A 57,671-nucleotide genomic window follows, 5' to 3' on the forward strand; every position below is an offset into this window, starting at 1 on the left:
TCCTGCTCGACGGTGACGACCTGATCCTGATCAAGCGCACCAAGCCCGGCGTGGATCCCTACTGGCTGACTCCCGGCGGCGGGGTCGAGCCGACGGACACGACCGTCGTCGACGCCCTGCACCGCGAGGTGTACGAGGAGCTCGGCGCCAAGGTCACCGACGTGGTGCCCTGCTTCGTGGACACCGTCGAGCACATCGGTGCCGATGCCGCCACGACCGGCGTGAAGGTGCAGCACTTCTTCGTCTGCCGTCTGGAGTCGATGGACCCCTCACTGCGGCACGGTCCCGAAGTGGACGAGCCCATCGGGGAGTACGAGATCGTCAGAGTGCCGTTCACCCGTGTCGGGATCGCCTCCGTCCACCTCGTCCCGCTGTCCCTGCGGCACTATCTGGACGGCAACATCGAGGGCGTACGGGCGATGCACGCACCGGACCTCGGCTGAGTCAGTCTCCGGCGGCGACGAGCTCCTCCACGGAGTCGTGGCGTATGCGTGCCGCCGGGACGCCGAGGGACCGGAGCATGTCCACACCGCTGCGGATCATGCCGGGCGGGCCCGAGAGATAGGCGTCGTACGCGGTCCAGGGGCCGTACGCGCGGACGGCATCCGGAAGCTGGACATGGGCCTGCTGGTCGACGACCGCGCGGACGGACAGCCAGTGATGGGACTGCTGCATCCTGAGCAGGGTGTCGATGTCGTACAGGTCCTGGTCGGTCCGGGCGCCGTAGAACACCTCGACGCGACGCCGTTCACCGTGCTCGGCCACGTCCTCGACGATCGCCTTGATCGGGGCTATCCCGGTGCCGCCGCCCAGGCACAGCAGCCCGCTGTCGGAGGTGTGGTCCACAGTCATGGACCCGGCCGGCGGGCCGAGACGTATGACGTCGCCGGGCCGGGCGCGGTGCACCAGGGCGCCGGAGACCCAGCCCGCGGGGACGGCCTTCACGTGGAACGACAGCAGACCGTCGGAACGGGGCGCCGAGGCGAAGGAGTAGTGCCGCCACACGCGCGGCCACCAGGGCGTCTCCAGGCTCGCGTACTGGCCGGCGAGAAAGGGGTAGGGCTTGTCGGGCCGGACGGTGACGATCGCGACGTCCGGCGTTCTCAGGTCGTGCGAGACGACCTCCGCCTGCCACCAGGGCGGGGCCAGCAGTTCGTCCGCGGCGGCCGCGTCGATCATCACCTGCGAGATCGTCGTGTACGTCCGCACCCAGGCCGCTTCCGTCGCCGCGTCCCAGCTGGCGGAGGCGTACTTGCTCAGGGCGCCGATCAGACACTCGCCGACCGCCGGGTAGTGCCCGGCCCTGGTGCCGTACTTGCGGTGGCCCCGGCCGAGTTTCTGCAGGTAGTCGACGAGCACCGGCGTGTTGTCGATGTGCTCGGCCGCGGTCAGCAGGGCCCTGAGCAGCCGGTCCCGCTGGGCGTCCATGGCCGCGGGGAACAGCGGGCGCAGATCGGGGTGGCGGACGAAGAGAAGCGCGTAGAAGTAGGAGGTGACCTTGTCGGCCACGGAGGCGATCTCGGCCATGGTCCGGCGGATCAGGACGGCGTCCGGGGAGGGCGCGGGTTCGATCGGCGGGCGGCCTCCGAACCGCGGGGGGACGGCTTCCGCGGGAGGGCTCGTGAGCGGGGCGGCGCGCTGCACGGGGACGCGGTCGTCCATGGGCGGCGAGGTCGCGGGCCGGGGCTGCGCGGGGATGTCCTCGGGCTCTTGTGCCGACGCTGCCGGCGGCGGCGTGCGTATCCCGTCCGCCGGGGCCGGTATCTCCTCGGGAGGCTCCTCCACGGTTCTACCGGATCCCGTCGAGGTGCTCCCGCCGGGCCTGCCGACCGGTCGCAGCCCGGCCAGGCGGTTCCCCGCGGCGGTCTCCTGCTCGGGGCCGGGCGGGAGCGGAGGCTGTTGGCGCGGGGCGAACCAGCCGCCTCCGCCGCCGGAAGTGCCGTTGTCGGCCGACGCGGTGGTCGGAGCGTCCATGGTGTGCCTCGCCTCGAACATCTTTCGGTCGGTCTGCGCACTTCCCCGGGCGGAAGGTGCCTGCTTTCCCCCGCAGACGGCTTGCTTTCCCGTTCGGCGTCACAGCCAACGCGGCCACATTCGCAGCGTCCCACCGCTCACGGATGCCCCTGCCGCATAACCCCGAATGCAGGTCTTCGATCTCTCCGTCCCGTTAGGCTGCTTTGCCTTGTTCTCGGCCCTTACGGGGATGTACGCCTCCCCGGTCCGATCACGAACCGGAGTCGACCCTACCGGTCACCGCTGCGCACACAAGTCCCGCCTCCCCTCCACGAATTGAGCGCGCGACTGCCACGGGCGCGAACTGTCGTTTCCTTCAATTACCGGGCGCGGGACACCAATTCATAGGCTTCCCACAGATCCATGCCCATGTACGAGTGGGTCGAGATATCGGACAGATAGTGGTCCGCGTTGACGGCGACCGAAAGCGGCACCGCGGCGAACAACTCCTTGTCCGAGGCCGAGTCCCCATAGGCGACGCAGTCCGCTCGCGTCACCCCGAACTCCTCGCACAACCGGTCGGCGATCAGAACCTTGGCCCGCGCGTTGAGCACTCCGGCCGGGTCCACTGGCTCGGTGAAGGGCACCGCCGGAAAGCGGGATCCGTAGGCCGCGTGTGCTCCCCAGCCGATGAGCCGCTCCACGAAGAAGGATGGCGAGAGGGAGACGACCGCACAGTATTCGCCCCGGCCTCTGATCTCCGCCCAGACGTCACGGATCCGCGCCAACCACGGGGCACCTTCAAAGGCCGTCGTGACATGCGCCTCGGTCAGGTCCGCCCACATGGCATAGACCTCCTGCGCGTACTCCGGCGGACCTATCAGCCCGGCTCCGATCGCCTGATCCAGTGCCACCGTCTCGGCCTCCAGGCCAAGCTGCCGGGAAATCTCCACGGGCGCGGTCGTGCCGTACAGCAACGTGCCGTCGAGGTCGAAGAGATGAAGTCTCGCCATACCCGCGAGGCTACTGGGGTCATGACCATCGGCCATCACCGCGACGACCATCCGACGGCCGCCGTTCTTCGATGTTTCACGTGAAACATCCCGCATCTGTTCGCTTGCTGTGCGGATGGCTACGACATGGCCAAAAGCTCGTGTGTCCCTCAGGAAACGGGTGGACGCCGGGTGCACCTCTCGGACAGCCTGACCTGCGTGCCGATTCCTTCTCTCGCCGCTCTCCCCATCCGCCGTCTGACGCTCCGCGACCTCACCGCCTGCGCCGACTTGTCCGAGGACCGGGGGTGGCCACGCGAGGAGCACAAGTGGAGCTTCCTTCTCGCGGCCGGGAAGGGGTACGGCATCGACGACCCCGACGGGGGTCTCGTCACCGTCTGCGTCGTCACCGAGTACGGCCCGTACGGCCGCCCCGATCTGGCAGCAATCGGGATGGTGCTGGTCGCCGAGCGGCACGCCCGCCAGGGCATCGGGCGTCGGCTGATGCGCCATGTCCTCTCCGACATGGGCACCACGCCCTTGACGCTCCACGCGACACCCAACGGCCGCCCGCTCTACGAGGAGCTGGGCTTCAAAGTCACCGGTCGGGCGGAGATGGTGCGGGGACACTTCGTGCCGGGCCGCCCCGAGCGCACGGTGGCCACGCGGGCGGCCACGGCAGAGGACCTCTCCGCGATCCTCCGGCTCGACGAGGAGGTGCTCGGTACCGACCGCACGCACCTCATCACCCGCCTGCCCGCCTTCGCCGACCAGTTGCGTGTCGCCGAGGAGAACGGCCGGATCGTCGGGTACGCGGCCGCGTGGCCCAACACCTCCAGCGATGTGGTGGGCCCGCTGGTCGCCCGTGACACCCGGGCGGCACAGGCCCTGATCGCCTCGCTCGCCGACGGCACCGACCGCCCGCTGCGCACCGACATCGACGTACGGCACGAAGAGCTGCTGGCGTGGGTGAAGGCGCGCGGTCTGGCGTCCGTCGCGGTCAACGCGGTCATGACGTACGGGCTCCCGGAACTGCCCGGGGACTGGACCCGACGGTTCGCCCCGCTGACCGTCGCGGCGCTCTGAGAGCTCGGACAGGACACGGCTCAGTGGTGCGCGGTGGCCCGCCGGTCCGCCGGTGTCGCTCCCGCGACCACTGTGCTGCGCGTACCGTCACGGCGCTCCAGCGCGGCTGAGAGCAGCGCGAGGAGCAGTGCCGCGGCGGCCAGGGCTGCACCCACCCAGTTGGGCGCGGTGTAGCCGAACCCGGCCGAGATCACCAGGCCGCCGAGCCAGGCCGAGAGGGCGTTGCCGAGGTTGAAGGCACCGATGTTCACGGCCGAGGCGAGGGTGGGGGCGCCGTGCGCCTGGTCGAGGACCCTCTTCTGCAGCGGCGGGACGGTGGCGAAGCCCAGCGCGCCGACGAGGGCGATGGTGACCGCCGCGAGGACCTTGCTGTGGGCGGTCAGCGTGAAGAGGGCGAGCACGACGGCCAGGGCACCCAGGGAGACGTAGAGCATCGGCATCAGCGCCCGGTCGGCGTACCGGCCGCCGACGAGGTTGCCGCCGACCATGCCGAGTCCGAAGAGCACGAGCAGCCAGGTCACCGAGCCGTCGGCGAAGCCGGTGACGTGGGTCGTCATCGGCGCGATGTAGGTGATGGCCGCGAAGACACCGCCGAAGCCGAGAACCGTCATCGCCATCGCGAGCAGGACCTGGGTGTTCTTGAAGGCGGCCAGTTCGTGCCTCAGCCGCACACCCTGCGGCCGGGGCATCTCGGGGACGAGCCGGGCGATGCCGGCCAGGCCCGCGACACCGAGCGCCGCCACGAGGGCGAAGGTGACGCGCCAGCCGACGCTCTGGCCGATGAGCGTGCCGAGCGGGACGCCGACGACGTTGGCGACGGTCAGGCCGGTGAACATCATGGCGATGGCTCCCGCCTTCTTGTCCGGGGCGACCAGATCGGCCGCGACGACCGCGCCGATGCCGAAGAAGGCGCCGTGGGCCAGGGACGCGACCACCCGGCCGATCAGCATGACGGCGAACGTGGGGGCGAGCGCGGAGAGCAGGTTGCCGACGATGAACAGGCCCATCAGCAGCATCAGCATCCGCTTGCGGGAGACCTTGGTGCCGAGGACGGTCATCAGCGGGGCGCCGAGCATCACGCCGAGCGCGTAGCCGGTCACCAGGAGGCCGGCGGCGGGGATGGAGACCCCGAAGTCGTCCGCCACCTCGGGCAGCAGGCCCATGATGACGAACTCGGTCGTGCCGATTCCGAAGGCCCCGATCGCGAGGGCCACGAGCGCAAGCGGCATGAGGGAGTACACCTTCCCAGATGATTGCAGAGGCGTGTTACACACGTAGACAATAGTTGCAGACGCTCTCTAGTTGCAAACGAGGGCTATTTCGAGATGGAGCCGACGATAGGGTGCACCTCATGGGAGATCTTGAAATCCGGCCCGCCACCACGGATGACGTCTCCGCGATCGTCGGCATGCTCGCCGACGATCCCCTCGGCGCCCAGCGGGAGTCACCGGACGACCTGGCCCCCTACCTGAGCGCGCTGGAGCGCCTCTGCGCCGATCCGAACCAGCACCTGATGGTCGCCGTCCGCGACGGTCGCGTCGTCGGCACCCTCCAGCTCACGATCGTCCTGGGACTGTCCCGGCGCGGCGCGACTCGGTCGATCATCGAGGGTGTCCGTATCCACGCCGACGAGCGCGGCAGCGGCCTGGGCACCCAGCTCATCCAGTGGGCGATCGACGAATCCCGGCGCCAGAACTGCCAGTTGGTGCAGCTGACCTCCGACAGCACCCGCACCGACGCCCACCGCTTCTACGACCGCCTCGGCTTCACGGCCTCCCACGTGGGCTTCAAGCTGCCCCTGTGACCGATCAGGTCTGGGCCATGTCCACAAAGCGGGAGTAGTGGCCCTGGAAGGCGACGGTGATGGTCGCCGTCGGACCGTTACGGTGCTTGCCCACGATGATGTCGGCCTCGCCGGCTCTCGGCGACTCCTTCTCGTAGGCGTCCTCGCGGTGCAGCAGGATGACCATGTCGGCGTCCTGCTCGATGGATCCGGACTCACGCAGGTCCGACACCTGCGGCTTCTTGTCCGTGCGCTGCTCGGGACCACGGTTGAGCTGCGAGAGCGCGATCACCGGTACCTCCAGCTCCTTGGCCAGCAGCTTGAGGTTACGGGACATGTCCGAGACCTCCTGCTGACGGCTCTCGGAGCGCTTGCCCGACTGCATCAGCTGGAGGTAGTCGATGATCACCAGCTTGATGTCGTTGCGCTGCTTCAGGCGCCGGCACTTCGCGCGGATCTCCATCATCGACAGGTTCGGGGAGTCGTCGATGTAGAGCGGTGCGGAGGACACCTCCGGCATCCGGCGCGCCAGCCGCGTCCAGTCCTCGTCCGTCATGGTGCCCGAGCGCATGTGGTGCAGGGCCACCCGCGCCTCGGCGGACAGCAGACGCATCGCGATCTCGTTGCGCCCCATTTCGAGCGAGAAGATGACGCTGGGCAGGTTGTTCTTGATCGAGGCCGCGCGCGCGAAGTCCAGCGCGAGCGTGGACTTTCCCATGGCGGGACGGGCCGCGATGACGATCATCTGGCCCGGGTGCAGGCCGTTGGTGAGCGAGTCGAGGTCCGTGAAGCCGGTGGGCACACCGGTCATCTCGCCGCTGCGCGAGCCGATCGCCTCGATCTCGTCGAGCGCGCCCTCCATGATGTCGCCGAGCGGCAGGTAGTCCTCGCTCGTGCGCTGCTCGGTGACCGCGTAGATCTCGGCCTGGGCCCGGTTGACGATCTCGTCGACGTCGTCGTCGGCCGCGTATCCCATCTGGGTGATGCGCGTACCCGCCTCGACCAGACGGCGCAGGACGGCCCGCTCATGGACGATCTCGGCGTAGTACTCGGCGTTCGCCGCCGTCGGCACCGTCTGGACTAGGGTGTGCAGATACGATGCCCCGCCGACCTTGTTGATCTCGCCGCGCTTGGTGAGCTCGGCGGCGATCGTGATGGGGTCGGCAGGCTCGCCCTTGGCATAGACGTCGAGGATCGCCTGGAAGATCGTCTCGTGGGCCGGCTTGTAGAAGTCGTGCCCCTTGATCACCTCGACGACGTCGGCGATGGCGTCCTTGGACAGCAGCATGCCGCCGAGGACGGACTGCTCGGCGTCCAGGTCCTGCGGCGGAACCCTCTCGAAGGAGCTGCCCCCGCCGTCCCACTCGCCACTGTCCCGGCCGCGGTCGTGCTGCTCGTCGCGGCCTCGTCCCCCTTCGCCGCGGCGGCGCGAGGACGGCAGACGATCACCGGGACCGCTGTCGGCCCACGGGTCGTCCAAGGGCTCGGAAATGCTCACCGAGCCACCTCCTCCCGTCCGCCGAGCGGACCTCGCCGTGCCTCTCTTTCTACGGCACGGCACTGACAAATGAGAGGCCCAACTCCGGTTCGGGCGCGTCGGATTTGTGACGGTTTCCCGGCCGACGGACGGAGTGGGCGCCGGACCACCGTAGGCCCGCGGACGACGTCAGCCAATCTGGTTATCCACAGGCCATGTGGACGACGGCCCGGATGCTGTGGAGAACTCCGCAAAACCTGTGCACGACCCGGTGGACAGCCCTGTGAACAAGCTCCGCCTCTTCTTCAAACGGCCGCTCTGACCTGCGTCTTCATCGTCCACCGGCTGTGCAGAAGAAAAACTTTCCCAGTCGGCTCAAGATCACTTCGAGCCGCGCGCACCCACGCGCGCCACAGCTCCACAAGTAAGGGTCTCTACTCAATTGCATCTCTTACCTGTGGACGATTAGATTGGTGCTCATGACACAGGCTTCCGCGACCCCCGAGGTCCCCCGGCGACAGCACGACCGCGAGATCGTCGCACTCGCCGTTCCGGCCTTCGGTGCCCTCGTCGCCGAACCCCTCTTCGTCATGGCCGACAGCGCGATCGTCGGCCACCTCGGCACCGCCCAACTCGCCGGTCTCGGCGTCGCCTCGGCCCTCCTCATGACAGCCGTCAGCGTCTTCGTCTTCCTCGCCTACGCAACCACGGCCGCCGTCGCCCGACGCGTCGGCGCGGGCGACCTCTCCGCCGCCATCCGGCAGGGCATGGACGGCATCTGGCTCGCCCTGCTGCTCGGCGCGGCCGTCATCGCGGTCGTCCTGCCCACCGCGCCGTCCCTCGTGGGACTCTTCGGCGCCTCCGACACCGCCGCCCCCTATGCCACCACCTATCTGCGGATCTCGGCCCTCGGCATTCCCGCCATGCTCGTGGTGCTCGCCGCGACCGGCGTCCTGCGTGGCCTCCAGGACACCAGGACCCCGCTCTACGTCGCCGTCGCGGGCTTCGTCGCCAACGCCGCCCTCAACGTGGGACTCGTCTACGGCGCCGACCTCGGCATCGCCGGCTCCGCCTGGGGCACCGTCATCGCGCAGTGCGGCATGGCCGCCGCCTATCTCGTGGTCGTCGTCCGGGGCGCCCGCAGACACGGCGCTTCCCTGCGCCCGGATGCCGCAGGGATCAGGGCCTCCGCCCAGGCGGGCGTCCCTCTCCTGGTCCGCACGCTCTCCCTGAGGGCGATCCTGATGATCGCCACAGCCGTCGCAGCCCGTCTGGGGGACGCGGACATCGCCGCTCACCAGATCATCCTGTCCCTGTGGAGCCTGCTCGCCTTCGCCCTCGACGCGATCGCCATCGCCGGACAGGCCATCATCGGGCGCTACCTGGGAGCCGGCGACACCGAGGGCGCCCGCCGGGTGTGCCGTCGGATGGTGGAGTGGGGCATCGCGGTGGGCATCGGGCTCGGGGTGCTGGTCGTCCTCTCCCGCCCGCTGTTTCTCCCCTTGTTCACCGGCGACTCCCTGGTGAAGGACGCAGCTCTGCCCGCGCTGGTGATCGTGGCTCTCTCGCAGCCGATCTGCGGTGTGGTCTTCGTGCTGGACGGCGTACTGATGGGTGCTGGCGACGGACCGTATCTCGCCTGGGCCATGGTCGCCACGCTCGCCGTCTTCGCCCCAGTGGCCCTGCTCGTCCCGGCGTCAGACGGCGGACTCACCGCCCTGTGGGCGGCGATGACCCTGATGATGGCCGTACGCATGCTGACCCTCTGGCTGCGTACCCGCTCGGGCCGTTGGCTCGTCACCGGCGCGACCCGCTGACCGTTTCACGTGAAACATCGCGGGTCGTCACGTTTCACGTGAAACACCACGAGCGCCACCTCAGCCGCTGACCATCACCACGCAAGCAAGAGGGGCCGTACCCGCATGGGTACGGCCCCTCTCGGAACTGCTCAAGCCGAGCGCAGCGATCAGGCCGCGACGACCTCGATGTTGACCTTGGCGGCAACCTCGGGGTGCAGACGCACGGACGTCTCGTGGGCGCCCAGGGTCTTGATGGGCGAACCCAGCTCGATGCGGCGCTTGTCGACCTCGGGGCCACCGGAAGCCTTGATCGCGGACGCGATGTCGGCCGGGGTGACGGAACCGAAGAGACGACCGGCGTCGCCGGAGCGGACGGCCAGACGGACCCGGACACCCTCAAGCTGGGCCTTCACAGCGTTGGCCTGCTCGATGGTCTGGATCTCGTGGATCTTGCGAGCACGACGGATCTGCTCGACGTCCTTCTCGCCACCCTTGGTCCAGCGGATCGCGAAGTTCCGCGGGATCAGGTAGTTGCGAGCGTACCCGTCCTTGACGTCGACGACGTCGCCCGCGGCGCCGAGGCCAGAGACCTCGTGGGTGAGGATGATCTTCATGAGTCGGTCACCCTTCCCTTATCGCGCGGTGGAGGTGTAGGGCAGCAGCGCCATCTCACGGCTGTTCTTGACGGCCGTGGCGACGTCACGCTGGTGCTGCGTGCAGTTGCCGGTCACGCGGCGGGCACGGATCTTGCCGCGGTCGGAAATGAACTTCCGCAGCATGTTCGTGTCCTTGTAGTCCACGTACGTGACCTTGTCCTTGCAGAAAGCGCAGACCTTCTTCTTAGGCTTGCGCACAGGCGGCTTCGCCATGGTGTTTCTCCTGTGTGATCAAGAAGTGTGGGTACGACCCACCCCTCGGCCCGAGGCCTAGAAGGGGGGCTCGTCCGAGTAGCCGCCGCCACCGCCGCCGGAGTTTCCACCCCAGCCGCCGCCACCGCCGCCGCCCTGGTTGCCACCGGCAGGAGCGCCGGTCGCCCACGGGTCGTCGGCGGGAGCACCGCCGCCCTGCTGGCCGCCGCCGGAGTTTCCACCCCAGCCGCCGCCACCCTGGCCGCCACCGCCACCGCCGCCGTAACCGCCCTGGCCACCGCGACCGGCACCGCCAGCCGTCTTGGTGACCTTGGCCGTGGCACTGCGCAGGCTGGCGCCGACTTCCTCGACGTCCAGCTCGTAGACCGTGCGCTTGACACCCTCACGGTCCTCGTAGGACCGCTGCTTCAGCCGGCCCTGCACGATGACGCGCATGCCTCGCTGGAGCGACTCCGCGACGTTCTCCGCCGCCTGACGCCAGACCGAGCAGGTCAGGAAGAGGCTTTCGCCGTCCTTCCACTCGTTGGTCTGACGGTCGAAGGTGCGGGGAGTGGACGCGACACGGAACTTCGCGACCGCCGCACCGGAGGGGGTGAAGCGCAGCTCGGGGTCATCGACAAGATTGCCGACGACCGTGATGACGGTCTCGCCTGCCATGGGGAACCTCTCGGCGGGTTTGCTGCTCTGGCTGCTTGGTTGCTGCTACTCGAATCCCGGGATCAGCTGAGCGGAAGCTCAGTGGGTCTCGGGGCGGAGGACCTTGGTCCGGAGGACCGACTCGTTCAGGTTCAGCTGGCGGTCGAGCTCCTTGACGACCGCAGGCTCGGCCTGCAGGTCGATGACCGAGTAGATGCCCTCGGGCTTCTTCTTGATCTCGTACGAGAGCCGACGACGGCCCCAGGTGTCGACCTTCTCGACCTTCCCGTTGCCCTCACGGACGACGGAGAGGAAGTTCTCGATCAGGGGGGCGACAGCGCGCTCCTCCAGATCGGGGTCGAGGATGACCATCACCTCGTAGTGACGCATGTGGAACCCACCTCCTTTGGACTCAGCGGCCACGGTCGTTCCGTGGCAGGAGGGTTGTGATGCGTACGCAACGGTATCGGCCGCCACTGACAATCGGGGGTGACCTCGCGGTTTACCCGATCGGGCCTGGGCAGACACCGGTGCAGACGGTACAGACTACCCGCACACCGGCTTGCGGTTGAAATCCGGCCCCGGGGACCGTCACTCTGTACACATCGGGTGTGTATGGCGCTACGATGCGCCGCCTTCCGCAGGAGGTGCCCTATGGCACAGGCAATGCGACCCAACACCGTCGGAGGCCTTTTCGCCACGGACGGAAAGCCCCACCCCCTCCAGGACACGCTGCTCGCGGTGACCCTGGTGCTCGGCGTCACGGCGTTCGTCACGGCGATGTTCCACAACCTGCACCTGCTCAGCTCCTGGACCGGCCTGGTGGGGATCCTCACCGGTGCGTACGGCCAGTGGGTCTCCGAGACGACGCGCGAGCGCTTCGGGCTGATCCTCGGCCTCGGCGCGTCCGCGGTCGGCTTCTTCCTCGGCATGGCGCACGGCGGCCTTTTCGGCGGGGTCATCAGCTGACGCCACGGGCACCGGCCCCTCAACACCACCCAAAGCACGGCCAAACGCCTCGGTGATCCTCGAGCCGGGGCGCAGGAACCGTACGCCCAGTCGAGGCGCTCGCAAGGCGCAGTAGGCTTCGGCGCGAGAGCCGGAGCCCCTGTACCCATGGGGACACACCAGCCCGAGGAGCGCCCCGAATGAGCCTGACCCTGAGGACGATCAGTCGCGAGCAGCATCTGGCGTATATCCAGAGCCTGCCGTCGGCGAGCAACATGCAGGTTCCGGCATGGGCCGACGTCAAGACCGAGTGGCGCTCCGAAGGCCTGGGCTGGTTCGACGACCGCACCGGTGAGCTCGTCGGCACGGGTCTCGTCCTCTACCGTCAGCTGCCCAAGATCAAGCGCTACCTCGCCTATCTGCCCGAGGGCCCGGTCATCAACTGGTACGCGCCGAATCTGCACGAGTGGCTGGAGCCGATGCTCGCGCACCTCAAGGAGCAGGGCGCCTTCTCGGTGAAGATGGGCCCGCCGGTGGTGATCCGGCGCTGGGAGGCCAACTCCATCAAGGCGGGCATCCAGAACCCGGACGTGAAGCGGCTGCGGGACATCGAGGCCGACTTCATCGAGCCGCGTGCCTTCGAGGTCCGCGACAAGCTCCGCCGTATGGGCTGGCAGCAGGGCGAGGACGGGGGAGCCGGTTTCGGTGACGTCCAGCCCCGCTACGTCTTCCAGGTGCCGCTCGCCAACCGGTCCCTGGAAGAGGTCCACAAGAACTTCAACCAGCTGTGGCGCCGCAACATCAAGAAGGCCGAGAAAGCCGGCGTGGAGGTCGTCCAGGGTGGTTACGAGGACTTCGACGAATGGCAGCGGCTGTACGAGATCACCGCGGTGCGCGACCACTTCCGGCCCCGCCCGAAGGAGTACTTCCAGCGGATGTGGAAGGTCCTGAACGCCGAGGACCCCAACCGGATGCGGCTGTACTTCGCCCGACACAACGGCGTGAACCTGTCGGCGGCGACCATGCTGATCGTCGGTGGGCACGTCTGGTACTCCTACGGCGCCTCCGACAACATCGGCCGCGAGGTCCGGCCCTCGAACGCGATGCAGTGGCGGATGCTGCGTGACGCCTACGCGCTCGGCGCGACCGTCTACGACCTGCGCGGCATCTCCGACACGCTGGACGAGACCGACCACCTCTTCGGTCTGATCCAGTTCAAGGTGGGCACGGGCGGCCAGGCCGCGGAGTACCTCGGCGAGTGGGACTTCCCGCTCAACAAACTGCTCCACAAGGCGCTCGACATCTACATGTCGCGTCGCTGACGTAGCGTTCTTCGCTTCAATAGCTTCCATACCTCTGATACACCGCAGCCACGAGAAAGGTTCCGGGTCCGGCCATGGCGCTCACGCTCTACGTCGACACCGCGCGCTGGCGTGCGCACCACAAGCACGTGCAGGAGCAGTTCCCGGGGCTGGTGCCGGTCTGCAAGGGCAACGGCTACGGCTTCGGGCACGAGCGGCTGGCGGAGGAGGCCACACGGCTGGGCTCCGACATCCTCGCCGTGGGCACGACCTACGAGGCCGCGCGGATCAAGGACTGGTTCGGCGGTGACCTGCTGGTGCTCACGCCGTACCGGCGGGGCGAGGAGCCGGTCCCGCTGCCCGACCGGGTCATCCGCTCGGTGTCGTCCACCGACGGTGTGTACGGCCTCGTGGGCGCCCGCGTGGTCATCGAGGTGATGTCCTCGATGAAGCGCCACGGCATCAACGAGCAGGACCTGCCGCAGCTGCACGCCGCCATAGAGAACGTCCGCCTGGAGGGCTTCGCCATCCATCTGCCGCTGGACCGCACCGACGGCTCGGACGCCGTCGAGGAGGTCATCGGCTGGATGGACCGGCTGCGCGCCGCCCGGCTGCCGCTGCACACCATGTTCGTCAGCCACCTCAAGGCCGACGAACTCGTCCGGCTGCAGCAGCAGTTCCCACAAACCCGTTTCCGCGCCCGCATCGGCACCCGGCTGTGGCTCGGGGACCACGAGTCCATGGAGTACCGCGGGGCGGTCCTGGACGTCACCCCGGTCTCCAAGGGCGACCGCTTCGGCTACCGGCAGCAGAAGGCGGCCTCGGACGGCTCCCTGGTCGTCGTGGCGGGCGGTACGTCGCACGGAGTGGGCCTGGAGGCGCCGAAGGCCCTGCACGGCGTCATGCCGCGCGCCAAGGGCGTCGCGCGCGCCGGCCTGGCCACCGTGAACCGGAACCTCTCCCCGTTCGTGTGGGGCGGCAAGCAGCGCTGGTTCGCCGAGCCGCCGCACATGCAGGTCTCCATCCTCTTCGTGCCCTCGGACGCCCCGCAGCCCAAGGTGGGGGACGAGCTGGTGGCCCATCTGCGGCACACCACCACGCAGTTCGACCGGCTCGTGGACCGCTGAGCGCGGCACCCACCACGCCGAAAGGCCGTACACGGAACTCCGTGTACGGCCTTTCGCGCACGGCAGCCAAGGGCTGTTCGCTCAGAGCGAACTGCCGTCGGATTCCCGGCCGTTGCCCCACTCCACCTGCGGTCCGTCGTAGTGGGCCGCGTGCCGGGGCGGATGCGCGGCAGCGCCGACGACGAAGACGTCCTCCGCTCCGTCGAGTACTCCGCCCGAGGGATCGTCGTCTCCGGCCTGGCGCACCACGTCCCGTTCCGGCATGACGATGTCGCGCACGACCACGGCGCAGAGGTACGCCGTGCCCAGCAGGTGGATTCCGATGGCCCAGTGGTAGCCGTCGGTCGGCAGACCCTTGTGGGCGGTACCGCTGGTCGTGTACGCGAGGTACAGCCAGATCCCGAGGAAGTACGCGACCTCGCACGCCTGCCAGATCAGGAAGTCCCGCCACTTGGGCCGGGCCAGCACGGCCAGCGGCACCAGCCACAGGACGTACTGGGGCGAGTAGACCTTGTTGGTGAGGATGAACGCGGCGACGATCAGGAACGCCAGCTGGGCGAAGCGCGGCCGACGCGGAGCGGTGAACGTGAGCGCCGCGATGCCCGCACAGCACAGCAGCATCAGCAAAGTGGCGAGCGTGTTGACGGTCTCCGTGCTCAGCGGGTCACTCGAGTTCTGGGCCATGATCAGCCAGAAGGAGCCGAAGTCCACGCCCCGCTCCTGGCTGAACGTGTAGAACTTCGACCAGCCGTCGAAGGCGAAGAGCATCACCGGCAGGTTCACCACGAGCCAGGAGACGGCCGTGCCGGCCACCGCCTTGCCCAGGTCCCGCCACTTGCCCGCACGCCAACACAGCACGAAGAGCGCCCCGAGCAGGAATACGGGATAGAGCTTGGCGGCCGTGGCGAGCCCCAGGAGGACACCGAAGGCGAGTGAACGGCCCCGGGACCACATCAGCATCGCGGAAGCCGTCAGAGCGACCGCCAGCAGGTCCCAGTTGATGGTGGCGGTCAGCGCGAAGGCGGGTGCCAGCGCGACCAGGAGACCGTCCCAGGGGCGGCGGGCCTGCGTCCTGCTGACGCAGACGACGATGATGGCCGCGCAGATCATCAGCATTCCGGCGTTGACCATCCAGTACCACTGTTCCTGGTGCTGGATGCTGCCGCTGCCAGGCGTGAGCCAGGCGGCGACCTCCATGAACACACCGGTCAGCACCGGGTATTCGAGGTATTGCATGTCTCCGGGCAGCTTGTCGAAGTACGGCACGAGCCCGTCGGCGAAGCCGCGGCCCTGGTAGAGGTGCGGGATGTCCGAGTAGCACGCGTGGGTGTACTGGGTGCTGGCTCCGAAGAACCAGCCGCCGTTGTAGCAGGGCGCCTTCTGGACGAGGCCTAGGGCGAACATGCCGATGGCCACCAGCGCGACGACGCGGACGGGCGTCCACCAGGACGACCCGAGCAGCGCGAACCGCCCGAGGGGGCCACCGATGAACTCGCTGCCCCTCCTGGCGATCTCGTCGTCCTTGGTCGGCAGCACCGGGTCCGGCTCGTGCACGCTCGCTGGCGTCGATTCAGCACTGGGCATGCCGCACATCCTGCCGTACGAGACTAGGAATACGCCGAGGGCCGCCGCACCCGGTGGGTGCGACGGCCCATGTTTCACGTGAAACAACCTCGACGGGGCAGACAGGGCATAGGTGGCTAACCGGTTGATCCGCCGAACAAGCCGCCGTTGCCGTTCCCGTTGTTTCCGTTCTCCTCCGTCGACGTGGCCGTCGGTGTGTCCGACACGCCTCCGTCGGTACCGCCGTCACTCGTGCCGCCCGAGTCGTCGCACCCGAAGAACCGGCAGGTCTCGCTCGACGTCGGAGACGGGCTCTGAGTGGTCAGGGTGGGCGTCGGCGACGGGCTCTCGGTGGCCGACTCGGACTCGCTGGGCGTCGGCGTCGGCGTCGGGCTCGGGTCCTCGTTGACGATCTCACCGATGGGCTCCGGCTTCGGGAAGTCCTCCGCCGGCAGGCCCTTCAGCGCCTGGGCCATGTAGTCGTGCCAGATCTCGGCCGGGAACGAGGCACCGTGGATCTTGGCCTCACCACCCGTTCCGTACATCTCCAGGAACTGGCGGTTCTTGTTCTTCTCGTTGTCGTCCATGCGGAACATGGAGATCGCCGTGGACAGCTGCGGGGTGTACCCCACGAACCAGGCGGACTTGTTGCCGTCGGTGGTACCGGTCTTGCCCGCCACCTGACGGCCGGGCAGCTGGGCGTTGGTACCCGTGCCCTTCTCGACCACGGTCTGGAGGACGTCGGTGACGTTGTCGGCGACCTTGGGCTCGAACGCCTCCTTGGTGTCCAACTTGTGGGTGAAGACCGGACCGTCCTTGCTGGTGACCCTCTGGACCGAGTACGGGTCGTTCTGCTTGCCGCTGGCCGCGAAGGTGGCGTACGCGCCGGCCATACGGAGTGCGCTGGGGTCGGAGATCCCGATGGAGAAGGACGGGAAGCTGGTGCCGGTCAGGCTGTTCGGCCTCAGACCCGCGTCGATGGCCGCTTCCTTGACCTTGTCCAGGCCGACGTCCATGCCGAGCTGTACGAAGGCGGAGTTCACCGAGTTCTGCATCGCCTCACGCAGGTCGATCTTGTACGAGGGCGGACTGCCGTACGACTCCTTGCCGTCGTTCTCCTGGAGCCACTCCTTGTCGTCCTTGTCCTTCCAGACGGTTCCGTCGTAGTTCTGGATCTTGAGGTTGTTCTTGCCGCTGAACAGGCTCTTGGCGTTGACGACGGTGCGCTCGTCCTGGGCCTGGCTCTCGCCCAGATCGGGGTCGCGCACACCCCACTTCATCGCGGCCGCTAGCACGAACGTCTTGAACGTCGAACCCACCTGGGCGCCGGTCGCGTCGGCGTTGTTGGTGAAGTGCTTCGTCGCGTCCTCACCGCCGTAGATGGCCTTGATGGCACCGGTCTTCGGATCCACCGACGCGCCACCGAACTGGACGTACTTGTCCGTGTCCGGCCGCTGCTCGGGCTTGATCTTCGCCTTCCGGACCTTGATGATCGCTTTCTCGAGCTCGTCGACCTTCTTCTTGTCGAAGGTCGTGTAGATCGAGTAGCCGCCCCGCTGGAGCTTGTCCGCGGAGACGATGTCGTTGTTGACCAGGTACGCCCGGGCGAGGTCGACCAGGTAGCCGATCTGTCCCTTCAGGTCGGAGTTCGACCGGGGGTTCTTCCAGTTGGGGAGCGTGGTGTACTTCGCCCGCTCGGTGGGGTCGAGATGCCCGTACTCGACCATCTTGTCGAGGGTGTCCTGCATCTGCCGCAGAGCGCGCTTCTGGTTGGCCTCGGGAGTGGCAGCGGAGTCGTAGGCCTGCGCACCCGCCGGGTCGAAGTAGGTGGAGCCCTTGAGCATGGCCGCCAGGAACGCGCACTCACCCGGGTTGAGGTCGTCCGAGTCCTTGTCGAAGTACGCGCGCGCGGCCGCTTGGATGCCGTAGGCGTTGCGCCCGTAGTACGCGGAGTTCAGGTAGCCGGCCATGATGTCGTCCTTCGAGACCGTGGCGCCCACCTTGATGGAGATGAAGATCTCCTTGAACTTGCGGGAGATCGTCTGCGACTGGTCGTCCAGTCGCGCGTTCTTCACGTACTGCTGGGTGATGGTGGAACCACCCTGGGTGTTGCCGCCCCTGGCCATGTTGAACACGGCTCGGGCGATGCCCTTCGGGTCGATGCCGCTGTCCGTGTAGAAGGTCTTGTTCTCCTGCGAGATGACGGCGTACTGCATCGCTTTGGGGATCTGCGCGAGGTTGACCTCCTGGCGGTTCGTCTCCCCACCCGTGGCCACCATCTCGTCCCCGTTGGCCCAGTAGTAGACGTTGTTCTGCGCCGTCGCGGACAGCGCGACGTCGGGCACGCTCACCATCGCGTAACCGACGCCGGCGATTCCGACCAGGCTCCCGATGAAGCCGATGAACAGACCCGTCACCAGCTTCCAGGACGGGATCCAGCGCGCCGCTCCGTACTTGCCCGCACGCGGATAGTCGATGAACCGCTTCTTCGCGGGGGGCGCCGAGCGTCCCCGGCCCCGTCCGGGACCGGGGGGAGCCCCACGACGGCCGCCGCGGGGTGGCTCGGCAGCTCTGCGGCGGCTGCCGCCCGTGCTTCTCTGCGCGGCCCGGCGGGCCTCGGCGCGGCCGCCGTACGGACGCTCCTCGCCTCCCGGGTCGTAGGACTCCGACTCCTGGGCGCTCACCCCATACAAGCCGGAAGGAGACCCGGTGGCGCCTCGCGGTGCACGGCGGCCGGAGGAAGAGCCGGACTGGCCGCGGCGGGCCGCGGCACGTCCACCCTCCTGCGACTGCGGCAGTTTGCGACGGTGCTCGCTCATCGAACGACTACTCCTCGGGCAGGCGCACCTTTGCGCGCCTGGAAGCGGCGGCTGGTTTCCGGTCCCCCCGAAGTACGGATGCGGTCGGTTCCGCATTCATCCGTACTGCACCAGGACAGCGACGAACCCCAAACGTCACTCGGTCCCCGGTGATGTGCATGCCGCACAGACTACGCACCGCCAAAACCCGCCGAGCCCCGAAGTTCACCCCAAATCAGGCAACTTGATCAACCTGAATCAGTGATGTGATCCCGTTCACCATCCCTCCTCTTGTCGCTTTCGGAAGGCCGTTCTATCGTCTTGATGTATCGAGTCGATACATCGGTGCGAGACATGACGAGGAGGCGACGATGAGCCGGCGTTCCGGGATCCTCGAATTCGCCGTCCTCGGACTGCTCCGTGAGTCCCCGATGCACGGCTACGAGCTGCGCAAACGACTGAACACGTCACTGGGCGTGTTCCGTGCGTTCAGCTACGGCACGCTCTACCCCTGCCTCAAGACGCTGGTCGCGAACGGCTGGTTGATCGAGGAACCGGGGCACACCACCGAGGACGCGCTCGCCGCACCACTCGCAGGGCGTCGCGCCAAGATCGTCTACCGGTTGACGGCGGAAGGTAAGGAGCACTTCGAGGAGCTGCTCTCGCAGACGGGCCCCGACGCGTACGAGGACGAGCACTTCGCGGCTCGTTTCGCCTTTTTCGGGCAGACCTCGCGCGACGTCCGCATGCGAGTCCTCGAAGGCCGGCGCAGCCGGCTGGAGGAGCGCCTGGAGAAGATGAGTGCCTCGCTGGCACGCACCCGGGAGCGACTCGACGACTACACGCTTGAGCTCCAGCGCCACGGGATGGAGTCCGTGGAGCGCGAAGTGCGCTGGCTGAACGAGCTCATCGAGAGCGAGCGGGCCGGCCGGGACCTAAAGGGCCCCGGCCATGGAGAGCCCACTCGTGACACCACAGAGGGAGCGCCGGGCGTCCTGCCCCGGCCCGGGGACACCCCCGGTCCGGATACGCCCGGCGACACCGCCACGTGAGGTCCCTGCCAGGACCTCACTCGTACACACAGGGAGCAACCGGAATGGGTTCGGTTCGCGTAGCCGTCGTCGGCGTGGGCAACTGCGCCGCGTCGCTGGTTCAGGGAGTCGAGTACTACAAGGACGCCGACCCGGCGTCGAAAGTCCCCGGGCTGATGCACGTCCAGTTCGGCGACTACCACGTCCGTGACGTCGAGTTCGTCGCCGCCTTCGACGTGGACGCGAAGAAGGTCGGCCTCGACCTCGCGGACGCCATCGGCGCCTCCGAAAACAACACCATCAAGATCTGCGACGTGCCGAACACCGGCGTGACCGTCCAGCGCGGCCACACCCTCGACGGCCTCGGCAAGTACTACCGCGAGACTATCGAGGAGTCCGCCGAGACCCCGGTCGACGTCGTCCAGGTCCTCAAGGACAAGCAGGTGGACGTCCTCGTCTGCTACCTGCCCGTCGGCTCCGAGGACGCGGCGAAGTTCTACGCCCAGTGCGCCATCGACGCCAAGGTCGCCTTCGTCAACGCCCTCCCGGTCTTCATCGCCGGCACCAAGGAGTGGGCGGACAAGTTCACCGCGGCGGGCGTCCCGATCGTCGGCGACGACATCAAGTCCCAGGTCGGCGCCACCATCACGCACCGCGTCATGGCGAAGCTGTTCGAGGACCGCGGTGTCGTCCTGGACCGCACGATGCAGCTGAACGTCGGCGGCAACATGGACTTCAAGAACATGCTGGAGCGCGACCGCCTGGAGTCCAAGAAGATCTCCAAGACGCAGGCCGTCACCTCCCAGATCCCCGACCGGGAGCTCGGCGAGAAGAACGTCCACATCGGCCCGTCCGACTACGTCGCCTGGCTCGACGACCGCAAGTGGGCCTACGTCCGTCTCGAAGGTCGCGCCTTCGGTGACGTCCCGCTGAACCTGGAGTACAAGCTCGAGGTCTGGGACTCCCCGAACTCCGCCGGTGTCATCATCGACGCCCTGCGCGCCGCGAAGATCGCCAAGGACCGCGGCATCGGCGGCCCGATCCTGTCGGCCTCCAGCTACTTCATGAAGTCCCCGCCGGTCCAGTACTTCGACGACCAGGCCCGCGAGAACGTCGAGAAGTTCATCAAGGGTGAAGTCGAGCGCTAGAGCTCGCTGAAAACGCTCCTGCCAGGGCTGTCGAGGGTCCCCGGGTGGTATCACCCGGGGACCCTCCTCGTATGTGAGGCTGTGCCCCATGTCCGTCGTGCGTGATCTCCGCGTCCTCATGCGCTTCCGGGACTTCCGGCGCCTGCTCTCCGTGCGCCTGCTCTCCCAGGGAGCCGACGGCGTCTTCCAGATCGCGCTCGCCGCCTACGTCGTCTTCTCCCCGGAGAAACAGACCTCCGCCACCGCGATCGCCTCCGCGATGTCGGTCCTGCTGCTCCCCTACTCCCTGGTGGGCCCCTTCGCCGGCGTCCTCCTGGACCGCTGGCGACGCCGCCAGGTCTTCCTCTACGGCAACCTGGTGCGCGCCCTGATGGCCTCCGCGACGGCCGTGCTGATGGTCAGCGACGCCCCGGACTGGCTCTTCTACGTCTCGGCCCTGTGCGTCACCGCCGTCAACCGCTTCGTCCTCTCCGGACTGTCCGCCGCCCTGCCCCGGGTCGTCGACGACGAGCGTCTGGTCATCGCCAACTCCCTGTCCCCGACGGCCGGAACACTCGCCGCGACCGCGGGCGGCGGCCTCGCCTTCGTGGTCCGGCTGCTGGGTGGCGACTCCGACGCCGCCGTGGTGCTGCTGGGCGCGGCGCTGTACCTGTGCGGAGCCCTCGCCTCCCTGCGCATGGCGCCGGAACTGCTCGGTCCCGACCGCGAGTTGATCCAGCCCCGGCTCTCCTCGGCACTAGCCGGAACCGCCCGCGACCTGGTGGCAGGTGTACGGCACCTCGCCGATCCCGCACGTCGACAGGCCGCCTGGGCGCTCGGCGCGATGTCCCTGATGCGGTTCTGCTACGGCGCCCTGCTCGTCATGGTGCTGATGCTCTGCCGGTACACGCTCACTTCGAACCCTGACGACGGACTCGCCCTGCTGGGACTGGCGTTGGGTATCTCCGGAGCCGGTTTCTTCGCGGCCGCCGTCTTCACGCCCTGGGCCGCGGGGCGCCTCGGCCCGCAGCGCTGGATCGTCGTGTGCGCGGCGGCGGCCGCGGTCCTGGAGCCGGCCCTCGGCCTTTCCTTCAGCACCGCCCCCATGCTCATAGCGGCCTTCATCCTCGGGCTCACCACTCAAGGCGCGAAGATCGCCACGGACACCATCGTGCAGTCCTCGGTCGAGGACGGCTTCCTGGGCCGGATCTTCTCCGTCTACGACGTTCTGTTCAACATCGCCTTCGTGGGCGCGGCCGCCGTGGCCGCCCTGATGCTGCCCCCCGACGGCCGTTCGGCGACCTTGGTGGTGACCGTCGCCGTCCTGTACGCGGGAGTCGCCGGAGCAATGACGAAGGTGCGATGTTTCACGTGAAACATCGCACCTCGGTTTGCTGTCCTCGACCTTCCGGAGCGGGGGTCATGTTTCACGTGAAACATGACCCCCGTTTCACGCCCTAGCCCTGCTCGGCCCACCACTCCTTGAGCGCGGCCACCGCCTCGTCGTATTCCATCGGACCGTTCTCCAGACGGAGCTCCAGCATGTGCTTGTACGCATTGCCCACCGCCGGACCGGGCCTCACACCGAGGATCTCCATGATCTGGTTGCCGTCGAGGTCGGGCCTGATCGCGTCCAGCTCCTCCTGTTCCTGGAGCTGGGCGATCCGCTCCTCCAGGCCGTCGTAGGCCCTTGAGAGCGTCGCCGCCTTGCGCTTGTTGCGGGTCGTGCAGTCCGAGCGGGTCAGCTTGTGCAGCCGGTCGAGCAGCGGGCCGGCGTCCCGGACATAGCGGCGGACCGCCGAGTCCGTCCACTCCCCGGCGCCGTAGCCGTGGAAGCGTAGATGGAGTTCGACGAGCCGAGAAACATCCTTCACCAGCTCGTTGGAGTACTTGAGAGCCGTCATGCGTTTCTTGGTCATCTTGGCGCCGACCACCTCGTGGTGGTGGAAGGAGACCCGGCCGTCCTTCTCGAAGCGACGGGTGCGCGGCTTGCCGATGTCGTGCAGCAGCGCGGACAGGCGGAGGGTCAGGTCGGGCCCGTCCTTCTCCAGCTCGATGGCCTGCTCCAGGACGATCAACGTGTGCTCGTAGACGTCCTTGTGCCGGTGGTGCTCGTCGCTCTCCAGCCGCAGCGCCGGCAGCTCCGGCAGTACATGGTCGGCGAGCCCGGTGTCGACCAGGAGTGTCAGGCCCTTGCGTGGGTGGGTCGAGAGAACGAGCTTGTTCAGCTCGTCCCGCACCCGCTCGGCGGAGACGATCTCGAGCCGCCCGGACATCTCCCGCATCGCGGTGACCACCTCGGGCGCCACCTCGAAGTCGAGCTGGGCGGCGAAGCGTGCGGCCCGCATCATCCGCAGCGGGTCGTCCGAGAAGGAGTCCTCGGGGGTACCCGGCGTCCGCAGCACCCGGGCCGCGAGGTCATCGAGGCCGCCGTGCGGATCGATGAACTTCTTCTCCGGGAGGGCGACGGCCATCGCGTTCACCGTGAAGTCACGCCGGACGAGGTCCTCCTCGATGGAGTCGCCGTACGACACCTCGGGCTTGCGCGAGGTCCGGTCGTACGCCTCGGACCGGTAGGTGGTGACCTCGATCAGGTAGCCGTCCTTCTGCGCCCCCACCGTGCCGAAGGCGATCCCGACCTCCCAGACGGCGTCGGCCCACGGACGGATGATCTTGAGCACGTCCTGGGGGCGCGCGTCGGTCGTGAAGTCCAGGTCGTTGCCGAGCCGGCCGAGCAGCGCGTCCCGGACCGAGCCGCCGACCAGGGCGAGAGAGAACCCGGCCTCCTGGAAACGACAGGCGAGGTCGTCGGCGACGGGCACGACCTGTAGCGGTTCGCTCACCGTGTGGTCGGTCACCTGGGCACTGAGGCTGTCTTCGTTGGCGTTCGGCACAACAGAAGAGGGTACGTGGCCCGGGCGAGGGCGGGCTCCTCCATTAAACGCGCACGGACCGCCCTTCCGGACCTGCACAAGGTCTGCTCGGGAGACTCACGCGTCCTCTCCTCTTCATACGTGCACATTCGGGACAGCACGACGGTGTTCGCCGATCTTGTGGAGCACTCCGCGGCACTTCCCCTCAGCGCGCATCGTTACCATGCGTGGACGCACATTCCGACGACCACTGACGACGACGAGGGACGGGCGAGCGCGTGGCCGAGGCGGCAGACTTCCAGGGGACGAGTCCCTCACCTGCCCGCCGCTGGCTGCGGCGCACCGGGGCCCTGCTCGCGGGGGTGCCCCTGCTGGCCGGCCTCTGCCAGCTTCCCGCCGCCGCGCCCGCGCAGGCGGCCGACGACAACGGCACGGTCTCCGTCGCCATCGACACCCTCAGCCCCAGCGTTCCCACGGACGGTGACACGCTGACCGTCTCGGGGACCGTGACCAACAACGGCAAGCAGGCCGTCACGGGCGCCCAGGTGGGCATGCGGGTGGGCCCCGAGCTGAGCACCCGCTCGATGATCGACACGGCCTCCGAGGACACCGACAGCCTCCAGGGCAGCACCGGTTCCGAGATCGGCGGCAAGTACCTCCAGAAGTTCGCGAAGCTGACCCCGGGCGTCTCCCAGCCCTTCTCCCTCTCCATCCCGGTCGACAAGCTGGACCTCGGCGCCGACGGCGTCTACCAGCTCGCCGTCGCCCTCTCGGGCGAGACCGCAGCACAGCCCTGGAACCAGCTCCTCGGCATCCAGCGGACCTTCCTGCCGTGGCAGTCCGACGAGGCCGACACCCGGACGAAGACGACTTTCCTGTGGCCGCTCGTCTCCACCGTCCACCTGACGGCGGAGACCGGGTCGAACGAACAGCAGACTCCGGTCTTCCTCAATGACGACCTCGCTCAGGAGATCTCCCCGGGCGGGCGGCTGGACCAGATGCTGTCGCTGGGCACGAGCCTCGACGTCACCTGGGTGATCGATCCGGACCTGCTCGCGTCCGTCGACGCCATGACCCGCCCCTACCGGATCCAGGGCACGGGCGACACCACGACCGCCGGCACGCACCAGGCGGTCGCGAAGTCGTGGCTGGCCCGCCTCCAGACGGCGGTGCAGGATCGTGAGGTCGTGGCGCTCCCCTTCGCCGACCCGGACCTGGCCGCCCTCGCCCACAACGGCACCCGGGTCACCGGCTCCCTCAGCCAGCTCGACGAAGCCACCGACGTCGCCGCCACCACGGTGAAGACCGTGCTCCACGTGACGCCGAGCACCGACTTCGCCTGGCCGGTGGACGGCGCCGTCGATCCGTCGATCGTGAAGGTCGCCACCTCCGCCGGAGCCGACAAGGTGATCGCGCGCAGCGACAGCCTCAAGGAGACGGGCGGTCTGCCGTACACACCGTCCGCGGCCCGCCCCATCGGCGGCGGCACCACCGCGGTGGTCGCGGACGCGCGGCTGTCGACGGCGTTCCAGGGCGATCTGACGAAGGCCTCCACCGCCACGCTCGCCGTGCAGCGCTTCCTCGCCCAGAGCCTCGCTCTCGACCTGCAGACGAACAAGCAACGCAGCATCGTCTTCGCCCCGCAGCGCACGCCCACGGTGAGCCAGGCCACCGCCATGGCCGAGGCGATCACCGCCCTCCAGGGCAGCACCTGGTCCCAGACCCAGACCCTCACGGCGGCCGCGGCCGCCAAGCCCGACCCCGGCGCCACCACCAAGGTGCCCTCGGCATCCGCCTACCCCTCCTCGCTCCGCAAGCAGGAACTGCCTCGGTCGGCGTTCACGCAGATCGCGAGCACACAGGGCAAGTTCGACAAGTTCCAGATGATCCTCTCGGACCAGTCCCGGGTGGTGACCCCCTTCGGCCGGGCCATGAACCGCGAGATGTCCACGTCGTGGCGCGGCCGGGCCGCCGAGGCGAGCGACTTCCGCGACGACGTGGAGGACTACCTCGACGACCTCATCAGCCAGGTCAGCCTGATCGACAAGTCGGAGACCAAGCTCTCCGGACGCAGCGCCACGATCCCGGTGACGGTCCAGAACTACCTGGTCCAGGACGTGCACCACCTGAGGCTGAGGCTGACCTCGCTGAGCCCGAACCGCCTGGAGATCGGCGGCTCGTCCTACTACGAGCAGCCGGTCGAGGTCTCGGGCGGGCACAGCCAGACGATCAAGTTCCCCACGACGGCCAACGCCAACGGCGTCGCCTCCGTGGTCGCGCAGCTGTACACGGACGACGGCCAGCCCTACGGCCGGGCCGTCCGGTTCGACGTGAAGGTCACCGAGTTCACGGCGACCGTGATGCTGGTCATCGGCGGTGGTGTCCTGCTGCTCGTGCTGGCAGGCTTCCGCATGTACACCCAGCGCAAGCGGGCGGCCGCCCGGGAGGCCGAGGAGAACGGCCCCGACGGCGCCGACGCGACCGCGGCGGAGCCGGAGAACCCCGAAGGCCCCGAGGACCGTCTCACCAAGGAGTCCGGAACCGGAGCCGGGGCAGACGACCCGCAGCAGCCGAGTGACCCGACCCCGGACACCCCTGCGGAAAGCGCCGACCCGTCCGGCACGGGTGAGAGAGTGGACCGTTGAGGATGTCGTGGCCGGTGTGCCAGGGACGATGAGGTGGGGTAACCATGAACGCGCCGTACGACGGTGACCGCGGCCAGGGCGCGGGCAGCTCGGGGCACCCCGAGGGTCCGCCGTCCGGGCACGGCCAGGTACCGCCGCAGGCTCCGGCGGACATGTACCTCCAGGACGCCTACGACCAGGACCCCTACCGGTCCCAGGACCTCAACGCCCAGGACCCGGTCTCCGAGGCCCTCTACGACCGGGCCGCGCACCCTCCGCCGGCGCCGGGCACCTACCAGGCGCAGCAGCCGCTGTACGGCCGTCCGCAGCAGTCGCCGTACGCGCCCGACCCGAACGTGTGGGCGCAGACCCCGGCGCCGGAGCCGGAGGGGCCCACGCAGTACCTGCCGTACGGCGACAACCCGCGCACCACGCAGTTCGTGGGCGTCGACGACCTGGTGACCCAGGCCGGCGACGAGCGGCACGAGCCGGACGCCTTCGCCCATCTCTTCCGCGACCAGCAGCAGAGCGGCCCCGGTCCGTCGCCCGGGCCCCCGTCCGTGCCCGGTCCGGCGGGGCCCGCCGTGCCGTCTCCCGCACCGCAGTACCAGGCACCGGTGGCACCCGCTCCCTCCGCCGACGAGACGATGAACCTCGGCACCGTGCCGGCCGCTCCGGTGGCTGCCGAATCCGCCGCGGCTCCCGCCACGAAGGGCGGCAAGGCCGCGGGCCTGCTGAAGTCGAGCGCCGTGATGGCGGCCGGCACGATGGTCTCCCGCCTGACCGGGTTCGTCCGCTCGGCGCTGATCGTGTCGGCGCTCGGTGTCGGTCTGCTCGGTGACACCTTCCAGGTGGCCTACCAGCTGCCGACGATGATCTACATCCTGACCGTCGGTGGCGGCCTCAACTCGGTCTTCGTGCCGCAGCTCGTGCGCGCCATGAAGGAGGACGAGGACGGCGGCGAGGCGTACGCCAACCGGCTGCTGACCCTGGTCATGGTGGCACTCGGCGTACTGACGGGGCTCGCGATCCTCGGCGCCCCGTTGCTGATCCGGCTGCTCTCCGACTCGGTCTCCGGCGACCCGGCGGCCAACGAGGTCGCCATCACCTTCGTCCGCTACTTCCTGCCCTCGATCTTCTTCATGGGTATCCATGTGGTGATGGGTCAGATCCTCAACGCCCGCGGGAAGTTCGGCGCGATGATGTGGACCCCGGTCCTGAACAACATCGTCATCATCGTGACGCTCGGCATGTTCATGTGGGTCTACGGCACCGCTGCCGACTCCGGCATGAAGGTCACGAACATCCCGCCGGAGGGCCAGCGGCTGCTCGGCGTCGGCGTCCTGCTCGGCCTGGTCGTCCAGGCGCTGGCGATGATCCCCTACCTGCGCGAGACCGGCTTCCGGATGCGGCTGCGCTTCGACTGGAAGGGCCACGGCCTCGGCAAGGCCGTGACGCTTGCCAAGTGGACCGTCCTGTTCGTCCTCGCCAACCAGGCCGGCGCGATCGTCGTCACCCAGCTGTCCACTGCGGCGGGCAAGGCCTCGCCGATCGACGGCACGGGCTTCGCCGCCTACGCCAACGCCCAGCTGATCTGGGGTCTGCCGCAGGCCATCATCACCGTCTCCCTGATGGCGGCCCTTCTGCCGCGCATCTCCCGCTCGGCCGCCGAGAACGACTCCGGAGCCGTCCGCGACGACATCTCCCAGGGCCTGCGCACGACGGCCGTCGCGATCGTGCCGATCTCCTTCGGGTTCCTCGCCCTCGGCGTCCCGATGTGCACCCTGATCTTCGGTTCCTCGGGCACCAGCGAAGCCACGAACATGGGCTTCATGTTGATGGCCTTCGCCCTCGGCCTGATCCCGTACTCCGTGCAGTACGTCGTCCTGCGCGCCTTCTACGCCTACGAGGACACCCGAACCCCCTTCTACAACACGGTCATCGTGGCCGCGGTCAACGCGAGCGCCTCGGCGCTGTGCTACGTGGTGCTGCCGCCGCGCTGGGCCGTGGCCGGCATGGCGGCCTCCTACGGCCTCGCCTACGTGATCGGCGTCGGCGTCGCCTGGCGGCGGCTGCGCAAGCGCCTGGGCGGCGACCTCGACGGCAGCCGCGTGCTGCGGACCTACGCCCGGCTCTGCATCGCCTCGGTACCGGCGGCGCTGCTCAGCGGGGCGGCCTGCTACGGCATCGCGCACTCGCTCGGCCAGGGTGTTCTCGGTTCGTTCGCCGCACTGGTCGCCGGCGGTGCGATCCTGTTCGGGATCTTCTTCGTCGCCGCCCGCAAGATGCGTATCGAGGAGCTGAACTCACTGGTCGGAATGGTGCGGGGGCGCCTGGGGCGCTGAGGCGGGGGTAAGCGCACAACCATCGTCCGCCACCGTGTGTCGTGCATAGCGGCGGACTGTGGGCACAATTGGATTCCGCGTCACACGGCGCGCATTGGATGGGGAGGCAGGAACGACGGTGGCGGAACGGAGCACGGCTGCCGTCGACGTGGCAGACAACAGCGGTGACGAGCCGCTGACCGCCAAGGCGGACCAGTCCACGGCCGACGGGGTGGCCCAGAACCGGGAGCGGGACACGGAAGACGTCGAGGCACAGGGGAGTGGTGGGACCGAGGAACCCGGCAAGGCGTCGCCGCCGGAGCTGCACAGCGGCCACAAGCTCGCCAGACGCTACCGCCTCGAGGAATGCGTCACCCGTCTGGACGGATTCAGCAGTTGGCGGGCCGTCGACGAGAAACTGCGTCGCGCCGTCGGCGTCCATGTCCTGCCCGCGGACCACGCACGCGCGCGTTCCGTCCTGGCGGCGGCCCGGTCCTCCGCGCTGCTGGGCGACCCTCGTTTCGTCCAGGTCCTGGACGCCGTCGAGGAGAACGACCTCGTCTACGTCGTCCACGAATGGCTGCCCGACGCCACCGAACTGACCCCGTTGCTCGCCTCCGGCCCGCTGGAGCCGTACGACGCGTTCCAGATGGTCAGTCAGGTGGCCTCGGCCATGGCGGCCGCCCACCGTGAGGGTCTGGCCCATCTGCGGCTGAACCCGAACGCGGTCCTGCGCACCTCGTCCGGGCAGTGGCGCATCCGCGGCCTCGCCGTGAACGCCGCCCTGCGCGGCATCAGTTCGGAGACCCCGCAGCGTGCGGACACGGAGGCGATCGGCGCCCTGCTCTACGCGGCGCTCACCCAGCGCTGGCCCTACGAGAGCGACGCCTACGGTCTGACCGGACTGCCCAAGGACGTCGGCCTGATCGCACCCGACCAGGTGCGGGCGGGTGTCCACCGGGGCCTGTCCGAGCTGTCCATGCGGGCGCTCGCCAACGACGGTGCGACGGCCTCCCGGCACGAGTCGGCGTGCACCACTCCCGAGGAGCTGGTGAAGGCGATCGGCGAGATGCCCCGCATCCGCCCGCCCGAGCCGACGTTCACGGCCCCGCCCGAGTACCAGCGCACGACGTACCAGCAGGGCACCTACGGCCGCCCGGCACCGCGTCCCGGTGTCACGCAGCCCGTTCCCTCCCCGCCTCCTCCGCTCCAGAGCCGTACCGGCCGGGCGCTGAAGTGGGCCGTCTCGGCCCTCCTCATCGCCGCGCTGGGCCTGGGAAGTTGGCAACTGGCGGACGCGCTGATGGACCAGGGCAACAAATCGGACGAGAACCAGACCCAGACGACCGACGACGGCGACAAGAACAGCGAGTCGCCGAAGCCCACGAAGACGCTCGCGATCCAGGACGCCGAGGAGTACGTCGCCGAGGGCGACGCTCAGCATCCCGGCGACGTGAAGCTGACGTACGACGACAGCATGACGACGGGCTGGCGGACCAGTTCCTACAAGGACGGTCCGAAGATAGTGATCAAGCCCGGTGTCGGCATCGTCTACGACCTCGGCTCCGAGCAGGACGTGTCGACCGCGACGCTGTCCCTCCGGTACGGCGGCGACCACACGACGGTCGATCTGTACGCGGCCGACTCGCTGACGCCGTCCTCGCTGAGCTCCATGGAGAAGATCGGTACGGCCACGACGAGCAGCACCACGGCCACCGTGAAGGTCAGCAAGACGGTCAAGTCGCGGTACGTGCTGGTGTGGCTCACCGCGCTGCCGTACTCGGGGCAGGACTCCACGAACTACAGCGACGCCGGCTACAAGCAAGCCATCACCAACGTGAAGTTCACGGGCTGAGGCGTCACCGAGACAAAGGGAGGGGGTCCGATGGCAGATGGCAGCGCGTACGAAGACACCAGCGATCAGGACCTCCTGGCCCGACATGTAGAGGGCGACCCCGACGCCTTCGGTGAGCTCGTACGGCGCCATCGGGATCGCCTCTGGGCCGTGGCCCTGCGGACGCTGGGAGACCGTGAGGAGGCCGCTGACGCCGTTCAGGACGCTCTGGTGTCCGCCTACCGGGCCGCCCACACCTTCCGGGGACAGTCGGCCGTCACGACGTGGCTGCATCGGATCACCGTGAACGCCTGTCTGGACCGGGCCAGAAAGGCGGCCTCCCGCAAGACCGCTCCGGTCGACGACACCGAGCGCCTGGAGCAGCTCCTGGAGCCGCACGAGGAGGCGTCGGCGCCCGCCGAGCGCAACGACCTCCACCGGCAGCTTCTGGAGGCCCTCGGCACCCTTCCGCCCGACCAGAAGGCCGCCCTCGTCCTCGTGGACATGCAGGGCTACCCGGTCGCCGAAGCCGCCCGCATGCTCGACGTGCCGACGGGCACGGTGAAGAGCCGCTGCGCCCGGGGCAGAGCCAGACTTCTCCCCCTCCTCACTCATCTCCGGCCGGAAAGCTCCGGCGATTCCAGAGAATCGGGCGCCGGACGGAACCGGACGCAGGGGACATCCGTCCCACCCGCAGCGGGACCGCCGTCACAGGGCCCGCCGGATTCAGGATCAAGCGATTCAGCTGCAGTGAAGGGCGGAGGTGGGCGAGCGTGACATCCACGACAGACACAGCCGGGCACCCGGACGTCGCGGAGATCTCCGACCTCACCGAAGGCCTGCTCCCCGCGTCCAGGACCGCGGACGTGCGACGGCATCTGGACGAGTGCGAACTCTGCGCGGATGTCCACGCGTCGCTGGAGGAGATCCGCGGCCTGCTCGGCACTCTGCCGGGTCCGCCTCGTATGCCCGCCGACGTCGCCGGCAGGATCGACGCCGCCCTCGCCGCGGAAGCTCTCCTGCAGGCCACAGCTCCTGACGCCGTGAACGGCCCGACCCTCGTCGACAGCACGCATGTTTCACGTGAAACATCGACAGCCACGGATCGTCCCTCCGGCCACGCCCGTTCCTCGACCACCGGCCCCGGCCGCAAGGAGAGGCGGCGCGGCGGGCGTCGCAGGACCGCCGTTCTGGGAGCCGTCTTCGCGGTCGCCGCTCTGGGATTCGGTTCCGTGCTGCTGTCCACACTGGACGACGGCAAGCCGTCGGACGGACGCCAGACCTCCGCGGCCGACACCTTCTCCGACAGCACGCTGGAGAACCAGGTCACCGATCTCCTCGCGAAGTCGCAGTCCGCCACCGGCGGAGCGCGTTCTCCGCAACACAGCATGGGCGTGGAGTCCGTCCCCAGCAGCGGCGACCAGCCCTTCGTGACGAAGAGCCAGCCGGTGGTGCCCCCGTGCATCAAGAAGGGCGTCGACGACAGCGGGACGACGCTCGCGACCGAGGGCGGTGTCTACCGGAGCACGGAGGCGCTGCTCGTGGTGGTGCGCGACGCCGACGATCCCACCCGCGTGACCGCGTATCTCATGGACTCGTCCTGCGTGGACAAGGCTCCGACGAGCACCGCGAAGGTCTTGCTGAAGCGCTCCTATACGCACTCCTGACCGCGCACGCTTCGTCTTCCTCCCCCGTGGTATTTCGTACGGTGTGAGCCTCGCCGTGTGCCCGGACACACCGGGAATGCGCGCCCCTTAGGATCCGTTGGGTGGGGTGAGAGTTCTGAAAGGGGCTCCACCGGTCCGACGACGCAGTCCAGAGACGAGGAACCAAGCCGTGAGCGACGTCCGTAACGTGATCATCATCGGCTCCGGGCCCGCCGGCTACACGGCGGCGCTCTACACCGCGCGCGCGTCGCTGAAGCCGCTGGTGTTCGAAGGCGCCGTCACTGCGGGCGGTGCCCTGATGAACACCACCGAGGTGGAGAACTTCCCGGGCTTCCAGGACGGCATCATGGGCCCCGAGCTCATGGACAACATGCGCGCCCAGGCCGAGCGCTTCGGCGCCGAGCTGATCCCGGACGACATCGTCAGCGTCGACCTCACCGGTGAGATCAAGACCGTCACCGACACCTCCGGCACCGTCCACCGGGCCAAGGCCGTCATCGTGACCACCGGCTCGCAGCACCGCAAGCTCGGCCTGCCGAACGAGGACGCCCTCTCCGGCCGCGGTGTCTCGTGGTGCGCCACCTGTGACGGCTTCTTCTTCAAGGACCAGGACATCGCCGTCATCGGCGGTGGCGACACCGCGATGGAGGAGGCCACCTTCCTCTCCCGCTTCGCCAAGTCCGTGACGATCGTCCACCGTCGGGACACCCTGCGCGCCTCCAAGGCGATGCAGGAGCGCGCCTTCGCCGACCCGAAGATCTCCTTCGTGTGGGACAACGAGGTCGCCGAGATCCAGGGCGACCCGAAGCTCGCCGGTCTGAAGCTGCGCAACCTCAAGACCGGCGAACTGAGCGACCTCGCGGTCACCGGCCTGTTCATCGCGATCGGCCACGACCCGCGCACCGAGCTCTTCAAGGGCCAGCTCGACCTGGACGAGGAGGGCTACCTGAAGGTGGAGGCGCCCTCGACCCGTACGAACCTGACGGGTGTCTTCGGCGCCGGTGACGTGGTCGACCACACCTACCGCCAGGCGATCACCGCGGCCGGCACCGGGTGTTCGGCCGCTCTCGACGCCGAGCGCTTCCTCGCGGCGCTCGCCGACGAAGAGCAGGCCGAGCCCGAGAAGACCACTGTCTGACCCCCCTTCCCGCCCCACCGCACCAACCAGTTAAGGAGCCCGCCGTGGCCGGCACCCTGAAGAACGTGACCGACGATTCCTTCGAGCAGGACGTCCTGAAGAGCGACAAGCCCGTCTTGGTGGACTTCTGGGCCGCCTGGTGCGGACCGTGCCGCCAGATCGCGCCGTCCCTTGAGGCGATCGCCGCCGAGTACGGCGACAAGATCGAGATCGTCAAGCTCAACATCGACGAGAACCCGGGTACGGCCGCCAAGTACGGCGTCATGTCCATCCCGACGCTCAACGTCTACCAGGGTGGCGAGGTCGCCAAGACCATCGTCGGCGCCAAGCCGAAGGCCGCGATCGTCCGCGACCTCGAGGACTTCATCGCTGAGTGATGTTTCACGTGAAACATGATGGGGGCCGACCCGGAAGGGTCGGCCCCCACTGCGTTACAGGGGTCGCAGCGCTGGTTCCTTCTGTACCGCTCCGAGAAGCCGGTCCAGCGCCATCTCCACGTCCTCCTTCCAGGAGAGCGTGGTGCGCAGCTCCAACCGCAGTCTCGGGTACGCCGGGTGGGGCCGGACCGTCTTGAAGCCCACCGCGAGAAGATGGTCGGCCGGCAGCAGACAGGCGGGCTCCTTCCAGCGCGCGTCGCCGAAGGCCTCGATCGCCTTGAAGCCGCGCCGCAGCAGGTCCTTGGCGACCGTCTGGACCATCACCCGGCCCAGCCCCTGCCCCTGATAGCCCGGCATGATGAACGACGTCATCAGCTGAACGGCATCCGGAGAGACGGGACTTGTGGGAAACGCCGTGGAGCGCGGCACATAGGCGGGCGGGGCGTAGAGCACGAAGCCCACCGGCACCTCGTCGACATAGACGACCCGGCCGCACGATCCCCAGTCCAGCAGGACGGCGGAGATCCAGGACTCCTTCTCCAGCGCGGGTGTTCCCGCCTTTACCGCGGCCTCCCCGCTGACGGGGTCCAGCTCCCAGAAGACACACGAGCGACAGCGCTGGGGAAGGTCCGGAAGGTTGTCCAGCGTGAGCGGTACGAGCCGACGCCCCATGAAGCCTGTTCCTCGCTTCCTTCGCCCGCCGCATCGCGGGCGGCCGTCAGAGCGCTGCGTTCCCTGAGCAGGCTGCCGACGAATCCGCCGACTGCCCCCAGTCCCAAGCCCGCGCTCACCAGTCCGCTTCGGCTCACCGTTCGCATGGCCCCTGCCTCCCCTCAGAGGTGCTGCCGGGTGGATGCGCCTCACCCGCTCGCATCGTATCCACGATGCGATTGTCCCGATACCGCCTCAAAGCAAAGAGCGGGCTGTGTCCGGTCCACACCGGCCACAGCCCGCTCCCGCTGCGCCACCTGGGCGATGTCACCCCGGCGACGCCTGGCTCAGTCCTCCGTCTCCTCGGACTCGTCGTCCAGGAGACTCTTCTGCAGAACCGGTCCCTCACCGGGGGCGAGAGAGCTGAGGATGCGCTCAAGGTCCTCCATCGAGGCGAACTCGACCGTGATCTTCCCCTTCTTCTGCCCCAGGTCGACCTTCACCCGCGTCTCGAAGCGGTCCGAGAGACGGGTGGCGAGGTCGGACAGCGCCGGGGAGACCCGCGTACCGGCACGAGGGCCCTTGGAGCGCTGAGCGGTCTGGGGCCGCGACCCCATGAGGGTCACGATCTCCTCGACCGCCCGCACCGAGAGTCCCTCGGCCACGATCCGGTGGGCGAGCCGGTCCTGCTCCTCCGAGTCCTCCACGGAGAGCAGCGCCCGGGCGTGCCCGGCGGACAGAACCCCGGCGGCGACCCGACGCTGGACGGCCGGCGAGAGCTTCAGCAGACGCAGGGTGTTGGAGACCTGAGGACGGGACCGGCCGATGCGGTCCGCCAGCTGGTCGTGCGTGCAGTTGAAGTCCTTCAGCAGCTGGTCGTAGGCGGCGGCCTCTTCCAGCGGGTTCAGCTGAGCGCGGTGCAGGTTCTCCAGCAGCGCGTCCAGGAGAAGCTTGTCGTCGTCCGTGGCCCGCACAATGGCCGGGATGGCCTCCAGGCCCGCCTCACGGCTGGCCCGCCAGCGCCGCTCGCCCATGATGAGCTCGTAGCGCGTGGGACCGACCTGCCGGACGACGACCGGCTGGAGGAGGCCGACCTCCTTGATGGAGGTGACGAGTTCCTGGAGGGCGTCGTCGTCGAAGACCTCCCGCGGCTGGCGCGGGTTCGGCGTGATGGAGTCGAGAGGGAGCTCCGCGAAGTGCGCACCCATCGGAGGCGCCGGAGTCTCCCCATAGCCGTTGAACGACAGCTCCTCGGTTTCATGTGAAACAGGCGGCAGCGTGGCCACCTTCGCTGCCGCCACCCCGCGTTCGGTCGTCAGCACCGGAACAGCCGCCGGGGAGGCGGAGCCGGGGCCCGCCACCGGGGCCGGCGCCTTCTCCGTCGGTGCAGCAGGGATCAGTGCGCCGAGACCACGACCCAAACCCCTCCGTCGCTCGCTCACTGGATCCCCTCCACCATGCTCGGATTGCTCTGTGCGCCGATGTGAACCTGGGTCGGGTCATAACTGACGCCGACACCCTTCAGGGCGATTTCTCGTGCTGCCTCAAGATAGGACAGGGCGCCACTCGATCCGGGATCGTAGGTCAGCACGGTCTGTCCGTAGCTCGGCGCCTCGGAGATACGGACCGAGCGGGGAATGCTCGTCCGCAGCACCTCGTCGCCGAAGTGGGTGCGCACCTCGTCGGCGACCTGGGACGCAAGACGCGTCCGACCGTCGTACATGGTGAGCAGGATGGTCGACACATGCAGGGCGGGGTTGAGGTGCCCCCGCACCAGGTCGACGTTCCGCAGCAGCTGGCCGAGTCCCTCCAGCGCGTAGTACTCGCACTGGATCGGGATGAGGACCTCCGCACCGGCGACCAGCGCGTTGACCGTCAGCAGGCCGAGCGAGGGCGGGCAGTCGATGAGGATGTAGTCCAGCGGCTGCTCGTACGCCTGGATCGCTCGCTGCAGCCGGCTCTCACGTGCCACCAGGGAGACCAGCTCGATCTCCGCACCAGCGAGATCGATCGTGGCAGGGGCGCAGAAGAGACCTTCGACATCAGGAACCGGCTGGACGACTTCTGCCAGCGGCCGGCTCTCGACCAGGACGTCGTAGATGGAAGGGACTTCGGCGTGATGATCGATACCCAGGGCAGTGGACGCGTTGCCCTGGGGGTCGAGGTCGATCACCAGGACACGGCCGCCGTGCAGAGCCAGCGAAGCGGCAAGGTTGACGGTCGTCGTCGTCTTGCCCACCCCGCCCTTCTGGTTGGCGACGACCATGATCCGGGTCTGCTCGGGCCGCGGCAGGCCCTCACCGGCGCGGCCCAGAGCCTCTACCGCCAGTTGGGCAGCACGACCGATCGGAGTGTCGTCCATCGGGGGCGGTGTTTCACGTGAAACATCGTCCCCCATCGACTCGGTTCGGGGACCGGGGACCGGATCGGTCATCGGTCCCGCGATGTTGGCGTCGGACCGCAAGGATTCACTCTCCTCGACTTCAGGCTCGCAATGAACAGAGCCTCCCATGTCTTCGGGGTCGTGAACCAGTGAGGCCTGGCGTTCTGTGGAGAAATCCACTTCTGTGGAAAACTCCGTGCCCCCTTCGGGGGACGGATTGTCACTTGAGGGGTCCTCTCGGAGTGCTCCGAGAGGCTTTCGGTCGCGGGGTTCGGCCGCAGCGCGGCCCCGGCTGATGATGCCGTGCAGCAGTGAGCGACGTTTCACGTGAAACACGATGCAGGGCAGCCGTGCCCGTTCTGCCGCGACACTCCGGCATGCGTAGGTTTGGCAGCTTGTGTGGAGTACCGCTGGTCCTCAGGACGGATCAGCAGGCGGCCACATCAACGACGTCGACGGGTCCGTCCGGTACGCGCCGCCTTGGCTCGCTTCGCGGCGAAGCGGACTCCGCCGGGGCTCTCCCCGACCTCGACCCGTACCACCGTGGACAGAGGATCCACGATCCCCTCACCGACCTGCACGATCGAGGTCCCCACGGCGCCGAGCTTGCTCAGTGCCGTCGTCGCCGCCTTCAACTCCTCCTCCGCGGTGTCGCCCTTGAGCGCCAGCATCTCGCCGTAGGGACGCAGCAGGGGGACGCCCCAGGTGGCCAGACGGTCCAGCGGGGCGACGGCCCGTGCGGTGACGACGTGCACCGGCTGGAGCTTCCCCATGACTTCTTCCGCCCGCCCGCGTACGACCGTGACATGGTCCAGGCCGAGCAGCTCCACGACCTCGGTGAGGAAGGTGGTCCGCCGCAGCAGCGGTTCCAGCAGCGTGATCTTCAGGTCCTCACGGACCAGCGCCAGGGGAATGCCGGGCAGACCGGCTCCCGAGCCGACATCGCACACGGTGACTCCGTCGGGTACGACCTCCGAGAGCACCGCGCAGTTCAGCAGGTGCCGCTCCCACAGGCGGGGCACCTCACGCGGACCGATGAGACCGCGCTGCACACCCGCCTCAGCGAGCAGCTCGGCGTAGCGCACCGCGTCATCGAAGCGATCGCCGAACACCTCACGCGCCTGCTCGGGCGCGGGGGGAAGCTCCGCTGCCTCCGTCACGGGGAACCGTCCTTCCGTACCGCATCAGCGCACCGGGCGCCGACCACCAGAACTATCAGGCTGACAAAGTTCGGCCCCGTCTGCTCTACAGACGGGGCCGGAGGAACGTAGGGACCGATCAGGCGGGGAGTACCACGACGAAGCGCTGCGGCTCCTCGCCCTCGGACTCGCTGCGCAGGCCCGCGGCCTTGACCGCGTCGTGCACGACCTTGCGCTCGAACGGCGTCATCGGCTTCATTTTCACGGACTCACCGGTGCTCTTGACCTCCGCGGCGGCCTTGGCGCCCAGTTCGGAGAGCTCGGCCCGCTTCTTGGCGCGGAAGCCGGCGATGTCCAGCATCAGCCGGCTGCGGTCCCCGGTCTCCCGGTGCACGGCCAGGCGCGTGAGCTCCTGGAGGGCCTCCAGCACCTCGCCGTCCCGGCCGACCAGCTTCTGCAGGTCGCGGCTGCCCGCGTCGCTGATGATCGAGACAGCGGCGCGGTCGGCCTCGACGTCCATGTCGATGTCGCCGTCGAGATCGGCGATGTCGAGCAGACCTTCGAGGTAGTCCGCCGCGATCTCGCCCTCCTGCTCCAGGCGGGTCAGGGTGTCTGCACCCTCGGCAGCGGCGGAGGTGGTGCCTTCCGTCACGGGATGGACTCCTTCTTACTTCTTGGACGGGGACTTGGGCCGCTGCGGGCCCTTGCGCTGTCCGGACTGGGCCTTGCTGCGGGTACCGCCGCCGGGCGTGGCCTTCTTGGCGGCGGGCTTGGCGTCCTCGGGCTCGCCGGACTTGCTCAGGGACGTCGTCCCCGAGGCGGACTCGTCCTCGTCCTTGGTACCGCCCGAAGCGCTGCCCGTGGCACCGCCGACCGTGCCGGACTGTCGCTGGGACTTGGTCTGCCGCTTGGGCTGCTGCCGCTTGGGGGCGGCCGCGCTCGTCGGCGTACCGTCCTCGGTCTGGGCAACCGCCTGGGCGTCGCTCTGGACGACACTGCCGTCCGCCTGGGCCGCGAGACCCGCCTTGTTCAGACCGTTGATGAACTTGCGCTCGAACTCGTTGCGGTCCCGGCCCTTGGCGACGATCGCCTTGATGATGGTGCGCTCGCTGCGCTTGCGGGCCTTGCCGTGGTTCGTGACGTGCTTGGTGAGGCGCTCCAGGTAGGCGGCCTGGGCCTTGGAACCCGGGGTCGGGTTGTTGTGGATGACGTACATCTGCTGGCCCATGGTCCACACGTTGGTGGTCAGCCAGTAGACGAGGACACCGACCGGGAAGTTGATGCCGAAGACGGCGAACATGACCGGGAAGACGTACATCAGCATCTTCTGCTGCTGCATGAACGGCGTCTTGACGGTGGTGTCGACGTTCTTCGTCATCAGCTGGCGCTGCGTGTAGAACTGCGACGCCGACATCAGGACGATCATGACCGCAGTGACGACGCGGACGTCGGTGAGGGAGGCGCCGAGCGCCTCCACCTTCGACGAGCCGTCGGTGAACTTCGCCGCGAGCGGGGCGCCGACGATGTGTGCCTTACGGGCGCTGGCCAGCAGCGAGTCGTTGATGACACCGATCGTCGAGCCGGTCGCGATGCCGTTGAGCACGTGGTACAGGGCGAAGAAGAACGGCGACTGCGCCAGGATGGGAAGGCACGAGGAGAGCGGGTTGGTGCCCGTCTCCTTGTACAGCTTCATCATCTCTTCGGACTGGCGCTGCTTGTCGTTCTTGTAGCGCTCCTGGATCTTCTTCATCTCGGGCTGCAGCGTCTGCATGGCCCGGGTCGACTTGATCTGCTTCACGAAGAGCGGGATCAAGCAGATACGGATCAGGATCACCAGGGACACGATCGACAGGCCCCAGGCCCACCCGGTGTCGGGGCCGAAGATGGCGCCGTACACCTTGTGGAACTGGACAATGACCCAGGAGACGGGTGTCGTGATGAAGCTGAAAAGACTGGCAATCGTGTCCACTAATCATGCTCCTTGGGCATGGGACGGGGTCTCTGCTTCGGCGGAGGGCCCGCCCCTGCGTGCACGCCAGGCGTTACGCAGCATTTCGTGCCACCGCGGACGCTTGCGCGGGGGGACATGGTCCACACCGCCCAGCGACCACGGATTGCATCGCAGGATGCGCCAGGCGGTGAGTGCCGTTCCCTTGATCGCACCATGCCGGTCGATGGCCTGGAAGCCGTAGTGGGAGCACGACGGGTAGTACTTGCAGACCGGGCCGAGCAGTGGACTGATGGTCCACTGGTACAGCTTGATCAGCGCCAGTAGTGGGTACTTCATCGCGCGCCCCCTCCCAGCAGCCGCTGAAGGGCGGCATCCAGGTCTCGGGCCAGTTGTTCGTGATCGGCGTCGCCCGCCTCGGGCAGCGCTCGTACGACTACCAGGCTACCGGGGGGAAACAGAGCGACCCTGTCGCGCATCAGATGGCGGAGCCTGCGCTTCACCTTGTTGCGCACCACCGCGCCACCCACGGCTTTGCTCACGACGAAACCCGCACGCGTCGGGGGAGCGCTCTCCCCAGGCGCGTGCGGGTCCGTGGCACCGCTGCGTAGATGGACGACGAGGGACGGGCGGCCTGCCCGGCGCCCCCGTCGTACCGCGGTCGCGAAGTCCTCGCGCCGCCTCAGCCGGTTCTCGGTGGGCAGCACGATGTCATGACCTGACCGGGATCAGGCGGACAGGCTGGCGCGACCCTTGGCACGACGGTTCGCGAGAATCGCGCGACCGGCACGGGTGCGCATCCGCAGGCGGAAGCCGTGGGTCTTGGCGCGACGGCGGTTGTTCGGCTGGAAGGTGCGCTTGCTCACTCGGGGGCTCCAGAAATCAAATCGGTGGTGGCGGGTGCCGTCCTGGCTGTCACCGTGCGCCCACGAGTAGCTCGCAGTCACGCCCGATTGCACCGCTTCCCGATCACCGGTTCACCCCCGCAGTGGCGGGGACGTGATCTTGTGCCCATCGGAGGCAGGCGGCAGCAGCCATCGACAACTCGACCTGGTTACGGTACGCGCGGCTACGCCATCCGGTCAAACCAGCGGTCACCGGGAGACACTATCCACAGCCTGGGGACAACAACTTGAACCGCACCCGTCGCCCTGACTACCGTGGCTGAACTCCGATTCGTTCCCTTGTAGCTGTCCCACCCCCCTTGAATCCCGACTCGTCCCACAACCACACGAACGTGGGACCCGTGAGAGAGCGTGCCCTGTGGCTGACGTACCTGCCGATCTTGCCGCAGTGTGGCCACGAGTACTCGAGCAACTCCTCGGTGAGGGCCGCGGACAGGGTGTCGAGACCAAGGACGAGCACTGGATCCGGCGCTGCCAGCCGCTCGCGCTGGTCGCCGACACCGCCCTGCTCGCCGTACCGAACGAATTTGCGAAGAACGTACTGGAGGGCCGTCTGGCCCCGGTCGTCAGCGAGACGCTGAGCCGCGAGTGCGGCCGCCCGATCCGGATCGCGATCACCGTCGACGACTCCGCCGGCGAGCCCTCGCCCCCCGCGCCCCGGCCGCAGCCCCGCTACGAGGAGCCCGAGCTCCCCTCCGGGCAGTACGACAATTCATACGAGAGCTACGGCCGCCACCGCGCGGACGACTCCCTGCCCGGCCGTCCCGAGCGCTCCGAGCGCCCCGGGCCGCAGGGCGACCACGGGCACCGTCCGGACCAGCTGCCGGCTCCCCGCGCGGACGAGCTGCCGACCGCCCGCCCCGCGTACCCCTCCGAGTACCAGCGCCCCGGCCCTGGCGCCTGGCCGCGCCCGCCGCAGGACGAGTACAGCTGGCGCCAGCAGCAGCTCGGCTTCCCCGAGCGCGACCCGTACGCGTCGCCGTCGCAGGAGTCCTATACACAGGAGTCCTACGGGCAGGAGCCGTACCCCCAAGAGCCGTACGCGCAGGAGTCGTACGGCTCCCCGGCGCAGGACTACCGTCCGCAGCCCATGGACCGCCCGTCGTACGACACCCAGCGGCCGGACTACGACAAGCCCCGCTCGGACTACGACCAGGCGCGCCCCGACTACGACAAGCCGCGCCCCGACTACGACCACCGCGACGCGCGACGCGAGCTCCCCGAGCCGTCCCCCGGTCCCGCCCACCGCGGCGGCGGCCCCATGGGTGCCGCGCAGCCCCCCACCGGCGCTCCCGGCCCCCTGGCCGCGCAGCCCGCGCCGGCGACCGGGCCCGGTGAGCCGACCGCGCGGCTGAACCCGAAGTACCTCTTCGACACGTTCGTCATCGGCGCCTCCAACCGCTTCGCCCACGCGGCGGCGGTCGCGGTCGCCGAGGCGCCGGCGAAGGCGTACAACCCCCTGTTCATCTACGGGGAGTCGGGGCTCGGCAAGACGCACCTGCTGCACGCGATCGGGCACTATGCGCGCAGCCTGTACCCCGGCACGCGCGTGCGGTACGTGAGCTCGGAGGAGTTCACCAACGAGTTCATCAACTCCATCCGCGACGGCAAGGGCGACAGCTTCCGCAAGCGGTACCGCGAGATGGACATCCTGCTCGTCGACGACATCCAGTTCCTCGCGGACAAGGAGTCGACGCAGGAGGAGTTCTTCCACACCTTCAACACGCTCCACAACGCCAACAAGCAGATCGTGCTCTCCAGCGACCGGCCGCCCAAGCAGCTGGTGACGCTGGAGGACCGGCTGCGGAACCGTTTCGAGTGGGGTCTGATCACCGACGTCCAGCCGCCCGAGCTGGAGACGCGCATCGCGATCCTGCGCAAGAAGGCGGTCCAGGAGCAGCTCAACGCCCCGCCGGAGGTCCTGGAGTTCATCGCCTCCCGGATCTCGCGCAACATCCGCGAGCTGGAGGGCGCGCTGATCCGGGTGACGGCCTTCGCCTCGCTCAACCGGCAGCCGGTCGACCTCGGCCTCACCGAGATCGTCCTCAAGGACCTGATCCCCGGCGGCGAGGACTCGGCGCCCGAGATCACCTCGACGGCCATCATGAGCGCCACCGCCGACTACTTCGGCCTGACCGTCGAGGACCTGTGCGGCACCTCGCGCGGCCGCGCCCTCGTCACGGCCCGCCAGATCGCCATGTACCTCTGCCGCGAGCTCACGGACCTCTCCCTGCCGAAGATCGGCGCGCTGTTCGGCGGCCGCGACCACACCACGGTCATGCACGCCGACCGCAAGATCCGCAACCTGATGGCCGAGCGGCGCTCCATCTACAACCAGGTGACCGAGCTGACGAACCGCATCAAGAACGGCTGACAGAAGCAGAGTTACGGCGTTCAGGGCGCCCTGGGGACGAGATCCCGGGGCGCCCTTCGTCATGTCGCGGGTAACGCCGCCGTAGCCGCATGTTCGATTCCCCGCCGCGTTACGGCCTCTCTCCACAGATTCGGTGACTTTTTCCCGTCCACATCCTGGGGACCGCGAAGTTGTCCAGAACGCGGTCCACAGGCCGGCCGCCGAAAGACGATCGGCGCAGGTCACCTGGTTGTGGATTCGTGGACGAAGGATCTCCACAGACTGTGGACAGAGCGGAGATCCACAGGCTGTGCATCGAGTTGTCCACCGGTAACCCACAGGCTGGGGCCGGTTGTCCCCAGCGATCGCCGGCTTCTCCACATGCCTGTCCACTGTTCGGCAACGCGACGCGCCTGATCACCGGGTCGAGTGAAAGGCGTCACACGAAGGTGCCGGGTTGCCCTGTGGGAAACGTGGGCAAAGCTGGGGACGGCGTTGGGGAGAAGTCGCCTCAGGCTGTGCACGGAGTGTGCAGAACTTTCTGTTCTCCACAGAGACGCCCGGTTGTCCACCGGTGTCGCCCACAGGCACCGTGGATAAAATTCCGGCGCTGACCTGCGCAAACGAGGTTATCCACGGTATCCACAGCCCCTACTACTAAGACCAACTAGAGAGAGCTGGGAATCCGTTTCGAAGGGGGTCCTGTGCACAACTCGCTGTCCGGCTCCCGGCTGCCCCTCGTCACGACTTGACCCCGAGAGGCACCTACTGTCAGTGGGGTGCGTCAGACTGTTCCCCGGTGTCCTTCCCCTCACAGGGGTCCGGCTACACCGAGATCGACGAACAGACGACGAAGCCACGCAGGCCGAGAAGCGCCGGCAACAGCAGGAGGCGGCAACAGTGAAGATCCGGGTGGAACGCGACGTACTCGCGGAGGCAGTTGCCTGGGCGGCACGCAGCCTCCCGGCCCGTCCGCCGGCGCCTGTCCTCGCCGGCCTTCTGCTGAAGGCCGAGGAGGGCCAGCTGAGCCTCTCCAGCTTCGACTACGAGGTCTCCGCCCGGGTGGGCGTCGAGGCCGAGGTCGAGGAGGAGGGCACGGTGCTGGTCTCCGGCCGCCTGCTCGCCGACATCTGCCGCGCCCTGCCCAACCGTCCGGTGGAGATCTCCACAGACGGTGTACGGGCGACAGTGGTCTGCGGCTCCTCGCGGTTCACACTCCACACCCTGCCTGTGGAGGAGTACCCGGCGCTGCCGCAGATGCCGACCGCGACCGGCACCGTCCCCGGTGAGGTCTTCGCCTCCGCCGCGGCCCAGGTCGCCATCGCCGCCGGCCGTGACGACACGCTGCCGGTGCTGACCGGTGTGCGCATCGAGATCGAGGGCGACACCGTCACCCTCGCCTCCACCGACCGCTACCGCTTCGCGGTCCGCGAGTTCCTGTGGAAGCCGGAGAACCCCGAGACGTCCGCGGTCGCCCTGGTGCCCGCCAAGACGCTCCTGGACACCGCCAAGGCGCTCACGAGCGGCGACAGCGTCATCCTGGCGCTCTCCGGCTCGGGCGCGGGCGAGGGCCTGATCGGCTTCGAGGGCGCCGGGCGTCGTACGACGACCCGGCTGCTGGAGGGCGACCTCCCGAAGTACCGCTCGCTGTTCCCGACGGAGTTCAACTCCGTCGCCGTGATCGAGACCGCCCCCTTCGTGGAGGCCGTCAAGCGTGTGGCCCTGGTCGCCGAGCGCAACACCCCGGTGCGGCTGAGCTTCGAACAGGGCGTGCTGATCCTGGAGGCCGGCTCCAGCGACGACGCACAGGCTGTGGAAAGGGTCGACGCCCAGCTGGAGGGCGACGACGTCTCGATCGCCTTCAACCCGACCTTCCTGCTGGACGGCCTGAGCGCCATCGACTCCCCGGTGGCCCAGCTCTCCTTCACGACGTCCACCAAGCCCGCGCTGCTCAGCGGCAAGCCGGCCCTGGACGCCGAGGCGGACGAGGCCTACAAGTACCTGATCATGCCGGTGCGGCTCAGCGGCTGAGCGTCCGCTCTGGGAAAGCCCCAGGTGAGGGCGTACGTTTGAGCGCGTATGCCCACAGGTGTGCGTGAGCGTCCGGGTTTAGGCTCGGACGTGGGTACGAACAGTGCTCTCACGTCACGGCAACCTAAGGAACAACTGATGGAGCTCGGTCTCGTCGGCCTCGGCAAGATGGGCGGCAACATGCGCGAGCGGATCCGCCGCGCGGGCCACACGGTCATCGGATACGACCGCAACCCGGACCTCGCCGATGTCCACAGCCTGGGGGAGCTTGTGGATGCGCTGGAGGCTCCGCGGGTCGTGTGGGTGATGGTCCCGGCGGGGGCGCCCACCCAGTCGACCGTCGACGAGCTGGCCGAGCTCCTGGAGCCCGGTGACGTCGTGGTCGACGGCGGCAACTCCCGCTGGACGGACGACGAGAAGCACGCCGAGGAGCTCGCGGCCAAGGGCATCGGCTTCGTCGACTGCGGTGTCTCCGGCGGCGTCTGGGGCCTGGAGAACGGCTACGCGCTGATGTACGGCGGCGACGCGGCGAACGTCGCCAAGGTGCAGCCGGTCTTCGACGCCCTCAAGCCCAAGGGCGACGCGGGCGCGGTGCACGCCGGCAAGGTCGGTGCGGGCCACTTCGCGAAGATGGTCCACAACGGCATCGAGTACGCGATGATGCAGGCCTATGCCGAGGGCTGGGAGCTCCTGGAGAAGGTCGACTCCGTGACCGACGTCCGGGAGGTCTTCCGCTCCTGGCAGGAGGGCACCGTCATCCGCTCCTGGCTGCTGGACCTCGCGGTCAACGCCCTCGATGAGGACGAGCACCTGGAGAAGCTGCGCGGTTATGCACAGGACTCCGGCGAGGGCCGGTGGACCGTGGAAGCCGCCATCGACCACGCGGTGCCGCTGCCGGCGATCACCGCGTCCTTGTTCGCGCGGTTCGCGTCCCGCCAGGACGACTCGCCGCAGATGAAGATGATCGCGGCGCTGCGCAACCAGTTCGGCGGCCACGCGGTCGAGACGAAGTAATCCACAGGGCCGCCTCGCCTTCCACAGGAGGCGGTCCACAAGCTGGGGGAGGTCGGCGCCCGACCATGCACGTCACGCATCTGTCGCTGGCCGACTTCCGCTCGTACGCCCGGGTCGAGGTCCCGCTCGACCCGGGCGTCACCGCGTTCGTGGGCCCCAATGGGCAGGGCAAGACGAACCTGGTGGAGGCGATCGGCTACCTCGCGACCCTGGGCAGCCACCGCGTCGCCTCCGACGCGCCCCTGGTCCGCATGGGCGCCGACCGCGCGATCGTCCGGGCGCAGGTGCGGCAGGGCGACCGGCAGCAGTTGGTCGAGCTGGAGCTGAACCCGGGCCGGTCGAACCGTGCCCGTATCAACCGGTCCTCGCAGGTCAGGCCGCGTGACGTCCTGGGGATCGTGCGTACGGTGCTGTTCGCGCCGGAGGATCTCGCGCTGGTGAAGGGCGACCCGGGCGAGCGGCGCCGTTTCCTCGACGAGCTGATCACCGCGCGCTCCCCGCGCATGGCGGGCGTGCGCTCCGACTACGAGCGCGTCCTCAAGCAGCGCAACACCCTGCTGAAGTCGGCCGCGCTGGCCCGTCGGCACGGCGGCCGCTCGATGGATCTGTCCACCCTCGACGTGTGGGACCAGCATCTCGCGCGCGTGGGCGCCGAGTTGCTCGCCCAGCGGCTCGACCTCATCGGGGCGCTCCAGCCGCTGGCCGACAAGGCGTACGAGCAACTGGCGCCCGGCGGCGGCCCGGTCGCCCTGGAGTACAAGCCGTCCGCGCCGGGTGAGGCGCACACGCGCGAGGATCTCTACGAGCAGTTGATGGCGGCGCTCGCCGAGGCGCGCAAGCAGGAGATCGAGCGGGGCGTGACCCTCGTAGGCCCTCATCGGGACGATTTGAATCTCAAACTCGGTCAGCTGCCCGCCAAGGGGTACGCCTCGCACGGCGAGTCCTGGTCGTACGCGCTGGCGCTGCGCCTGGCCTCGTACGACCTCCTCCGGGCCGAGGGCAACGAACCCGTGCTGATCCTCGACGACGTGTTCGCCGAGCTGGACACCCGGCGCCGGGAGCGGCTGGCCGAGCTGGTGGCGCCCGGGGAGCAGGTCCTGGTGACGGCCGCGGTCGACGACGACGTACCGCATCTGCTGACGGGTACGCGGTACGCCGTGGCCGAGGGGACGGTGGAGCGCGTATGAGCGACCAGGAACCCGAGGCTCCCAAGGCGGCCGAGCCCTCCGGCGTCGACCTCGCGCGGGTGGCGCTCAGGGCCGCGCGGGAACAGGCACGCGCGCGTGGGGACGCGGCGCAGCAGAAGAAGCAGGCGCGCCGCGGGGGCCTGCGCTCCGGCGCGCGCGCCGACGGGCGCGACCCGATGGCGTTCGGCGCGGCCATCAACCGTCTGATCACCGAGCGCGGCTGGGAGACGCCGGCCGCGGTGGGCGGGGTGATGGGGCGCTGGCCGGAGATCGTCGGCGAGGACCTGGCCAAGCACTGCGTGCCGGAGAAGTACGACGAGGACGAGCGGGTGCTGGTCGTGCGCTGCGACTCCACGGCGTGGGCGACGAACCTGAGGCTGCTCGCACCGCAGTTGGTGGCCCGTCTGAACGAGGATCTCGGGCACGGCTCGGTGCAGATGATCAAGGTGAACGGCCCCGCTGGCCCCACCCGCCGCTACGGCCCGTTGCGGGCCCCGGGGAGCACGGGACCCGGCGACACCTACGGGTGACGGACATCACATCAAGGGCGTCGGAGGTGCTGTCGGAGCACGTCCGGCGCCCTTGTCGTGCGACCGAGCGCGGTTGCGAATTCCGACCTGACTCCCAAGTAGCCAAGGGTTGACGGCCGGAAGCGCTGAGTGCCTCCGTGAGCCTCTTGGAGCCCCGCTCTGTATATGGGGACCCGGAAGACGCCGGTTGAGGGCGGCACATGAGGACTCAGGTACCGGCAAACCCCCATCACTGTCGGCGCTACCGGTAGACTGGAAGCCAATCCCGCCCCAAACGTGGGGACCGTCCGGGACAAGCTGAGCACCGCTGATCAAGGCTTACCAACGCAACATGCCGCAGCCGCTCCGGCAACCCGCCGACGAGCCCGGCTCGTGCTGTGCCAGAAAGGGCGCTTCGTGGCCGATTCCGGCAACCCCAACGAGAACATCCCGTCCACCGACGCCGGCGCGAACGGCGAGGTCACCGCCTCGTACGACGCCAGCGCCATCACCGTCCTCGAGGGTCTGGACGCGGTCCGCAAGCGCCCCGGCATGTACATCGGCTCGACCGGTGAACGCGGACTGCACCACCTGGTGCAGGAGGTCGTCGACAACTCCGTCGACGAGGCGCTGGCGGGCCACGCGGACACCATCGACGTGACGATCCTCCCCGACGGCGGGGTAAGGGTCGTCGACAACGGCCGTGGCATCCCGGTGGGCATCGTGCCCTCCGAGGGCAAGCCCGCCGTCGAGGTCGTGCTGACCGTGCTGCACGCGGGCGGCAAGTTCGGCGGCGGCGGCTACGCGGTCTCCGGCGGTCTGCACGGCGTCGGCGTGTCCGTGGTGAACGCCCTGTCGACGAAGGTCGCCGTCGAGGTCAAGACCGACGGCCACCGCTGGACGCAGGACTACAAGCTCGGTGTCCCGACGGCCCCCCTGGCCAAGCACGAGGCCACCGAGGAGCACGGCACCTCGGTCACCTTCTGGGCCGACCCGGACATCTTCGAGACCACCGACTACTCCTTCGAGACGCTCTCGCGGCGCTTCCAGGAGATGGCGTTCCTCAACAAGGGTTTGAGGATCAAACTCACCGACGAGCGGGAGTCGGCCAAGGCGACGTCCGGCGCGGACGAGGCGGGCGCCGACGAGAAGGCCGAGGTCAAGTCGGTCGACTACCACTACGAGGGCGGCATCGTCGACTTCGTGAAGTACCTCAACTCCCGCAAGGGAGACGTGGTGCACCCCACCGTGATCGACCTGGAGGCCGAGGACAAGGAGCGGCTCCTGTCCCTCGAGGTCGCGATGCAGTGGAACAGCAGCTACACCGAGGGCGTGTACTCCTTCGCGAACATCATCCACACGCACGAGGGCGGTACCCACGAAGAGGGCTTCCGCGCCGCGCTGACCTCGCTGATCAACAAGTACGCGCGCGACAAGAAGCTGCTCCGCGAGAAGGACGACAACCTCACGGGCGACGACATCCGCGAGGGTCTGACCGCGATCATCTCGGTCAAGCTGAGCGAGCCGCAGTTCGAGGGCCAGACCAAGACCAAGCTGGGCAACACCGAGGTGAAGACCTTCGTCCAGAAGGTCGTCTACGAGCACCTCACCGACTGGCTGGACCGCAACCCCAACGAGGCCGCGGACATCATCCGCAAGTCCATCCAGGCGGCCACCGCGCGCGTGGCGGCCCGCAAGGCCCGCGACCTGACCCGTCGCAAGGGCCTGCTGGAGACCGCCTCGCTGCCGGGCAAGCTCTCCGACTGCCAGTCGAACGACCCCACCAAGTGCGAGATCTTCATCGTCGAGGGTGACTCCGCCGGCGGCTCGGCCAAGTCCGGCCGGAACCCCGAGTACCAGGCGATCCTCCCGATCCGCGGCAAGATCCTGAACGTCGAGAAGGCGCGGATCGACAAGATCCTGCAGAACCAGGAGATCCAGGCGCTGATCTCCGCCTTCGGTACCGGGGTCCACGAGGACTTCGACATCGAGAAGCTCCGCTATCACAAGATCATCCTGATGGCGGACGCCGACGTCGACGGCCAGCACATCTCCACCCTGCTGCTGACCTTCCTGTTCCGCTTCATGCGGCCGCTGGTCGAGGCCGGGCACGTCTACCTCTCCCGTCCCCCGCTGTACAAGATCAAGTGGGGCCGGGACGACGTCGAGTACGCCTACTCCGACCGCGAGCGCGACGCGCTGATCGAGATGGGCCGCCAGCGCGGCAAGCGCGTCCGCGAGGACTCCATCCAGCGCTTCAAGGGCCTCGGCGAGATGAACGCCGAGGAGCTGCGCGTGACCACCATGGACCAGGAGCACCGCGTCCTCGGCCAGGTCACGCTCGACGACGCCGCCCAGGCCGACGACCTGTTCTCCGTCCTGATGGGCGAGGACGTCGAGGCGCGCCGCCAGTTCATCCAGCGCAACGCCAAGGACGTCCGCTTCCTCGACATCTGAGTCGGTCTCAGCTGACCGCACCAGGAAGGATCTTCACCAGCAATGGCCGACGAGAACACTCCCCTCACCCCTGAAGAGGGCGGCGAAGTCGCGATGCGTGTCGAGCCCGTCGGGCTCGAGACGGAGATGCAGCGCTCGTACCTGGACTACGCGATGTCCGTCATCGTGTCCCGTGCGCTGCCGGACGTCCGGGACGGCCTCAAGCCCGTCCACCGCCGCGTGCTCTACGCGATGTACGACGGCGGCTACCGCCCCGAGCGCGGCTTCTACAAGTGCGCGCGCGTGGTCGGCGACGTCATGGGCAACTACCACCCGCACGGCGACTCCTCGATCTACGACGCCCTGGTGCGCCTCGCCCAGCCGTGGTCGATGCGCATGCCATTGGTGGACTCCAACGGCAACTTCGGCTCCCCGGGCAACGACCCGGCGGCCGCCATGCGCTACACCGAGTGCAAGATGGCGCCGCTGTCGATGGAGATGGTCCGTGACATCGACGAGGAGACCGTCGACTTCACGGACAACTACGACGGCCGCTCCCAGGAGCCGACCGTCCTGCCGGCCCGCTTCCCGAACCTGCTGATCAACGGCTCGGCCGGTATCGCGGTCGGCATGGCGACCAACATCCCGCCGCACAACCTGCGCGAGGTCGCGGCCGGCGCCCAGTGGTACCTGGAGAACCCGGAGGCCTCCCACGAGGAGCTCCTGGACGCCCTCATCGAGCGCATCAAGGGCCCCGACTTCCCGACCGGCGCCCTGGTGGTGGGCCGCAAGGGCATCGAGGAGGCGTACCGCACGGGCCGTGGCTCGATCACCATGCGCGCGGTCGTCGAGGTCGAGGAGATCCAGAACCGCCAGTGCCTGGTGGTCACGGAACTGCCGTACCAGACCAACCCCGACAACCTCGCGCAGAAGATCGCCGACCTGGTGAAGGACGGCAAGGTCGGCGGCATCGCGGACGTCCGCGACGAGACCAGCTCCCGCACCGGCCAGCGCCTGGTCATCGTGCTCAAGAGGGACGCGGTCGCCAAGGTCGTCCTGAACAACCTCTACAAGCACACCGACCTCCAGTCGAACTTCGGCGCCAACATGCTGGCGCTCGTCGACGGCGTACCGAGGACCCTCTCCCTGGACGCGTTCATCCGCCACTGGGTGACGCACCAGATCGAGGTCATCGTCCGCCGTACGCGCTTCCGGCTGCGCAAGGCCGAGGAGCGGGCGCACATCCTGCGCGGCCTCCTGAAGGCCCTGGACGCCATCGACGAGGTCATCGCGCTGATCCGCGCCAGCGACACGGTCGACATCGCGCGTACGGGCCTGATGGACCTCCTGCAGATCGACGAGATCCAGGCCAACGCCATCCTCGAGATGCAGCTGCGCCGGCTCGCCGCCCTGGAGCGCCAGAAGATCATCCAGGAGCACGACGAACTCCAGGCGAAGATCACCGAGTACAACCAGATCCTCGCCTCGCCGGGGCGCCAGCGCGCCATCGTCAGCGCCGAACTCGCCGCGATCGTCGAGAAGTACGGCGACGACCGCAAGACCATGCTGGTGCCCTACGACGGCGACATGTCCATCGAGGACCTGATCGCCGAGGAGGACATCGTCGTCACGGTCTCGCGCGGCGGTTACGTCAAGCGCACCAAGACCGTCGACTACCGCGCCCAGAAGCGCGGCGGCAAGGGCGTGCGCGGGACGAAGCTCAAGGAAGACGACATCGTCGACCACTTCTTCGTCTCGACGACCCACCATTGGCTGCTCTTCTTCACCAACAAGGGCCGTGTGTACCGCGCCAAGGCCTACGAGCTGCCAGACGCCGGACGTGACGCGCGTGGACAGCACGTCGCCAACCTGCTGGCCTTCCAGCCGGACGAGGCGATCGCCGAGATCCTCGCCATCCGCGACTACGACGCGGCTCCTTACCTGGTTCTTGCCACGAAGGCGGGCCTGGTGAAGAAGACGTCACTGAAGGATTACGACTCTCCGCGTTCCGGTGGTGTCATCGCCATCAATCTGCGTGAGCGCGAGGACGGTTCGGACGACGAACTGATCGGAGCCGAACTCGTCTCGGCGGACAGTGATCTGCTTCTGATCAGCAAAAAGGCTCAGTCGATCAGGTTCACCGCCTCGGACGACACCCTGCGTCCCATGGGCCGTGCCACCTCGGGTGTCAAGGGCATGAGCTTCCGCGAGGGAGACGAGCTGCTCTCGATGAATGTTGTTCGACCCGGTACGTTCGTGTTCACTGCTACGGACGGCGGGTACGCGAAGCGCACCCCTGTCGACGAGTACCGCGTCCAGGGTCGCGGTGGCCTCGGTATCAAGGCCGCCAAGATCGTGGAGGACCGCGGATCGCTCGTCGGAGCGCTGGTGGTCGAGGAGACCGACGAGATCCTCGCCATCACGCTGTCCGGCGGTGTGATTCGTACGCGAGTCAGCGGAGTCAGGGAGACGGGCCGTGACACCATGGGCGTCCAACTGATCAACCTGGGCAAGCGCGATGCCGTCGTCGGCATCGCTCGTAACGCCGAGGCGGGACGTGAGGCGGAGGAGGTCGACGGCGATGTCGCCGACGACGAGACCGTCGAGGGTGTCGCCACGACCATCGGCACGGACGAGGGTGAGGCACCCTCGGCCGAGTAGCACGAGGAGAGAGTCATCGTGAGCGGAGCCACGGGCGCCGGATCGGCCGGTACCTCCACCGGGTCGTCCCCCGGTCCGGAGACGGACGGCGGCGGCCGTGGCTCCGCCGCGGGTGCGACAGACACGCACACCACGCAGCTGAAGGCCATCAAGCCGCCGGCGAAGCCGGAGACGCAGGGCTCCCAGGGGGGAGCTGCGAAGGACACCCAGTCGCCGGTCCAGCCGGCCGCGGCTCCGCAGGGGGCGGCCCACCCGCAGCCCGCGGCCTCTCCGCTGCCGGGGGAACGGCAGCCGCAGCAGCCCGCCGGGCCGTACCACCCGCCGCAGGCCTACCCGACGCAGGCGCAGCCGCAGGCTCCCGCCGCGGCCGGTGCGGTTCGGCTGCCGCGGACCGGTGCGCGGACCACGCCGCGTACCCGCAAGGCGCGTCTGAGGGTGGCCAAGGCCGATCCGTGGTCGGTGATGAAGGTGAGCTTCCTGCTCTCCATCGCGCTCGGCATCTGCACGGTCGTCGCGGCCGCGGTGCTGTGGATGGTCATGGACGCGATGGGCGTCTTCTCGACGGTCGGCGGCACGATCTCGGAGGCGACCGGCTCGAACGAGTCGAACGGCTTCGACCTCCAGGCGTTCCTTTCCCTGCCCAACGTCCTGACGTTCACGGCGATCATCGCGGTCATCGACGTCATCCTGGCGACGGCCCTCGCGACGCTCGGCGCGTTCATCTACAACCTCTCCGCGGGCTTCGTCGGCGGCGTCGAGCTGACGCTGGCCGAGGACGAGTAACCGATTTTGGGACTGCGCAGGTCGTGCGCTAACCTTCAGGAGTCAGCGCGCGGGACCCACCCCGCAGAGCGCGGCGGGGCTATAGCTCAGTTGGTTAGAGCGCATCCCTGATAAGGATGAGGCCACAGGTTCAAATCCTGTTAGCCCCACCAGCGAAGAACCCTCGGTCAGAAACGGCTGGGGGTTTTTGCTTTTGTGGTGGCCATTGGGGTGGATGCCGCCGGGAAACTCCGTGAGAGGTCGGTGAGTCGTCCGCGCGCGTGGGGGACGGTCCGTTCTTTCTTTTCTGCTCACGGTGTACGTCGGCTCACATCCGGAGAGGGTCGGCTGCGTCGGCGGGGCTTCAGGCCTCGGTCGCCGGGTCGGCCGCCGCGTCCGTCTCGGGAAGACCGTGGTGCCGGCAGCTGGGGGTCTTGCCGTGGGCCTCGGCCCGGATGCGCTGCTTCATCGTGGGCGGCAGGGACCTGGCGTGGGCTCCGAGGGGCTGCGACGCCTCCGGGTGCGTCAGGGAGGCCGGCGCGCTGTTGCGGGTCTGCTCGGTCTGCGGTACGGCCGCGGCGGCGGTCGTCGTGATGAGTCCGAGCGTCGTGCACAGCGCGAGGAGGGTGGTGATGACGGCGGTCCACAGCTTCATGACCTGGTTGCGGCCCATGATTGCCTCACTTTCGGGTTGGGCGATTTGCGTACTTTCCTCATGATGTGTATGAGCCTCGCGAAATCACGGACCGACGGCTGTGGCGCGTCGATCTTCAGATGAACACCACTCGGATGGGTGCAAGATGGGCGTTAATGGGAAGAAGAGCTATCAGGGCGCCCAAAGTGACCGTCCGTGGAGGTGTGATCACCCTCTGATCGGAGCTCGGTCTTCCACTTCGACTGGGCTTTTCCGGGCGGCAATTGAGGGCCGGACGCAGGTCACCGATCGGTCTCGGTCGGTGTGTATAGTCGGGCGCCAGAGGTCCCCTACGTCAAGGAAAGACGAGGTCGCGCGGTGAAGAAGCTTCTCCTGGTCGCACTGGCCGCCATCGGCGGGCTCCTCGTGTACCGCCAGATCCAGGCGGATCGCGCCGAGCAGGATCTGTGGACGGAGGCGACTGACTCCGTGCCCACGGGTTCGTGAGTACCGACATCCGATTCTGAACAGACCCCGGCCGTGGTTGCGGTCGGGGTTTTGTGTTGCCCGGAACGGGTGGGCGGCCCTGGCGTTTCGGACAGGTGCGCGGATTGCGCGGGTGGGGTGAGGTCCTGCGGGGCAGGATGGGCCATGCCCTGATGGTCGTAGAACAGTCGTAGGGGTGGCCGGGGCGGGGCGCGGGTACGGAGGGATGGCGCGGGATGCGGCGGCGTACGGCGTGGTGGCGGGTGGCCGTCGTGGGTGCGGTCCTGAGCGCGTACGGTGCCCTGCACGGTGTCCTGCCGGGGGCGTACGCCTCGGCGGCCGGGATGCCGGGCTCCGCCGCCTTCACGGCGTCGCCGTCCTCGTCGCCTTCCTCGTCCGGGTCGGCTTCCTCCTACTCCTTCGCCGCGAACGCCCCGTCCGTCGTGGGGGCGCAGGGCACGGGGGACGCCGTAGACCTGGAGGCCGGGACGACGTACCGGAGTTCGCTGCCGGGCGACGGCAAGGTCTACTACCGGCTCGAACTCGACGCCTCGTCGACCGTGTACGTCTCCGCCACGGCCGTGCCCCCGGCCGGTACGACCGTCTCCGCCACGGACGGCGTCCGGATCTTCCTGCAGGACGCCGACAGCCGCTCCTGCTCCGTGGACAGCGTCAGCATCGGCGCCGGCCGCAGTCCGCGGCCCATTACGGCGTGGGGTGTCCGGGAGTTGCCGTCGGACCGGTCGTCGTGCCAGAAGGCCGGTACGTACTACGTCGTCGTCGAGCGGATGCGGCGGCCCGAGTCGTCCTCGGGCGACTGGGGACTGGAGTTGGCGCCCGTGCTGGAGCCGCGGCTCAAGGAGGCCGTCTCCACGAGCTCGCCCGGAGCCTGGGACTCCGCGACCCCCGAGCCGCCGGCCGGGGAGGCGACGCGGCGGCCGGGCGGTGCGGGCTTCGCCTCGGCGGCGGCGCTGGGACAGGGAGTCTGGCGGGACGACGTACGGCCTGGGCAGACCCTGTTCTACGAGGTTCCGGTCGGGTGGGGGCAGCAGCTGTACGCCACGGCTGAGGTGGGGAGTTCGGGGGGTGGGGCGTCCGATGGGGATGCCTCCGGTACTTCCGGCTCCTCCGGTACGGGTGGTGCCGGGTTCGTGGCGAGTGCCGTGAACGTGTCCCTGTACAACCCTGTCCGGGAGTTCGTCGACGATACGAACCTCAGCTACAGCGGCAGCCAGAAGTCGGGCACGCTCGCGGTACTGCCGCCGGTGGAGTACGCCAACCGGTACGCCGTTCCCGACCGGGTGAACGGGATGCGGTTCGCCGGGGCGTACTACCTCGTCGTGCATCTCGCGGAGCGGGTGGGCGAGGAGTTCGGTGACGGGGCGCTCGATCTGACGCTGCATGTGCGGGTTGCGGGGGAGGCGACGGGCGGGCCCGGGTATGCGGGGCAGGCGAAGCCGGCGGGGATTTTCGGGGCGGACGGTGCGGGGGCGGGGTTGGGGCCGGGGGGTGGGGTCGCCTCTGGAGGTGGCGGTGCCGGGGGTGCCGGGGGTGGTGGCGGGGACGCCGGGATGAGGCTGGTGGCCGCCGGGGGGATCGGCGTGGGGACGTTGGTGCTGGTGGTTCTCGGGGTGTGGACGGTTGTGGGGCGGCGGAGGGCTGCGGGGGTTTAGCGGGCCGGGTGTTTCGGGGGCCTTCGGCGGCTGCGGCTGCGGTTGTGGCTGAGTGCGGGCTGGTGTTTTCCGGCGAGGTCCGGCTCGGTGTTTCTCGTGTTTTCAGATCTGGGTCAGCGCCCAGAAACCCACCGCGTAGCAGGCCAGGGCCAGGAGCAGGAGGGGGATCGCCACCTTGGCGGGCGGGCCGGGGCGGCGGGCTCGGTGGACTCGTGGTGGTGAGAGTGGAACCTGCGGGCTCTGAGCGGTGTACGAAGCAGTAGAGGTGTCGCCGTGTTGGGGCTGGGGCCGGGGTGAGTCGGGTGTCGGGGTCTGAGGGGGGAAGTGCGGGATGTGTTGGTGGGGGGAGGGCAGGACGTGAGTGGGGTGCGAGGGGTCGTAGGGGGAGGTGTAGGCGGGCTGGGCCTGGGGGTGGGGCTGGTAGGGCTGTTGTGGTTGGTGCTGCGGAGGCGTGGGGGGCTGGGAGGTGCGGGAGTCGGTGGACTGCGACTGCGGGGGTGGCAGGTGGAAGCTGCCGGTGTCCGAGGTCGAGGGGGGTTGCGTGGGGGCGGAGGACGGGGCGGTCCCGTAGGGGAACGGCGGGGTTCCTGGAGCCGGTGGCGTGGATCCAGGGGTGAACGGCGTGGCTCCGGGAGGGGAGGGGGCGTCCCCGGCGGGCCGGTCTGCGCCGGAATCGCCGAACCAGGAAGAGGAGCCCGAGTGGGAGCCGCCGGGCCAGGAATCGGCGCCCTGTTCACCGGCGTGGGGAGCCAACCCGCTTGCTTCGCCGCCTGGTTGAGAGGAGAGGGGGTGGGCTGCGCCGGGTGCGGGGGGTTGCCGGTGGCCCTCGGTAGGTTCCGAGGGACGCCTGACGCTTTCTTCGGGTCCGGACGGCCAGCTGTGGCTTTCCTCGGGCTGAGCGTGCCAGTCAGGGCTTACTTCGGGCTGAGCTTGCCAGTCGTGGTCTTCCTTGGGCTCGGCCCGCCAGTCGTGGCTCTCCTCGGGGCCCGTCGGCCAGCCGTGGGCGTTCCTGGAGCTGCTTGGTCGGCCAGGGTTCTCCGCGGCACCAGGAGGTACTCCGTGCTTCCCGGAAGCCCCGGGTGTCGGTCCACCGGGTTCGCTGGGCCAGGCGAGCCCACCTTGCCCACCCGCACTGCCGGGCTTGTCTGCTCCGCCTGCCAGGTCAGCTCCGGTTGGCCAGTTGGGTGTAGCTGCCTGGTCGGCACGAGCGGCGTTGTCTGCTCCAGGTGCTCCCGCTGGTCTGTCGGCCTCGCCTGTGTCGCGTGGCTGGCCGGTTCCCGGCGATCCAGGTGCCCAGTCAGTTCCGACGGCCCCGCTCGACCAGTTCGGGCCCGGTACTCCGGTCGCCCAGTCGGTCCCCGGCGTTCCGGGCGCTCCTGGTGTTCCCGGTACTCCAGCAGCCCTGACGCTCCCGCCGAGTGTGCCGCCGCTGCCGCTGGCGCCGACGGGCCCGCTCGGCGGTTCCTCGCCTCTCCCCCGGTGGGGCTGGTGGGTGGTGGTCGGGTCTACTCCTGGGGCCCGTTTGAGGGGGCCCTCGGGGGCGAAGCCCGGGGGGAGGGGGCCGAGTTGGTC

Annotated in this window: 49 protein-coding genes and 1 tRNA gene (2 of these 50 only partly in view); 28 read left to right on the forward strand and 22 right to left on the reverse strand. The window is 68.6% G+C overall.

The window, feature by feature from the left end; genetic code table 11:
• On the forward strand, positions 1-443 hold the 3' portion of the coding sequence (locus ABZ896_RS08535) for an NUDIX hydrolase (protein ID WP_360923983.1). Its footprint begins 40 nt before the window's first position; 443 of the gene's 483 nt are visible here — the last part of the coding sequence; its start codon lies off the left edge, out of view; its stop codon occupies positions 441-443.
• A gap of 1 nt (position 444) precedes the next feature.
• On the opposite strand, the gene ABZ896_RS08540 is transcribed toward ABZ896_RS08535, so the two are convergent.
• The gene (locus tag ABZ896_RS08540; protein WP_360923986.1) at positions 445-1,974 is read right to left on the reverse strand and encodes a globin domain-containing protein; all 1,530 of its coding nucleotides are present in this window, start codon (positions 1,972-1,974) and stop codon (positions 445-447) included.
• Between the two features lie 359 nt (positions 1,975-2,333).
• A complete protein-coding gene (locus ABZ896_RS08545) occupies positions 2,334-2,966 on the reverse strand; it encodes an HAD-IB family phosphatase (protein ID WP_360923989.1) in 633 nt (210 codons plus the stop codon).
• A gap of 198 nt (positions 2,967-3,164) precedes the next feature.
• Between ABZ896_RS08545 and ABZ896_RS08550 the strand changes: the two genes are divergently transcribed.
• Positions 3,165-4,031: a GNAT family N-acetyltransferase gene (locus tag ABZ896_RS08550; RefSeq protein ID WP_360923992.1), complete on the forward strand. Its 867-nt coding sequence runs from the start codon at positions 3,165-3,167 to the stop codon at positions 4,029-4,031.
• A gap of 20 nt (positions 4,032-4,051) precedes the next feature.
• Here ABZ896_RS08550 and ABZ896_RS08555 read toward each other — a convergent pair whose 3' ends face one another.
• Positions 4,052-5,260, reverse strand: a complete 1,209-nt coding sequence (locus tag ABZ896_RS08555; RefSeq protein WP_360923995.1) for an MFS transporter — start codon at positions 5,258-5,260, stop codon at positions 4,052-4,054.
• A gap of 122 nt (positions 5,261-5,382) precedes the next feature.
• Between ABZ896_RS08555 and ABZ896_RS08560 the strand changes: the two genes are divergently transcribed.
• Positions 5,383-5,835 (forward strand): GNAT family N-acetyltransferase, encoded by a 453-nt coding sequence (locus tag ABZ896_RS08560; protein WP_360923998.1) that lies wholly within the window; start codon positions 5,383-5,385, stop codon positions 5,833-5,835.
• Between the two features lie 4 nt (positions 5,836-5,839).
• Here the strand turns inward: ABZ896_RS08560 and dnaB are convergent, their stop codons facing one another.
• Complete coding sequence (gene dnaB, locus ABZ896_RS08565) at positions 5,840-7,312, reverse strand: replicative DNA helicase (protein WP_360924001.1); 1,473 nt, start codon at positions 7,310-7,312, stop codon at positions 5,840-5,842.
• Between the two features lie 458 nt (positions 7,313-7,770).
• On the opposite strand from dnaB, the gene ABZ896_RS08570 reads away from it, so the two are divergent.
• Complete coding sequence (locus ABZ896_RS08570) at positions 7,771-9,108, forward strand: MATE family efflux transporter (protein ID WP_360924004.1); 1,338 nt, start codon at positions 7,771-7,773, stop codon at positions 9,106-9,108.
• 149 nt (positions 9,109-9,257) lie between these two features.
• Here ABZ896_RS08570 and rplI read toward each other — a convergent pair whose 3' ends face one another.
• From rplI to rpsF, 4 genes are all read right to left on the reverse strand, one after another.
• The gene (rplI, locus tag ABZ896_RS08575; RefSeq protein ID WP_360924007.1) at positions 9,258-9,704 is read right to left on the reverse strand and encodes a 50S ribosomal protein L9; all 447 of its coding nucleotides are present in this window, start codon (positions 9,702-9,704) and stop codon (positions 9,258-9,260) included.
• 18 nt (positions 9,705-9,722) lie between these two features.
• Positions 9,723-9,959: a 30S ribosomal protein S18 gene (gene rpsR, locus ABZ896_RS08580; RefSeq protein ID WP_003949403.1), complete on the reverse strand. Its 237-nt coding sequence runs from the start codon at positions 9,957-9,959 to the stop codon at positions 9,723-9,725.
• Positions 9,960-10,016: 57 nt separating this feature from the next.
• Positions 10,017-10,616 carry a single-stranded DNA-binding protein gene (locus ABZ896_RS08585; protein WP_360924010.1) on the reverse strand — a complete coding sequence of 200 codons (600 nt, stop codon included), beginning with the start codon at positions 10,614-10,616 and terminating at the stop codon, positions 10,017-10,019.
• Between the two features lie 78 nt (positions 10,617-10,694).
• Positions 10,695-10,985 carry a 30S ribosomal protein S6 gene (gene rpsF / locus ABZ896_RS08590; RefSeq protein WP_007383258.1) on the reverse strand — a complete coding sequence of 97 codons (291 nt, stop codon included), beginning with the start codon at positions 10,983-10,985 and terminating at the stop codon, positions 10,695-10,697.
• A 264-nt stretch (positions 10,986-11,249) separates the two neighbouring features.
• Here rpsF and ABZ896_RS08595 point away from each other — a divergent pair, with 264 nt between their 5' ends.
• The 3 genes from ABZ896_RS08595 (at position 11,250) to ABZ896_RS08605 (ending at position 13,971) form a co-directional block, all read left to right on the forward strand.
• Positions 11,250-11,564, forward strand: a complete 315-nt coding sequence (locus ABZ896_RS08595; protein WP_360924014.1) for a hypothetical protein — start codon at positions 11,250-11,252, stop codon at positions 11,562-11,564.
• A 179-nt stretch (positions 11,565-11,743) separates the two neighbouring features.
• Positions 11,744-12,865 carry a peptidoglycan bridge formation glycyltransferase FemA/FemB family protein gene (locus ABZ896_RS08600; RefSeq protein WP_360924017.1) on the forward strand — a complete coding sequence of 374 codons (1,122 nt, stop codon included), beginning with the start codon at positions 11,744-11,746 and terminating at the stop codon, positions 12,863-12,865.
• A 74-nt stretch (positions 12,866-12,939) separates the two neighbouring features.
• On the forward strand, positions 12,940-13,971 hold the full coding sequence (locus ABZ896_RS08605) for an alanine racemase (RefSeq protein WP_360924020.1): 1,032 nt from the start codon (positions 12,940-12,942) through the stop codon (positions 13,969-13,971).
• Positions 13,972-14,052: 81 nt separating this feature from the next.
• Here the strand turns inward: ABZ896_RS08605 and ABZ896_RS08610 are convergent, their stop codons facing one another.
• Together ABZ896_RS08610 and ABZ896_RS08615 are read right to left on the reverse strand one after the other, a co-directional pair.
• Positions 14,053-15,564 carry a glycosyltransferase 87 family protein gene (locus tag ABZ896_RS08610; RefSeq protein ID WP_360924022.1) on the reverse strand — a complete coding sequence of 504 codons (1,512 nt, stop codon included), beginning with the start codon at positions 15,562-15,564 and terminating at the stop codon, positions 14,053-14,055.
• Positions 15,565-15,671: 107 nt separating this feature from the next.
• Positions 15,672-18,353, reverse strand: coding sequence for a transglycosylase domain-containing protein (locus ABZ896_RS08615; RefSeq protein ID WP_360924025.1), 2,682 nt, complete (start codon positions 18,351-18,353; stop codon positions 15,672-15,674).
• A gap of 350 nt (positions 18,354-18,703) precedes the next feature.
• Between ABZ896_RS08615 and ABZ896_RS08620 the strand changes: the two genes are divergently transcribed.
• The 3 genes from ABZ896_RS08620 (at position 18,704) to ABZ896_RS08630 (ending at position 21,865) form a co-directional block, all read left to right on the forward strand.
• Positions 18,704-19,384 (forward strand): PadR family transcriptional regulator, encoded by a 681-nt coding sequence (locus ABZ896_RS08620; RefSeq protein ID WP_020119509.1) that lies wholly within the window; start codon positions 18,704-18,706, stop codon positions 19,382-19,384.
• A 44-nt stretch (positions 19,385-19,428) separates the two neighbouring features.
• On the forward strand, positions 19,429-20,511 hold the full coding sequence (locus ABZ896_RS08625) for an inositol-3-phosphate synthase (protein ID WP_360924029.1): 1,083 nt from the start codon (positions 19,429-19,431) through the stop codon (positions 20,509-20,511).
• 88 nt (positions 20,512-20,599) lie between these two features.
• On the forward strand, positions 20,600-21,865 hold the full coding sequence (locus ABZ896_RS08630; RefSeq protein ID WP_360924032.1) for an MFS transporter: 1,266 nt from the start codon (positions 20,600-20,602) through the stop codon (positions 21,863-21,865).
• An 82-nt stretch (positions 21,866-21,947) separates the two neighbouring features.
• Here ABZ896_RS08630 and ABZ896_RS08635 read toward each other — a convergent pair whose 3' ends face one another.
• Entirely contained in the window at positions 21,948-23,384 is a 1,437-nt protein-coding gene (locus ABZ896_RS08635) for a CCA tRNA nucleotidyltransferase (protein ID WP_360924035.1), read from the reverse strand.
• A 257-nt stretch (positions 23,385-23,641) separates the two neighbouring features.
• On the opposite strand from ABZ896_RS08635, the gene ABZ896_RS08640 reads away from it, so the two are divergent.
• From ABZ896_RS08640 to trxA, 7 genes are all read left to right on the forward strand, one after another.
• A complete protein-coding gene (locus ABZ896_RS08640; protein ID WP_360924038.1) occupies positions 23,642-26,008 on the forward strand; it encodes a DUF6049 family protein in 2,367 nt (788 codons plus the stop codon).
• A gap of 44 nt (positions 26,009-26,052) precedes the next feature.
• Positions 26,053-28,332 (forward strand): murein biosynthesis integral membrane protein MurJ, encoded by a 2,280-nt coding sequence (gene murJ, locus ABZ896_RS08645; RefSeq protein ID WP_360924041.1) that lies wholly within the window; start codon positions 26,053-26,055, stop codon positions 28,330-28,332.
• Positions 28,333-28,450: 118 nt separating this feature from the next.
• Positions 28,451-30,166 carry a protein kinase family protein gene (locus ABZ896_RS08650; protein WP_360924044.1) on the forward strand — a complete coding sequence of 572 codons (1,716 nt, stop codon included), beginning with the start codon at positions 28,451-28,453 and terminating at the stop codon, positions 30,164-30,166.
• A gap of 30 nt (positions 30,167-30,196) precedes the next feature.
• Positions 30,197-30,922, forward strand: a complete 726-nt coding sequence (sigM, locus tag ABZ896_RS08655; RefSeq protein WP_360924047.1) for an RNA polymerase sigma factor SigM — start codon at positions 30,197-30,199, stop codon at positions 30,920-30,922.
• On the forward strand, positions 30,919-31,812 hold the full coding sequence (locus ABZ896_RS08660) for a hypothetical protein (protein ID WP_360924050.1): 894 nt from the start codon (positions 30,919-30,921) through the stop codon (positions 31,810-31,812). The genes sigM and ABZ896_RS08660 overlap by 4 nt, the downstream gene beginning before the upstream one ends.
• 169 nt (positions 31,813-31,981) lie before the next feature.
• Entirely contained in the window at positions 31,982-32,950 is a 969-nt protein-coding gene (gene trxB / locus ABZ896_RS08665; RefSeq protein WP_360924053.1) for a thioredoxin-disulfide reductase, read from the forward strand.
• 44 nt (positions 32,951-32,994) lie between these two features.
• Positions 32,995-33,327, forward strand: a complete 333-nt coding sequence (gene trxA / locus ABZ896_RS08670; RefSeq protein ID WP_007383275.1) for a thioredoxin — start codon at positions 32,995-32,997, stop codon at positions 33,325-33,327.
• 54 nt (positions 33,328-33,381) lie between these two features.
• On the opposite strand, the gene ABZ896_RS08675 is transcribed toward trxA, so the two are convergent.
• The 9 genes from ABZ896_RS08675 to rpmH all read right to left on the reverse strand — a co-directional run bounded on the left by ABZ896_RS08675 (position 33,382) and on the right by rpmH (position 40,314).
• On the reverse strand, positions 33,382-33,999 hold the full coding sequence (locus ABZ896_RS08675) for a GNAT family N-acetyltransferase (protein ID WP_360924056.1): 618 nt from the start codon (positions 33,997-33,999) through the stop codon (positions 33,382-33,384).
• Between the two features lie 326 nt (positions 34,000-34,325).
• Positions 34,326-35,420 carry a ParB/RepB/Spo0J family partition protein gene (locus ABZ896_RS08680; protein ID WP_360924059.1) on the reverse strand — a complete coding sequence of 365 codons (1,095 nt, stop codon included), beginning with the start codon at positions 35,418-35,420 and terminating at the stop codon, positions 34,326-34,328.
• Positions 35,417-36,490, reverse strand: coding sequence for a ParA family protein (locus ABZ896_RS08685; RefSeq protein WP_360924119.1), 1,074 nt, complete (start codon positions 36,488-36,490; stop codon positions 35,417-35,419). Before ABZ896_RS08685 ends, ABZ896_RS08680 begins: the two co-directional genes overlap by 4 nt.
• Positions 36,491-36,804: 314 nt before the next feature.
• Positions 36,805-37,521: a 16S rRNA (guanine(527)-N(7))-methyltransferase RsmG gene (gene rsmG / locus ABZ896_RS08690; protein ID WP_360924063.1), complete on the reverse strand. Its 717-nt coding sequence runs from the start codon at positions 37,519-37,521 to the stop codon at positions 36,805-36,807.
• 118 nt (positions 37,522-37,639) lie between these two features.
• The gene (locus tag ABZ896_RS08695; protein WP_360924066.1) at positions 37,640-38,152 is read right to left on the reverse strand and encodes a R3H domain-containing nucleic acid-binding protein; all 513 of its coding nucleotides are present in this window, start codon (positions 38,150-38,152) and stop codon (positions 37,640-37,642) included.
• Positions 38,153-38,167: 15 nt separating this feature from the next.
• Positions 38,168-39,469, reverse strand: a complete 1,302-nt coding sequence (gene yidC / locus ABZ896_RS08700; protein WP_360924069.1) for a membrane protein insertase YidC — start codon at positions 39,467-39,469, stop codon at positions 38,168-38,170.
• 3 nt (positions 39,470-39,472) lie between these two features.
• On the reverse strand, positions 39,473-39,787 hold the full coding sequence (yidD, locus tag ABZ896_RS08705; RefSeq protein WP_360924071.1) for a membrane protein insertion efficiency factor YidD: 315 nt from the start codon (positions 39,785-39,787) through the stop codon (positions 39,473-39,475).
• On the reverse strand, positions 39,784-40,155 hold the full coding sequence (gene rnpA / locus ABZ896_RS08710; protein WP_360924074.1) for a ribonuclease P protein component: 372 nt from the start codon (positions 40,153-40,155) through the stop codon (positions 39,784-39,786). Before rnpA ends, yidD begins: the two co-directional genes overlap by 4 nt.
• A 21-nt stretch (positions 40,156-40,176) precedes the next feature.
• Positions 40,177-40,314 carry a 50S ribosomal protein L34 gene (rpmH, locus tag ABZ896_RS08715; protein ID WP_015659252.1) on the reverse strand — a complete coding sequence of 46 codons (138 nt, stop codon included), beginning with the start codon at positions 40,312-40,314 and terminating at the stop codon, positions 40,177-40,179.
• A gap of 397 nt (positions 40,315-40,711) precedes the next feature.
• Between rpmH and dnaA the strand changes: the two genes are divergently transcribed.
• The 9 genes from dnaA to ABZ896_RS08760 all read left to right on the forward strand — a co-directional run bounded on the left by dnaA (position 40,712) and on the right by ABZ896_RS08760 (position 53,479).
• Entirely contained in the window at positions 40,712-42,727 is a 2,016-nt protein-coding gene (dnaA, locus tag ABZ896_RS08720; protein ID WP_360924077.1) for a chromosomal replication initiator protein DnaA, read from the forward strand.
• Positions 42,728-43,606: 879 nt separating this feature from the next.
• Positions 43,607-44,737: a DNA polymerase III subunit beta gene (dnaN, locus tag ABZ896_RS08725; RefSeq protein ID WP_360924080.1), complete on the forward strand. Its 1,131-nt coding sequence runs from the start codon at positions 43,607-43,609 to the stop codon at positions 44,735-44,737.
• 138 nt (positions 44,738-44,875) lie between these two features.
• Entirely contained in the window at positions 44,876-45,751 is an 876-nt protein-coding gene (gene gnd, locus ABZ896_RS08730) for a phosphogluconate dehydrogenase (NAD(+)-dependent, decarboxylating) (RefSeq protein ID WP_360924083.1), read from the forward strand.
• A 65-nt stretch (positions 45,752-45,816) separates the two neighbouring features.
• On the forward strand, positions 45,817-46,938 hold the full coding sequence (recF, locus tag ABZ896_RS08735; protein WP_360924086.1) for a DNA replication/repair protein RecF: 1,122 nt from the start codon (positions 45,817-45,819) through the stop codon (positions 46,936-46,938).
• Positions 46,935-47,468 carry a DciA family protein gene (locus ABZ896_RS08740; RefSeq protein ID WP_360924089.1) on the forward strand — a complete coding sequence of 178 codons (534 nt, stop codon included), beginning with the start codon at positions 46,935-46,937 and terminating at the stop codon, positions 47,466-47,468. The genes recF and ABZ896_RS08740 overlap by 4 nt, the downstream gene beginning before the upstream one ends.
• A 396-nt stretch (positions 47,469-47,864) precedes the next feature.
• Positions 47,865-49,904, forward strand: a complete 2,040-nt coding sequence (gyrB, locus tag ABZ896_RS08745) for a DNA topoisomerase (ATP-hydrolyzing) subunit B (RefSeq protein ID WP_360924092.1) — start codon at positions 47,865-47,867, stop codon at positions 49,902-49,904.
• A gap of 42 nt (positions 49,905-49,946) precedes the next feature.
• The gene (gene gyrA, locus ABZ896_RS08750; RefSeq protein ID WP_360924095.1) at positions 49,947-52,544 is read left to right on the forward strand and encodes a DNA gyrase subunit A; all 2,598 of its coding nucleotides are present in this window, start codon (positions 49,947-49,949) and stop codon (positions 52,542-52,544) included.
• Between the two features lie 18 nt (positions 52,545-52,562).
• Positions 52,563-53,327, forward strand: coding sequence for a DUF3566 domain-containing protein (locus ABZ896_RS08755; RefSeq protein ID WP_360924098.1), 765 nt, complete (start codon positions 52,563-52,565; stop codon positions 53,325-53,327).
• Between the two features lie 75 nt (positions 53,328-53,402).
• A tRNA-Ile gene (locus tag ABZ896_RS08760) sits at positions 53,403-53,479 on the forward strand.
• A 191-nt stretch (positions 53,480-53,670) separates the two neighbouring features.
• On the opposite strand, the gene ABZ896_RS08765 is transcribed toward ABZ896_RS08760, so the two are convergent.
• Positions 53,671-53,979, reverse strand: a complete 309-nt coding sequence (locus tag ABZ896_RS08765) for a DUF6344 domain-containing protein (RefSeq protein ID WP_360924101.1) — start codon at positions 53,977-53,979, stop codon at positions 53,671-53,673.
• Positions 53,980-54,318: 339 nt separating this feature from the next.
• On the opposite strand from ABZ896_RS08765, the gene ABZ896_RS08770 reads away from it, so the two are divergent.
• Together ABZ896_RS08770 and ABZ896_RS08775 are read left to right on the forward strand one after the other, a co-directional pair.
• Positions 54,319-54,447 carry a DLW-39 family protein gene (locus ABZ896_RS08770; protein WP_003999697.1) on the forward strand — a complete coding sequence of 43 codons (129 nt, stop codon included), beginning with the start codon at positions 54,319-54,321 and terminating at the stop codon, positions 54,445-54,447.
• Positions 54,448-54,662: 215 nt separating this feature from the next.
• Positions 54,663-56,099, forward strand: coding sequence for a hypothetical protein (locus ABZ896_RS08775; protein WP_360924104.1), 1,437 nt, complete (start codon positions 54,663-54,665; stop codon positions 56,097-56,099).
• A 102-nt stretch (positions 56,100-56,201) separates the two neighbouring features.
• Here the strand turns inward: ABZ896_RS08775 and ABZ896_RS08780 are convergent, their stop codons facing one another.
• Positions 56,202-57,671, reverse strand: the 3' portion of a protein-coding gene (locus tag ABZ896_RS08780; RefSeq protein ID WP_360924107.1) for a protein kinase. Its footprint extends 831 nt past the window's final position; only the last 1,470 of its 2,301 coding nucleotides appear in the window; the start codon falls outside the window, past its right edge; it ends in the stop codon at positions 56,202-56,204.

It is taken from the genome of Streptomyces sp. NPDC047072 (assembly GCF_040643855.1).
Lineage (GTDB): Bacteria > Actinomycetota > Actinomycetes > Streptomycetales > Streptomycetaceae > Streptomyces.

What these genes read in the sequence shown, in the direction of transcription:
- ABZ896_RS08775 (WP_360924104.1), top strand. Translation starts at nt 54,663, where the DNA reads ATGCGGCGGCGTACGGCGTGGTGGCGGGTGGCCGTCGTGGGTGCGGTC.
- ABZ896_RS08600 (WP_360924017.1), top strand. Translation starts at nt 11,744, where the DNA reads ATGAGCCTGACCCTGAGGACGATCAGTCGCGAGCAGCATCTGGCGTAT.
- ABZ896_RS08585 (WP_360924010.1), bottom strand. Translation starts at nt 10,616, where the DNA reads ATGGCAGGCGAGACCGTCATCACGGTCGTCGGCAATCTTGTCGATGAC.
- ABZ896_RS08560 (WP_360923998.1), top strand. Translation starts at nt 5,383, where the DNA reads ATGGGAGATCTTGAAATCCGGCCCGCCACCACGGATGACGTCTCCGCG.
- rpsF (WP_007383258.1), bottom strand. Translation starts at nt 10,985, where the DNA reads ATGCGTCACTACGAGGTGATGGTCATCCTCGACCCCGATCTGGAGGAG.
- sigM (WP_360924047.1), top strand. Translation starts at nt 30,197, where the DNA reads ATGGCAGATGGCAGCGCGTACGAAGACACCAGCGATCAGGACCTCCTG.
- ABZ896_RS08685 (WP_360924119.1), bottom strand. Translation starts at nt 36,490, where the DNA reads ATGGGAGGCTCTGTTCATTGCGAGCCTGAAGTCGAGGAGAGTGAATCC.
- yidD (WP_360924071.1), bottom strand. Translation starts at nt 39,787, where the DNA reads ATGAAGTACCCACTACTGGCGCTGATCAAGCTGTACCAGTGGACCATC.
- ABZ896_RS08540 (WP_360923986.1), bottom strand. Translation starts at nt 1,974, where the DNA reads ATGGACGCTCCGACCACCGCGTCGGCCGACAACGGCACTTCCGGCGGC.
- murJ (WP_360924041.1), top strand. Translation starts at nt 26,053, where the DNA reads ATGAACGCGCCGTACGACGGTGACCGCGGCCAGGGCGCGGGCAGCTCG.
- ABZ896_RS08545 (WP_360923989.1), bottom strand. Translation starts at nt 2,966, where the DNA reads ATGGCGAGACTTCATCTCTTCGACCTCGACGGCACGTTGCTGTACGGC.
- recF (WP_360924086.1), top strand. Translation starts at nt 45,817, where the DNA reads ATGCACGTCACGCATCTGTCGCTGGCCGACTTCCGCTCGTACGCCCGG.
- gnd (WP_360924083.1), top strand. Translation starts at nt 44,876, where the DNA reads ATGGAGCTCGGTCTCGTCGGCCTCGGCAAGATGGGCGGCAACATGCGC.
- ABZ896_RS08765 (WP_360924101.1), bottom strand. Translation starts at nt 53,979, where the DNA reads ATGGGCCGCAACCAGGTCATGAAGCTGTGGACCGCCGTCATCACCACC.
- rpsR (WP_003949403.1), bottom strand. Translation starts at nt 9,959, where the DNA reads ATGGCGAAGCCGCCTGTGCGCAAGCCTAAGAAGAAGGTCTGCGCTTTC.
- ABZ896_RS08625 (WP_360924029.1), top strand. Translation starts at nt 19,429, where the DNA reads ATGGGTTCGGTTCGCGTAGCCGTCGTCGGCGTGGGCAACTGCGCCGCG.
- ABZ896_RS08740 (WP_360924089.1), top strand. Translation starts at nt 46,935, where the DNA reads ATGAGCGACCAGGAACCCGAGGCTCCCAAGGCGGCCGAGCCCTCCGGC.
- gyrA (WP_360924095.1), top strand. Translation starts at nt 49,947, where the DNA reads ATGGCCGACGAGAACACTCCCCTCACCCCTGAAGAGGGCGGCGAAGTC.
- ABZ896_RS08555 (WP_360923995.1), bottom strand. Translation starts at nt 5,260, where the DNA reads ATGCCGCTTGCGCTCGTGGCCCTCGCGATCGGGGCCTTCGGAATCGGC.
- ABZ896_RS08570 (WP_360924004.1), top strand. Translation starts at nt 7,771, where the DNA reads ATGACACAGGCTTCCGCGACCCCCGAGGTCCCCCGGCGACAGCACGAC.
- ABZ896_RS08595 (WP_360924014.1), top strand. Translation starts at nt 11,250, where the DNA reads ATGGCACAGGCAATGCGACCCAACACCGTCGGAGGCCTTTTCGCCACG.
- ABZ896_RS08630 (WP_360924032.1), top strand. Translation starts at nt 20,600, where the DNA reads ATGTCCGTCGTGCGTGATCTCCGCGTCCTCATGCGCTTCCGGGACTTC.
- ABZ896_RS08615 (WP_360924025.1), bottom strand. Translation starts at nt 18,353, where the DNA reads ATGAGCGAGCACCGTCGCAAACTGCCGCAGTCGCAGGAGGGTGGACGT.
- rplI (WP_360924007.1), bottom strand. Translation starts at nt 9,704, where the DNA reads ATGAAGATCATCCTCACCCACGAGGTCTCTGGCCTCGGCGCCGCGGGC.
- ABZ896_RS08675 (WP_360924056.1), bottom strand. Translation starts at nt 33,999, where the DNA reads ATGGGGCGTCGGCTCGTACCGCTCACGCTGGACAACCTTCCGGACCTT.
- ABZ896_RS08620 (WP_020119509.1), top strand. Translation starts at nt 18,704, where the DNA reads ATGAGCCGGCGTTCCGGGATCCTCGAATTCGCCGTCCTCGGACTGCTC.
- ABZ896_RS08605 (WP_360924020.1), top strand. Translation starts at nt 12,940, where the DNA reads ATGGCGCTCACGCTCTACGTCGACACCGCGCGCTGGCGTGCGCACCAC.
- ABZ896_RS08610 (WP_360924022.1), bottom strand. Translation starts at nt 15,564, where the DNA reads ATGTGCGGCATGCCCAGTGCTGAATCGACGCCAGCGAGCGTGCACGAG.